The 53,272-nt window shown below is 58.9% G+C and carries 68 protein-coding genes and 2 pseudogenes (2 of these 70 only partly in view); 59 read left to right on the forward strand and 11 right to left on the reverse strand.

The window, feature by feature from the left end:
• The 6 genes from J3T93_RS01325 to dnaG form a co-directional block, all read left to right on the forward strand.
• Positions 1–209, forward strand: partial view of a LacI family DNA-binding transcriptional regulator gene (locus J3T93_RS01325; RefSeq protein ID WP_267399582.1) — the final stretch only. It extends 850 nt beyond the left edge of the window; 209 of the gene's 1,059 nt are visible here — the last part of the coding sequence; its start codon lies beyond the left edge, outside the window; its stop codon occupies positions 207–209.
• Positions 210–340: 131 nt separating this feature from the next.
• Positions 341–991 (forward strand): N-acetyltransferase, encoded by a 651-nt coding sequence (locus tag J3T93_RS01330; protein WP_416378808.1) that lies wholly within the window; start codon positions 341–343, stop codon positions 989–991.
• A 42-nt stretch (positions 992–1,033) separates the two neighbouring features.
• Positions 1,034–2,392 (forward strand): alanine racemase, encoded by a 1,359-nt coding sequence (gene alr, locus J3T93_RS01335; protein ID WP_267430234.1) that lies wholly within the window; start codon positions 1,034–1,036, stop codon positions 2,390–2,392.
• Positions 2,393–2,462: 70 nt separating this feature from the next.
• Entirely contained in the window at positions 2,463–2,921 is a 459-nt protein-coding gene (locus J3T93_RS01340; protein WP_267399584.1) for an Ohr family peroxiredoxin, read from the forward strand.
• A gap of 18 nt (positions 2,922–2,939) precedes the next feature.
• Entirely contained in the window at positions 2,940–4,223 is a 1,284-nt protein-coding gene (locus J3T93_RS01345) for a deoxyguanosinetriphosphate triphosphohydrolase (protein ID WP_267430235.1), read from the forward strand.
• A 57-nt stretch (positions 4,224–4,280) separates the two neighbouring features.
• On the forward strand, positions 4,281–6,371 hold the full coding sequence (gene dnaG / locus J3T93_RS01350; protein WP_267430236.1) for a DNA primase: 2,091 nt from the start codon (positions 4,281–4,283) through the stop codon (positions 6,369–6,371).
• Between the two features lie 94 nt (positions 6,372–6,465).
• Here the strand turns inward: dnaG and J3T93_RS01355 are convergent, their stop codons facing one another.
• Positions 6,466–8,385 (reverse strand): alpha/beta hydrolase, encoded by a 1,920-nt coding sequence (locus tag J3T93_RS01355; RefSeq protein WP_267399587.1) that lies wholly within the window; start codon positions 8,383–8,385, stop codon positions 6,466–6,468.
• Between the two features lie 289 nt (positions 8,386–8,674).
• Here J3T93_RS01355 and J3T93_RS01360 point away from each other — a divergent pair, with 289 nt between their 5' ends.
• Both J3T93_RS01360 and J3T93_RS01365 read left to right on the forward strand, forming a co-directional pair.
• Positions 8,675–8,899 carry a helix-turn-helix domain-containing protein gene (locus tag J3T93_RS01360; protein WP_110417844.1) on the forward strand — a complete coding sequence of 75 codons (225 nt, stop codon included), beginning with the start codon at positions 8,675–8,677 and terminating at the stop codon, positions 8,897–8,899.
• Between the two features lie 49 nt (positions 8,900–8,948).
• Positions 8,949–9,701 carry an HAD family hydrolase gene (locus J3T93_RS01365; protein WP_267430237.1) on the forward strand — a complete coding sequence of 251 codons (753 nt, stop codon included), beginning with the start codon at positions 8,949–8,951 and terminating at the stop codon, positions 9,699–9,701.
• 10 nt (positions 9,702–9,711) lie between these two features.
• Here the strand turns inward: J3T93_RS01365 and J3T93_RS09990 are convergent.
• Positions 9,712–10,054 (reverse strand): annotated as a pseudogene (locus tag J3T93_RS09990) (nucleotide pyrophosphohydrolase).
• A 447-nt stretch (positions 10,055–10,501) separates the two neighbouring features.
• On the opposite strand from J3T93_RS09990, the gene J3T93_RS01380 reads away from it, so the two are divergent.
• From J3T93_RS01380 to J3T93_RS01415, 8 genes are all read left to right on the forward strand, one after another.
• Positions 10,502–11,605, forward strand: coding sequence for a PfkB family carbohydrate kinase (locus J3T93_RS01380; protein ID WP_267430240.1), 1,104 nt, complete (start codon positions 10,502–10,504; stop codon positions 11,603–11,605).
• Positions 11,606–11,806: 201 nt separating this feature from the next.
• On the forward strand, positions 11,807–12,781 hold the full coding sequence (locus J3T93_RS01385) for a carbohydrate kinase family protein (RefSeq protein ID WP_267430241.1): 975 nt from the start codon (positions 11,807–11,809) through the stop codon (positions 12,779–12,781).
• A gap of 45 nt (positions 12,782–12,826) precedes the next feature.
• Positions 12,827–13,522 carry a phosphoribosylanthranilate isomerase gene (locus J3T93_RS01390; RefSeq protein WP_267399591.1) on the forward strand — a complete coding sequence of 232 codons (696 nt, stop codon included), beginning with the start codon at positions 12,827–12,829 and terminating at the stop codon, positions 13,520–13,522.
• A 2-nt stretch (positions 13,523–13,524) separates the two neighbouring features.
• On the forward strand, positions 13,525–14,682 hold the full coding sequence (locus J3T93_RS01395) for an iron-containing alcohol dehydrogenase (RefSeq protein WP_267430242.1): 1,158 nt from the start codon (positions 13,525–13,527) through the stop codon (positions 14,680–14,682).
• 37 nt (positions 14,683–14,719) lie between these two features.
• Positions 14,720–15,661, forward strand: coding sequence for a nucleoside hydrolase (locus tag J3T93_RS01400; RefSeq protein WP_267430591.1), 942 nt, complete (start codon positions 14,720–14,722; stop codon positions 15,659–15,661).
• 3 nt (positions 15,662–15,664) lie between these two features.
• On the forward strand, positions 15,665–17,077 hold the full coding sequence (locus J3T93_RS01405) for an MFS transporter (protein ID WP_267430243.1): 1,413 nt from the start codon (positions 15,665–15,667) through the stop codon (positions 17,075–17,077).
• Between the two features lie 405 nt (positions 17,078–17,482).
• Complete coding sequence (locus J3T93_RS01410) at positions 17,483–18,664, forward strand: SLC13 family permease (protein ID WP_220237441.1); 1,182 nt, start codon at positions 17,483–17,485, stop codon at positions 18,662–18,664.
• Between the two features lie 151 nt (positions 18,665–18,815).
• Positions 18,816–19,967 carry an MFS transporter gene (locus J3T93_RS01415; RefSeq protein WP_267430244.1) on the forward strand — a complete coding sequence of 384 codons (1,152 nt, stop codon included), beginning with the start codon at positions 18,816–18,818 and terminating at the stop codon, positions 19,965–19,967.
• Between the two features lie 48 nt (positions 19,968–20,015).
• Here the strand turns inward: J3T93_RS01415 and J3T93_RS01420 are convergent, their stop codons facing one another.
• Genes J3T93_RS01420 through J3T93_RS01430 form a run of 3 tightly spaced genes read right to left on the reverse strand, consistent with a single transcriptional unit; the run spans position 20,016 to position 21,753 of the window.
• Positions 20,016–20,621 carry a DNA-3-methyladenine glycosylase gene (locus J3T93_RS01420; RefSeq protein ID WP_267399597.1) on the reverse strand — a complete coding sequence of 202 codons (606 nt, stop codon included), beginning with the start codon at positions 20,619–20,621 and terminating at the stop codon, positions 20,016–20,018.
• Positions 20,618–21,004: a ferredoxin gene (gene fdxA, locus J3T93_RS01425; protein WP_267399599.1), complete on the reverse strand. Its 387-nt coding sequence runs from the start codon at positions 21,002–21,004 to the stop codon at positions 20,618–20,620. Before fdxA ends, J3T93_RS01420 begins: the two co-directional genes overlap by 4 nt.
• Positions 21,001–21,753 (reverse strand): helix-turn-helix transcriptional regulator, encoded by a 753-nt coding sequence (locus tag J3T93_RS01430; RefSeq protein ID WP_267430245.1) that lies wholly within the window; start codon positions 21,751–21,753, stop codon positions 21,001–21,003. The genes fdxA and J3T93_RS01430 overlap by 4 nt, the downstream gene beginning before the upstream one ends.
• 58 nt (positions 21,754–21,811) lie before the next feature.
• Between J3T93_RS01430 and J3T93_RS01435 the strand changes: the two genes are divergently transcribed.
• From J3T93_RS01435 to J3T93_RS01455, 5 genes are all read left to right on the forward strand, one after another.
• Entirely contained in the window at positions 21,812–24,475 is a 2,664-nt protein-coding gene (locus J3T93_RS01435; RefSeq protein WP_267430246.1) for a multicopper oxidase domain-containing protein, read from the forward strand.
• A gap of 421 nt (positions 24,476–24,896) precedes the next feature.
• Complete coding sequence (locus tag J3T93_RS01440; RefSeq protein WP_267430247.1) at positions 24,897–25,859, forward strand: hypothetical protein; 963 nt, start codon at positions 24,897–24,899, stop codon at positions 25,857–25,859.
• 23 nt (positions 25,860–25,882) lie between these two features.
• Positions 25,883–26,446: a hypothetical protein gene (locus J3T93_RS01445; RefSeq protein ID WP_267430248.1), complete on the forward strand. Its 564-nt coding sequence runs from the start codon at positions 25,883–25,885 to the stop codon at positions 26,444–26,446.
• 21 nt (positions 26,447–26,467) lie between these two features.
• Positions 26,468–27,088 (forward strand): NUDIX hydrolase, encoded by a 621-nt coding sequence (locus J3T93_RS01450; protein ID WP_267430249.1) that lies wholly within the window; start codon positions 26,468–26,470, stop codon positions 27,086–27,088.
• Positions 27,089–27,494: 406 nt separating this feature from the next.
• Entirely contained in the window at positions 27,495–28,928 is a 1,434-nt protein-coding gene (locus J3T93_RS01455; protein WP_267430250.1) for a tyrosine-type recombinase/integrase, read from the forward strand.
• A gap of 74 nt (positions 28,929–29,002) precedes the next feature.
• Here the strand turns inward: J3T93_RS01455 and J3T93_RS01460 are convergent, their stop codons facing one another.
• The 4 genes from J3T93_RS01460 to J3T93_RS01475 all read right to left on the reverse strand — a co-directional run bounded on the left by J3T93_RS01460 (position 29,003) and on the right by J3T93_RS01475 (position 30,395).
• Positions 29,003–29,203, reverse strand: coding sequence for a hypothetical protein (locus tag J3T93_RS01460; protein WP_267430251.1), 201 nt, complete (start codon positions 29,201–29,203; stop codon positions 29,003–29,005).
• Positions 29,204–29,205: 2 nt separating this feature from the next.
• Positions 29,206–29,556 (reverse strand): hypothetical protein, encoded by a 351-nt coding sequence (locus J3T93_RS01465; RefSeq protein WP_267430252.1) that lies wholly within the window; start codon positions 29,554–29,556, stop codon positions 29,206–29,208.
• Between the two features lie 79 nt (positions 29,557–29,635).
• Complete coding sequence (locus J3T93_RS01470) at positions 29,636–30,088, reverse strand: hypothetical protein (RefSeq protein ID WP_267430253.1); 453 nt, start codon at positions 30,086–30,088, stop codon at positions 29,636–29,638.
• Positions 30,078–30,395 (reverse strand): helix-turn-helix domain-containing protein, encoded by a 318-nt coding sequence (locus tag J3T93_RS01475; RefSeq protein WP_267430254.1) that lies wholly within the window; start codon positions 30,393–30,395, stop codon positions 30,078–30,080. Before J3T93_RS01475 ends, J3T93_RS01470 begins: the two co-directional genes overlap by 11 nt.
• Before the next feature lie 165 nt (positions 30,396–30,560).
• Here J3T93_RS01475 and J3T93_RS01480 point away from each other — a divergent pair, with 165 nt between their 5' ends.
• Positions 30,561–30,833 (forward strand): helix-turn-helix domain-containing protein, encoded by a 273-nt coding sequence (locus J3T93_RS01480; RefSeq protein WP_267430255.1) that lies wholly within the window; start codon positions 30,561–30,563, stop codon positions 30,831–30,833.
• A 95-nt stretch (positions 30,834–30,928) separates the two neighbouring features.
• On the opposite strand, the gene J3T93_RS01485 is transcribed toward J3T93_RS01480, so the two are convergent.
• Positions 30,929–31,411 carry a hypothetical protein gene (locus J3T93_RS01485; RefSeq protein WP_267430256.1) on the reverse strand — a complete coding sequence of 161 codons (483 nt, stop codon included), beginning with the start codon at positions 31,409–31,411 and terminating at the stop codon, positions 30,929–30,931.
• A 77-nt stretch (positions 31,412–31,488) separates the two neighbouring features.
• Between J3T93_RS01485 and J3T93_RS01490 the strand changes: the two genes are divergently transcribed.
• The 25 genes and pseudogenes from J3T93_RS01490 (at position 31,489) to J3T93_RS01610 (ending at position 43,738) form a co-directional block, all read left to right on the forward strand.
• Positions 31,489–32,310, forward strand: a complete 822-nt coding sequence (locus tag J3T93_RS01490; RefSeq protein WP_267430257.1) for a phage antirepressor — start codon at positions 31,489–31,491, stop codon at positions 32,308–32,310.
• Positions 32,307–32,495, forward strand: a complete 189-nt coding sequence (locus J3T93_RS01495) for a hypothetical protein (protein WP_267430258.1) — start codon at positions 32,307–32,309, stop codon at positions 32,493–32,495. The genes J3T93_RS01490 and J3T93_RS01495 overlap by 4 nt, the downstream gene beginning before the upstream one ends.
• A 21-nt stretch (positions 32,496–32,516) precedes the next feature.
• Complete coding sequence (locus tag J3T93_RS01500) at positions 32,517–32,834, forward strand: DivIVA domain-containing protein (RefSeq protein ID WP_267430259.1); 318 nt, start codon at positions 32,517–32,519, stop codon at positions 32,832–32,834.
• Positions 32,827–33,513: a hypothetical protein gene (locus J3T93_RS01505; protein WP_267430260.1), complete on the forward strand. Its 687-nt coding sequence runs from the start codon at positions 32,827–32,829 to the stop codon at positions 33,511–33,513. Before J3T93_RS01500 ends, J3T93_RS01505 begins: the two co-directional genes overlap by 8 nt.
• Positions 33,513–33,740, forward strand: coding sequence for a hypothetical protein (locus tag J3T93_RS01510; protein WP_267430261.1), 228 nt, complete (start codon positions 33,513–33,515; stop codon positions 33,738–33,740). Before J3T93_RS01505 ends, J3T93_RS01510 begins: the two co-directional genes overlap by 1 nt.
• The gene (locus J3T93_RS01515) at positions 33,737–33,883 is read left to right on the forward strand and encodes a hypothetical protein (RefSeq protein WP_267430262.1); all 147 of its coding nucleotides are present in this window, start codon (positions 33,737–33,739) and stop codon (positions 33,881–33,883) included. The genes J3T93_RS01510 and J3T93_RS01515 overlap by 4 nt, the downstream gene beginning before the upstream one ends.
• Positions 33,884–34,093: 210 nt before the next feature.
• Positions 34,094–34,546: pseudogene (locus J3T93_RS01520) on the forward strand (single-stranded DNA-binding protein); the annotation flags it as partial.
• Between the two features lies 1 nt (position 34,547).
• A complete protein-coding gene (locus tag J3T93_RS01525) occupies positions 34,548–35,063 on the forward strand; it encodes a hypothetical protein (RefSeq protein WP_267430263.1) in 516 nt (171 codons plus the stop codon).
• Positions 35,060–35,437, forward strand: a complete 378-nt coding sequence (locus J3T93_RS01530) for a hypothetical protein (RefSeq protein ID WP_267430264.1) — start codon at positions 35,060–35,062, stop codon at positions 35,435–35,437. The genes J3T93_RS01525 and J3T93_RS01530 overlap by 4 nt, the downstream gene beginning before the upstream one ends.
• Entirely contained in the window at positions 35,430–35,831 is a 402-nt protein-coding gene (locus J3T93_RS01535) for a hypothetical protein (RefSeq protein ID WP_267430265.1), read from the forward strand. The genes J3T93_RS01530 and J3T93_RS01535 overlap by 8 nt, the downstream gene beginning before the upstream one ends.
• Before the next feature lie 69 nt (positions 35,832–35,900).
• Positions 35,901–36,290 carry a hypothetical protein gene (locus tag J3T93_RS01540; RefSeq protein WP_267430266.1) on the forward strand — a complete coding sequence of 130 codons (390 nt, stop codon included), beginning with the start codon at positions 35,901–35,903 and terminating at the stop codon, positions 36,288–36,290.
• Entirely contained in the window at positions 36,280–37,164 is an 885-nt protein-coding gene (locus tag J3T93_RS01545; protein WP_267430267.1) for a hypothetical protein, read from the forward strand. The genes J3T93_RS01540 and J3T93_RS01545 overlap by 11 nt, the downstream gene beginning before the upstream one ends.
• Complete coding sequence (locus tag J3T93_RS01550) at positions 37,161–37,664, forward strand: hypothetical protein (RefSeq protein WP_267430268.1); 504 nt, start codon at positions 37,161–37,163, stop codon at positions 37,662–37,664. Before J3T93_RS01545 ends, J3T93_RS01550 begins: the two co-directional genes overlap by 4 nt.
• The gene (locus tag J3T93_RS01555) at positions 37,661–37,942 is read left to right on the forward strand and encodes a hypothetical protein (RefSeq protein WP_267430269.1); all 282 of its coding nucleotides are present in this window, start codon (positions 37,661–37,663) and stop codon (positions 37,940–37,942) included. Before J3T93_RS01550 ends, J3T93_RS01555 begins: the two co-directional genes overlap by 4 nt.
• On the forward strand, positions 37,939–38,265 hold the full coding sequence (locus tag J3T93_RS01560) for a hypothetical protein (protein WP_267430270.1): 327 nt from the start codon (positions 37,939–37,941) through the stop codon (positions 38,263–38,265). Before J3T93_RS01555 ends, J3T93_RS01560 begins: the two co-directional genes overlap by 4 nt.
• A 20-nt stretch (positions 38,266–38,285) precedes the next feature.
• Complete coding sequence (locus J3T93_RS01565) at positions 38,286–38,561, forward strand: hypothetical protein (protein ID WP_267430271.1); 276 nt, start codon at positions 38,286–38,288, stop codon at positions 38,559–38,561.
• Entirely contained in the window at positions 38,539–39,114 is a 576-nt protein-coding gene (locus J3T93_RS01570) for a type I-E CRISPR-associated protein Cas6/Cse3/CasE (RefSeq protein WP_267430272.1), read from the forward strand. Before J3T93_RS01565 ends, J3T93_RS01570 begins: the two co-directional genes overlap by 23 nt.
• The gene (locus tag J3T93_RS01575) at positions 39,111–39,851 is read left to right on the forward strand and encodes a hypothetical protein (RefSeq protein ID WP_267430273.1); all 741 of its coding nucleotides are present in this window, start codon (positions 39,111–39,113) and stop codon (positions 39,849–39,851) included. Before J3T93_RS01570 ends, J3T93_RS01575 begins: the two co-directional genes overlap by 4 nt.
• Positions 39,848–40,234, forward strand: a complete 387-nt coding sequence (locus J3T93_RS01580) for a hypothetical protein (RefSeq protein ID WP_267430274.1) — start codon at positions 39,848–39,850, stop codon at positions 40,232–40,234. The genes J3T93_RS01575 and J3T93_RS01580 overlap by 4 nt, the downstream gene beginning before the upstream one ends.
• A gap of 4 nt (positions 40,235–40,238) precedes the next feature.
• Positions 40,239–41,069, forward strand: coding sequence for a hypothetical protein (locus tag J3T93_RS01585; RefSeq protein ID WP_267430275.1), 831 nt, complete (start codon positions 40,239–40,241; stop codon positions 41,067–41,069).
• Positions 41,066–41,656, forward strand: coding sequence for a hypothetical protein (locus tag J3T93_RS01590; RefSeq protein WP_267430276.1), 591 nt, complete (start codon positions 41,066–41,068; stop codon positions 41,654–41,656). Before J3T93_RS01585 ends, J3T93_RS01590 begins: the two co-directional genes overlap by 4 nt.
• 5 nt (positions 41,657–41,661) lie before the next feature.
• Positions 41,662–42,447 carry a phosphoadenosine phosphosulfate reductase family protein gene (locus J3T93_RS01595; RefSeq protein WP_267430277.1) on the forward strand — a complete coding sequence of 262 codons (786 nt, stop codon included), beginning with the start codon at positions 41,662–41,664 and terminating at the stop codon, positions 42,445–42,447.
• Positions 42,444–42,644: a hypothetical protein gene (locus J3T93_RS01600; RefSeq protein ID WP_267430278.1), complete on the forward strand. Its 201-nt coding sequence runs from the start codon at positions 42,444–42,446 to the stop codon at positions 42,642–42,644. Before J3T93_RS01595 ends, J3T93_RS01600 begins: the two co-directional genes overlap by 4 nt.
• Positions 42,629–42,826: a hypothetical protein gene (locus J3T93_RS01605; protein WP_267430279.1), complete on the forward strand. Its 198-nt coding sequence runs from the start codon at positions 42,629–42,631 to the stop codon at positions 42,824–42,826. Before J3T93_RS01600 ends, J3T93_RS01605 begins: the two co-directional genes overlap by 16 nt.
• Before the next feature lie 159 nt (positions 42,827–42,985).
• A complete protein-coding gene (locus J3T93_RS01610; protein WP_267430280.1) occupies positions 42,986–43,738 on the forward strand; it encodes a MerR family transcriptional regulator in 753 nt (250 codons plus the stop codon).
• A gap of 74 nt (positions 43,739–43,812) precedes the next feature.
• Here J3T93_RS01610 and J3T93_RS01615 read toward each other — a convergent pair whose 3' ends face one another.
• On the reverse strand, positions 43,813–44,163 hold the full coding sequence (locus J3T93_RS01615) for a hypothetical protein (protein WP_267430281.1): 351 nt from the start codon (positions 44,161–44,163) through the stop codon (positions 43,813–43,815).
• Between the two features lie 76 nt (positions 44,164–44,239).
• Here J3T93_RS01615 and J3T93_RS01620 point away from each other — a divergent pair, with 76 nt between their 5' ends.
• The 12 genes from J3T93_RS01620 to J3T93_RS01675 all read left to right on the forward strand — a co-directional run.
• Positions 44,240–44,509: a Thoeris anti-defense Tad2 family protein gene (locus tag J3T93_RS01620; RefSeq protein WP_267430282.1), complete on the forward strand. Its 270-nt coding sequence runs from the start codon at positions 44,240–44,242 to the stop codon at positions 44,507–44,509.
• Positions 44,510–45,259: 750 nt separating this feature from the next.
• Positions 45,260–45,769: a hypothetical protein gene (locus J3T93_RS01625; protein ID WP_267430283.1), complete on the forward strand. Its 510-nt coding sequence runs from the start codon at positions 45,260–45,262 to the stop codon at positions 45,767–45,769.
• Complete coding sequence (locus J3T93_RS01630; RefSeq protein ID WP_267430284.1) at positions 45,766–47,442, forward strand: hypothetical protein; 1,677 nt, start codon at positions 45,766–45,768, stop codon at positions 47,440–47,442. Before J3T93_RS01625 ends, J3T93_RS01630 begins: the two co-directional genes overlap by 4 nt.
• Positions 47,417–48,889, forward strand: a complete 1,473-nt coding sequence (locus tag J3T93_RS01635; RefSeq protein WP_267430285.1) for a phage portal protein — start codon at positions 47,417–47,419, stop codon at positions 48,887–48,889. Before J3T93_RS01630 ends, J3T93_RS01635 begins: the two co-directional genes overlap by 26 nt.
• The gene (locus J3T93_RS01640; protein ID WP_267430592.1) at positions 48,774–49,781 is read left to right on the forward strand and encodes a hypothetical protein; all 1,008 of its coding nucleotides are present in this window, start codon (positions 48,774–48,776) and stop codon (positions 49,779–49,781) included. Before J3T93_RS01635 ends, J3T93_RS01640 begins: the two co-directional genes overlap by 116 nt.
• Before the next feature lie 76 nt (positions 49,782–49,857).
• A complete protein-coding gene (locus J3T93_RS01645; RefSeq protein WP_267430286.1) occupies positions 49,858–50,433 on the forward strand; it encodes a capsid assembly scaffolding protein Gp46 family protein in 576 nt (191 codons plus the stop codon).
• Positions 50,434–50,454: 21 nt separating this feature from the next.
• Positions 50,455–51,447, forward strand: a complete 993-nt coding sequence (locus J3T93_RS01650; RefSeq protein WP_267430287.1) for a major capsid protein — start codon at positions 50,455–50,457, stop codon at positions 51,445–51,447.
• A 2-nt stretch (positions 51,448–51,449) separates the two neighbouring features.
• The gene (locus tag J3T93_RS01655) at positions 51,450–51,899 is read left to right on the forward strand and encodes a Gp19/Gp15/Gp42 family protein (protein ID WP_267430288.1); all 450 of its coding nucleotides are present in this window, start codon (positions 51,450–51,452) and stop codon (positions 51,897–51,899) included.
• A 12-nt stretch (positions 51,900–51,911) separates the two neighbouring features.
• On the forward strand, positions 51,912–52,355 hold the full coding sequence (locus J3T93_RS01660; protein WP_267430289.1) for a DUF6093 family protein: 444 nt from the start codon (positions 51,912–51,914) through the stop codon (positions 52,353–52,355).
• Position 52,356: 1 nt separating this feature from the next.
• The gene (locus J3T93_RS01665) at positions 52,357–52,728 is read left to right on the forward strand and encodes a hypothetical protein (RefSeq protein WP_267430290.1); all 372 of its coding nucleotides are present in this window, start codon (positions 52,357–52,359) and stop codon (positions 52,726–52,728) included.
• On the forward strand, positions 52,725–53,120 hold the full coding sequence (gene gp17, locus J3T93_RS01670) for a tail completion protein gp17 (protein ID WP_267430291.1): 396 nt from the start codon (positions 52,725–52,727) through the stop codon (positions 53,118–53,120). Before J3T93_RS01665 ends, gp17 begins: the two co-directional genes overlap by 4 nt.
• A gap of 71 nt (positions 53,121–53,191) precedes the next feature.
• Positions 53,192–53,272 carry the 5' end (the start) of a hypothetical protein gene (locus tag J3T93_RS01675; RefSeq protein ID WP_267430292.1) on the forward strand. 498 nt of this gene lie beyond the right edge of the window, so 81 of the gene's 579 nt are visible here — the first part of the coding sequence; the start codon lies at positions 53,192–53,194; its stop codon lies off the right edge, out of view.

Genomic DNA, 53,272 nt, shown 5'->3' on the forward strand with positions numbered 1-53,272 from the left:
TGATGCCTGCCCTTACCACGGTGGACCAGCCATTTGATCTGATGGCCAGGATGGCGGTGGGAATGATCCTCGATGCGCGCCAGGGTAAGGAGTTCCAGCGGCATGTGGTCATGCCAACCCGTCTGGTCAGTCGGCATAGCGTGGTCAACCTGACCCGTGCCCGTCGTCGTCTGCGCGCGGAAGGCCGGGTTCAGGAGGATGCAGAATAGCCCAAACTATTCCCTGATTCGCTCAATGCGTACTCACTTCGTGACTGCCTGCTGATGAATACACTCGTACTTCGGCAATCGCGGGGACGGGTTTCGTCCCTGCCGCACCGGTCGAGAAAGAGGTAGCCACAGTGAGCAGCTACACGATGGAAACTGCACGTTGGATCCGTCATGCCACCATGGACGACTTTGAGGCGATCATGCCTGTCTACGCCTACGCCAGAAAGCGGATGGCCGAGACCGGCAACCCCCGCCAGTGGGGGGACAAGTACCCTCTGCCCGAACGTATCCGCGAAGACATCGCCGGGGGCCATACCATGCTCTTGGTTGACGATGCAGCTGGTATGGATCAGATTCCTGAGGATCCCGCCTACCCTGAACCTGAATTGGACGAGCACAAGGGCAGCCACGAGCGCATCATCGGCGTTTTCGCCCTCTTCCATGACCCGGAACCTGATTATCGGGTCATCGATGGCAGCTGGCTGGACGACCGGCCCTATACCACCATCCATCGGGTGGCCGCCTCCGGCCTGGGACGTCACGCGGCCGGGGACCTGCTTGACTGGAGCATGCGCCGGTACGAGAACATCCGCGCCGATACGGGACTGAAGAACTACGCCATGCAGCACATCCTGGAGACCCATGGCTTCACACGCTGCGGCAACATCATCATGCCTGAGAACAAGGAGATCGAGAACGTGCGGGTGGCCTACCAGCGGCACGACCGTCCCCTTGACCTAGCAGAACGTGAAAGGGTCGGCAAGCGCTTGGTCGCCGTCTGAGGGCGGGGGCCGACCGTCGCAGCGCCGTCGCACAATGGAGCCATGACATTGAGTGCAGCACCGGCATGGCGGTTCTCCGGGCCCGAGGGCCAGAGACATTACGAGCAGGCTCTTCGGGCCTATACTGGGCAGATCATCGTGGACTTGCGGACCTTGAAGGCCAATATGGTCACCCTGGTGAAACTGGTTCATTCCACGAACCCCGATGCTGCAGTCATGGGTGTGGTCAAGGCCGATGCTTACGGACACGGGCTCATTCCTGTGGCCCTGGCGGCCTTGTCCGGCGGGGCCACCTGGCTCGGCACGGCCCAGGCCAGCGAGGCCCTTCGTCTGCGCCGGGCGGGCATCGGATCCGACCGTTGTCGGGTTTTGTCCTGGATGTTCAATGGGGACCGCGCCCCCTTTGATCAGTTGATCCAGGCTGACATCGATCTGGGCATCGGTTCCCTAAAGACCATGGACATGGCGGCGCATGCAGCAGATCAGGTCGGCAGGCCTGCCCGTGTACACATCAAGGTGGACACCGGCTTCGGGCGCAACGGCTTTACCCCTGAAACCTTCGGGGATGCCCTGCGCGAGCTCTCCCGCCTGGCTGCCAAGGGGCTGTTGGAGCCCGTTGGGCTTTTCAGCCATCTAGCAGTGGCCGACATGCCTGGCGTGGACGAGTTCGTGTCGTCCACTGATGATCAAATCGCCCTCTTCGAAGAGTTCTCTGACAGGATGACGGCCGCTGGCATGAAACCTGAAATTCGGCATCTGGCCAACACTGCCGCCACGCTCACCCGTCCCGGGATACGTTATGACCTGACCCGTCCGGGCATCGGCCTGTACGGATACGAGCCTGATCCCTCCATGGGGGTTTCGGCCGATTACGGTCTGCGTCCGGCAATGACCCTTCAGGCCCAGCTGGGCACTGTCAAGGATATGCCAGCCGGTCACGGCATCTCCTACGGACGCACTTATCTAACGGAGAAGTCGACAAGCACGGCCATCATGCCCCTGGGATACGGCGACGGGATTCACCGGTCTGCCTCGGGCTTCGACCGCCAGGGCTATATGGGCCGAGAGCGCCTGGGTGGACCCGTCCGTCTGATGACTCGTCAAGGATCCAAGTTGGTTCGCGTCGCTGGCAGGGTCTGTATGGACCAGTGCGTTCTTGATCTCAAAGGTACGGCTTCCGACTTGGGAGTTAGCGAAGGCGATACCGTTGTGCTCTTCGGGCCAGGTCGGGGGGAGGATCAGGCCGAGCCAACCGCTGATGACTGGGCCCGGGCCGCTGACACCATTAGCTATGAGATTTTCACTTGTCTGAGTAATCGGATTCCACGGCTCTATCTGGGCGTATATGAGGTAGTCGACCCCGACGATCTGCACCTGATTGCCCCTGAATCCATTCTTTGAGACCACTATCACAGGTAGAACCTAGGCTTGGGGCCTTGTCAAGGGGCAATATAAGTGGTGAGATGAGGTTATGACTACATATACAGGAAATGAACCAAGCAACATCTCATACACAGCCGTAGCTGACATTACCGGTGGCCGCGAGGGCCATGGGGACAGCCACGACCCCGATCTCTCCCTGGATCTGGATACACCAAAGGCCATGGGGGGCAAGGGTCAGGGTACCAACCCCGAGCAGCTTTTCGCCATCGGCTGGGGCGCCTGCTTCCAGGGAGCCATGGGACTGGCCGGCAAGGAGTTGCGTGTGCCGGCCACCAAGCTGGCCCAGAGCAAGGTGCGCACTCATATCTCCCTTGGTGACCAGGGCGAGTCCTTCGGCATCAAGGCGCTGATTGAGGTCTGCCTGCCTGGGGTTGATCGTGATCTGGCCAGCCGTCTGGTGGAACGCACTCAGGAGCTCTGCCCCTATTCCAAGGCAACGGCGGGCAATGTGCCCACTGAAGTGGTGGTCGTGGATAACCTGGACTGAACGGAGCGGGCGCGCCTGATGGGCACTGATGAGGAGGGCGGATCCCGCCTGCTGGCCGAGGGCTACTCTGCCCAGGATCAGGAACGGTGGGCGCCAGAACCCCCAAAGACCAGCAGCAGGACCGCCTTTGAACGCGATAGGGCGCGCTTGGTCCATTCTTCAGCCTTGCGTCGGTTGGGGGCCAAGACGCAGATCCTGGTCGCCGGCACTGACGATTTTGCCCGTACACGGCTGACCCACACCTTGGAGGTGGCCCAGATCGGCCGGCAGATTGGGACCATGCTGGGCTGTGACCCTGACGTGGTGGACTGTGCCTGCTTGGCCCATGACCTGGGTCATCCGCCCTTCGGCCACAACGGCGAACGTGCCCTGTCTTCGCTGGCCTCGGATATTGGGGGATTCGAGGGCAATGCACAGACCCTTCGACTACTGACCAGGCTGGAGCCCAAGGTCTTCCATCCTGACGGACGTTCAGCAGGAGTCAACCTGACCAGAGCCGCGCTGGATGCTGCGGTCAAATATCCCTGGACCCTGGCCGAGGCCTCGGCTCATCCCAAGGGGGAGAGAACCGCCAAGTTCTGCGTCTACCCTGACGACCAAGAGGTCTTCCATTGGCTTAAGCAAGGGGCGCCGCCGGCCAGCACGCCTATGGAGTGCCAGGTCATGGATCTGGCTGACGACATCGCCTACAGCGTCCACGATGTGGAGGATGCCATCGTGGTCGGATCCTTCGTGCCTGAGCGGCTGGCTGAGCCCAGGATCATTGATGGTGTGGTCCGGGCCGCCCGATCCTGGTATGGCGATCGATGGGATGCCGACCAGCTGGTCCGAGCCTTGGAGGCCGTCCGCAGCATGCTGCCGACGGGCTTTGACGGTTCACGCCGGGCCTTGGCTACGTTGAAGAACACCACCAGCTATCTGATCGGTCGCTTTGCTGACTCCGTGGAGGCGGCCACGCGAAGCCGTCACGGCCAAGGCCCCTTGACCAGGTACTCGGCTGGGCTGGTCATTCCTCCCCGGACCTCTTATGAGATTGTGGCCTTGAAGGGGATTGCTGTCTACTTCGTCATGGCTCCCCGTGAGAAGGAACCCTTCCACGAGGAGCAATTGAAGATTGTGACCGACTTGGTTGAGGTGATGATGGCCGACTCGCCTGCATCCTCTGATGCCTTGGAGGATGTCTTCCTGGAGGATTGGCGTCAGGCAGGTTCGGATGGGGAGCGATTGCGGGTGGCCATCGACCAGGTGGCCTCTCTTACCGACGGCTCCGCGCTGGCCCTGCATTCCCTGGTCTGCCCCTAGGCCTGCGGCATTTACGCCGGGCGCAACACATCGGCCTGGGCCGGTAGGCTGGGTGTCATGTCCGGAATGATCAAGAAGGAAGACATCGAGAAGGTCAGAGCCAAGGCCGATCTGTATGAGATCGTCTCTGAAAGCGTGACTCTGAAGCCTTCCGGTTCCGGCACCTACATGGGCTTGTGCCCCTTCCACGACGAGAAGTCTCCTTCCTTTTCGGTGCGTCCCTCTATGGGGGTCTGGCACTGCTTCGGCTGCGGTCTGGGCGGCGATGTCTTTACCTACGTGGAGCAGGAGGAGAACGTCGAGTTCGGCGATGCCGTCGAGATTCTGGCAGACAAGTACCAGATTGAGCTGCATTACGAAAACTCCCGTCAGGACAAGCGTCGCGGGTCCAAACGTTCCCGGCTGCTGGAGGCCAACGAGGAGGCCCAGCGTTTCTTCGTTTCGCAGATCATGAGCAAGGATGCGCTGGCGGCGCGCAAGCTCTTGGCGGGCAGAACCTTCTCCCAAGCAGACAGCGCGCATTTCGGCTGCGGATATGCCCCACGCGGATGGGACAACCTGGTTCGCCATCTGTCCACCAAGGGTTTCACCCAGCAGGAGATGCTGGATGCAGGGCTGGCCAGAAAAGGGCAGCGGGGGGTCTATGACTACTTCCGGGGCAGGGTCACCTGGCCTATCAGGGATTCCACGGGCCGCACCCTGGGTTTCGGCGCTCGCAAACTCTACGAGGACGACGGCATCAACGCCAAGTACATCAACACGCCAGACACCCAGCTCTACCGCAAGAACCAGGTGCTCTACGGCATAGACCTGGCCAAGGCCGCCATCGTCAAAAAGCGACAGGTAGTTATAGTAGAGGGCTATACCGACGTCATGGCCTGCCACCTTGCCGGTGTCGACACAGCTGTAGCCACCTGCGGCACTGCCTTCGGTGAAGACCATGCCAAGATCGTCCGCCGGCTCATCTCCGACGACGCCCTCGGCGCCATTCAGCTGGTGGGGCCTGTCCGGGGCTCTCGGGTGGTCTTCACCTTCGACGGTGATGCTGCCGGGCAGAAGGCCGCCCTGCATGCCTTCGGCCTTGACGGGAGCTTTCTGACGCAGACCTTCGTGGCGGTGGCCCGGGAGAATCTGGACCCCTGCGATCTGCGCATCCGCTACGGCGATGAGGCTGTGCGATCCCTGGTCGAGCACGCCCGACCGCTGTATGACTTCGTCATCGACACCGCCGTGGCCATGTTTGATACCCAGTACACCACCGGGCAGATGGGAGCAGTCAAGGCCGTGGCGCCTATTCTGGCCCAGATCAGGGACCGCTCCCTGGTGGGGGCCTATACCCGTAAAACCGCCAGAAAAATCGGCGTGGATCTGGATCTGCTGCGCCAGGAGGTCAACAGGGCCCGCCGCAAGCTGCATGTGAAGGACCAGGATGCCTATGCGGTCCGCACTCCTCACCGCGGCGCGGGTGAATCTGAGGGTCGTGCGGGCCAAGGCAGTGACGATGCCATGCGCCGCCGCGGGATACAGCGTGAGGATGCCCTCCGACAGGGCTACCACCACATCGATGATGCTGTCTTCATCTGCGAGCAGCAGTTCATGGGTGTGCTCATCCAGATCCCCAGAGCGGTCGGATCGGATGCCTTCGCCCAACTCAGCCCAGATAGTTTCGAGGTTCCGATTTTCCGCTCGCTCTATCAGGCTGTGCAGGCAGCCGGAGGGCTGCCCGACAGGAAGACGCCCCAGGGGCTGTGGATGCATAATTTGACCAAGGCTGGCGGGCCCATGCTGGAGTCGGCCATCAATGAGCTGGCCGTCATGCCCCTGCCGCTGAATTTGGATAAGCAGGAGGATAGACAGAGGAGCTCAGGATCGGACTCCAAGAGAGGCAATAAGAAAGAAGACCGGGACGAGGGCTCCAAAGAAGCGGATGTTCAGTTGAGGCAGCCTAGCCCGGAGGAGCGTCAGTATGCCTCCGAGCTGTTGGCAAGGCTGTTGGATGCCACCTATATGCGGCTGATTGCCTCGGTCAAGCATCAGATGAATCAGTTGCCCGACGGTCAGGAGAAGTTCGATCTTCTTGGCCAGCTCACTCAATACGAGACCCAGCGTAACAACTTGCGCAACCAGGTCTTCGGCAACACCGAGTGAACTGGTGGTCAGGTAAGTTGGTCCTCCCTGTCCTTGTCGAAGTTTTCCTTGTAGACAGGGACGGAGAGGACCTGGGGTTGGTGTGGTCTCCCCGTTAGGCTGGGAAGGATATCTGTGAGTTGATGCAGGTCATCACAGTAACAACGATCGCGGTAATGATGCCACCCAGATAGGGATTTCTGGTGTGACGGTAGATCGCCCGGGTCACCAGAGGCATGACAGCCAGCGGGACCAAGGGTGTCAGCATCCAGTCTGGTATCTGTGTGTTGTTACCGAACAGGCCGTTGACTCCAGTGACGAAGAAATACCCGTATCCAACCACTGCTATAAGCAGAGCCGGCAGCATGTTGAAGAATGCCAGCAGACCTATGTTGGCTGTTGAGTTCCTCCCGAATGAGGTGGAGTAATTCAGGCTATTGATGAAGACCGATGTGGTTCCGTAGGCTACAAGGAAGAAGGGCAGTAGCTTGAGCATCTCAGGAATCTTGTCGGCGGTAAATGGTCTGGCGGCCCAGTACCAGAACCGGAAATCGGAGTTGAAGAGGAACTTGCATGTGAAGATCAGCAATATAGCCAGAAGACTGACTGTCAGTGCAAGCGTTATTGTCTGCCAAAGTCTTCCTCCACCGATGGGCAGATCAAGATCCGAGACTTTAGTCCCCCTCTTTCGCGCATACAAACGGTACCACAGAATTGTCAACGCGATCATGAATATGGCATTCAGACAGCCCCACACACCGTAGAACAAGGGCATACCTTGCCGAAAGTAGTTGCCGATATGCTTGTCGACTTTCAGCCCGAACAACGTCAAGGCGCTGGCAACTGAGAAGGCGGTGGCCGACAGTAGGCAGACCCAAAGCCATACTGAACCTCCCTTATAGGTATCAGCTTGACGCATGCGTGCCGGTTCCTCTGAGCCGGCCTTTTTGAAGAGGCTGGTTCTGACCAGACAGAGTGTTCCATAGACCATGAAGAGCATGAGGCCGATCAGTCCAAGAAGCCCTCCGATCATTTTGACAGGATAGATATGATTGCTGTCGGCAAGGTCGGTTTTCATGTTGAAAGCCCTAACCATGAATTGAACAGCATCGGTGCATGGTTGGGATAGGAAGAGCACTGTTCCGTGCGTCCCGTTCTCCATATAAATGACGTGTGAGGCTTGATGGCCATTGATCTGCTTGCGGTACCACCGGCCGCTGATCCCTGCAGGTGTATGGTCAGTGGGCGTGATGCCGAAGTTGAGGAAGGACCGTGCGTTATTTGATTTGAGGTACTGCGGGTTGGGCTTAATTTTGCCAGTTGACGTATCTTTTTCCTTGAAAGAGTAGTCGTCGTATTTGCCGGCGAGTACTCCTACGGTGCGCTCGCGATAGTAGTTGAAGTACTTGCCGTTGGTGTTCTTCTTGGCTGCTTCGACGACGTTCGTCTTGCCGGGAACATACCCGAAGGCGGCCGTCTCGTTGTCCTTATAGACCGGGTCTCGGCTGACATAGAGCACGGTCTTGATCAGTGGATGCTGGCGCTTATTGTCGATCAGGATGGATTCATGGATGGTGTTCCCGCCTCTTGAATGCCCTGAAACCCCTATCCGATCAGCATCGACAAAGGGGAGAGAGGTGAGGTATTCCACCGTGTCATACAATCCGCGTCCATTTACAAGCCATTCCTGGTCATTGAGGATTTCAGATTCGCCATGGCCGTAAAGGTCGAAAGATATCACGACGAAACCTCTGCGAGCCCACTCGATCTGGAAGTCATCGCTTTTTTCTTTGTTGGTGTTACCTCCGTGAGCAAAGACAATGGCAGGTGCCGGGTGCTTAGAAGAAGCTGTTTTCGGCTGGAGCATGTCCATGCTCAATCGGTGGCCTGACGGCGATTCAATTTGCAGCGTCTCCTTTGTAACGCGTCCTCCATCGGTTTGAGCCAGATTGGACATAAGTCCGCACGCCAGACAGAGAATGAGTGAAATGGCCAAGCCAATGACCGGATTGTTGATGATTGAGGATTTTTTCATTGATTCGTCCTTTTTGTGATGTTTTCATAGTCGCCCAGGATTGTTGCTTTCATTGATGATCCTCGTTGTTCATCGCGTATGTAGGTGCTGAAACCAGCAACGACTACGACTTATCTAGTTTTGGTGCAAGACAGAGCACGGTAATTGTTCCCCGTTTGGATAACCGGTGATGCCTTACTGATATAGTATTACTGGTAAGGCATGACAACCTGGTTTTTGTACCTATTTTGGCTCTGTGGCACATTCTCAAGTACCGGATGGATGGGCGGAATACGCCGTAGTATTAGGTATGAACATACAACGCAGAAGGACGGCTTTGCACTACAGTCAAGAGTTCGTCGCCTATAATGCCAACCTTTCCCGGTTCGCATATCAACAGTTGGAGCATGGCCAGTCGCGACCCGGGAGCCCAGCCAATCCCAGTTTGATCAACATTATGGCAGTTGCTCAAGTGCTCAATGTGAGTCTGGATGAGCTGCTGCCTGATCCATGGCCGGATCTTCATGCTAAGTAATGTGCAGCAGCGCCATTCTTAAGACAGGCCCTGCCGATAGGGTGAATGCATGAACATGGAGCATCAAAAGGATAATAAAGCCCGGTCTGCTGTGGGACGCCGGCCGCTTGCGGTCTTCTGGGACATGGACGGAACTCTGATCGATTCAGAGCCTTACTGGCATCAGGCGGAGGTCGATCTAGTGCGTGAGCATGGAGGAGACTGGAATGCCGACATGGGGTGGCAGGTTTCCGGCAAGCCTCTGACCAAAGTGGCAAGGGTAATGCGGGAGCGTGGTCTTGACCTTCCTGAGGATCAGATTCCAGATCTGCTGATTGATGGAGTAATCGCCATGGAGGAGCGTCACATGCCTTGGATTGAAGGGGTTCGTGCCATCCTGACAGACTTGGTTGAGGCCGGCGTCCCCTCGATTCTGGTCACTACTTCGCCACGCCGCATGGCTCAGGCTGTGGTCGCTAAGGCACCCGAGGGAGCTTTTACCGACTATGTCTGCGGGGATGATGGGCTGGCGCAGAAGCCCGATCCTGCTCCCTATCTGCATGCGGCCAGTCTGGTGGGCATCAACAGCCCTGATTTGATGGCCTTCTGCCTGGCTTTCGAGGATACCCTGACCGGCATCACCTCGGCTGTGGCCTCAGGAGCTACTACTGTGGCCTATACCGGCACCAACCCGGTCGACACATCATCAGGCCCCCAGTTCGCTTCCTTGAATAGCTATGTTGGAGTAACCTTGAATGATTTGTCTGCTCTGATTGTCGAGCGACTCGGACGATCGGGGTCGCCGGCTGCGCAGACTTGCTGAATCGATCCGCCTACTGCAGGGCCCGGTATTGTCGGCTGGAACCGTGCGAAGTGGCCACCAGATATCTGTCGGCCGTCCTTTGCAGTTTGTACATGATGATTCGGTCCATGTCCAGATCCAGTCGATCCGCCAGCTGGATGCAATTGGTGAGCACGTCAGCCAGTTCGTCGGTCACGTGGCCTTCATTTCCGTCCCTGGGATCATCCCCCCCCCCCCCCATTGATGGCATTCCAGGAGCTCGGCAGCTTCTCGATGCAGATGGATTTGGCTAGGTTTGCTGGCGTGTGAAATTGATTCCAGTCGCGCTCGTGCACAAAATCCATCACTGCTGTTTCTGTTTCCTTGCTGATCATGATTTCGAGCCTATCAGCCGGCTCTCCTGCCATCAGCTTGGTGCGGGCTGGTGGCATGCATTGAGCCGCGTCAGTACCTATATTTTATGTATGGCAATAATGCGTTATTGCCTTGAATGGTGATAGGTGTTCTTCGATTAAGTGACCATAAATAGGTGCTGTTGTGGTAAAACCCTGTACCCTAGAATGTTAGCTAGGTTGACCTCAGACTGCCATAGCCCTCGTACTGATGGCCATCAGTTGGTACTTTTGGCGATCATTCGAGCAGATGTGCTCAAGCAATTGGTAATGGCTTATATAAGGGCTATCTATTCTCATCTTGTATTGCTAATAACTACGGTTTGGCATGCAGTTGGGCCTTATCAAGCCGAGAATGGAACCCGTAAAGGTTCAAAATGATGCTAGATTGTGAAACAGATTCGTCTGGACAAGTGGAGTGAGGCATCTATGGCGGTGACCAATCGCGAAGAACAGATATTGGGGTTGATCAGACAGAATCCGATGATTAGTCAGAACGAACTGGCTCACATTTGCGGCATCACTCGTTCCGGTGTTGCTGCGCATATATCCAATCTTGTGAAGAAAGGCTATTTGTTGGGAAAGGGGTATATAGTTTCACCGCCTACCTATGTCGCAGTGATAGGCGGGATCAACTTGGATATTTATGGTATGTCAGTAAATCCTGTCGTAAGTCATTCTTCTAATGTTGGGAAAATCACGTTCAGCCCTGGTGGCATAGGTCGTAACATCTCGTATGATTTGGGATGTTTGGGCGTAAAGAATTATCTCTTATCAGTCTATGGAGACGATCACAACGGCGTGTTCTTCAAGAAAGATGCCATGGCTAATGGCCTTGACATAACATACTGCCAACAGCTGAGCAACACTCCAACTTCCACTTATTTGTCAATCAGCGGTCCTGACGGAGATCCTATGGTGGGGTTGGATGACATGGCCAGCAGTGAGCTTATCAGCCCGACTTTTTTGCGTGAGCGTGCACACGTTATTGTTAATGCAAATGCTGTTGTTCTCGATTCCAGTTTAACAGCTGCCTCGATTGCCTGGATATGTGACCATTATTCTGGTCCGATCTATGCTCGAGTTGTTTCTGTCAATAAAGCTTCGCGTTTGATACCTGTGTTGAACAGAATCGATACTTTGGTACTTAGTCGTGCTGAGTCGCAATTATTGACAAACACGGATGCTTTCGATGAACAAAGTAGTCAGCTTTGTGCTCGTTTCCTGCATGAAGCAGGAGTTCGCTGTGTATATCTGCTTATAGATGGCGCGGGTAATCTATACAGCGATGGAAGCAAATACGTATTCTGTCCTGACGATCAAAGGACCAAGAGCAGACACAATAACGGCGCAGCCTCAGCTGCCTTGTCTGCTCTTCTTTGGTCCCATAGCAAGAAAATGGGCTACCGGGACTGTGCGGAGACTGCATATGCTGCGGCTGCTATGGCCATGGACTGCGTCCAGTCAGTCAATCCGAGTCTGAGCCCGAAAGCCTTGGAGGCTCGTCGCCATTCGTTTTTTGCACGAGAATGATCAGCTGTCATTAAGTTCCAGCCATAGATCTTTTTCACACAGCAAACCCAGGCTCCTCTCGTAGAGCGGCATCAATGCCGATTTTCAATCCATTTGACAGCGAAGCGAGTCTTCCTTATCATACAAGTAACATTTGTTTATAGAATAAAACAATTGTTGGTTGTGTCTATGAACGCAACTATGGCAAGGAGGCTGGTTTCAATGGTGGATTTCGCAAAGTGCTTATGCGACACCAATCGATATGTTGTCGTTATAGGTGGCATGAATATGGACATTTGTGGACGTCCGAATACTGCCATCGTAGATCGTGATTCAAATCCAGGGAAAGTAAGCTTGTCGGTTGGCGGGGTTGGACAAAATATGGCGCAATCCCTTGCCTGCCTTGATGTACCCACATACTTGGTGACTGTTTATGGCAATGATGCCAACGGGCGAGTCATGGAGCGGACCTGTCGGGAAAAAGGCATCCATCTGGAATATTCGCAACGTCTAGATGATTACAGATCGTCGACTTACATGTTTATTACAGATGAAACGGGCGATATGCTCGTTGCGGTCAATGACATGGATATCTGCAAACAAATCACACCTTCATTCCTGAAGACCCGTCTTGATTTTGTCAACGGGGCTGCAATTTGTCTTTTGGATGCGAATCTAGCGCCTGAAACCATGGAGTGGATAGGTAGAAACGTAACGGCGCCGCTTTTCGGCGATACCGTCTCGACTATTAAGGCGGATCATTTCCTGCCCATTCTTAATAAAATGAGTGTGCTTAAGCCCAATGCGATCGAAGCGGGAAAGCTAAGCGGCATAGATATACACGACAAAGCCTCTGCTGAAGAGGGAGCTGCCTGGCTTTTGGACAAAGGCGTCAAAACCGTATATATATCCTTGGGAGCAGAAGGCATTTTGTGTGCTTCCCGGACTTCCGGGACGGAGGAAATGGTTCACGTTCCGCCTTACCCGACGGCCATAGTTACGGCGAATGGGGCCGGAGACACAGGAATGGCTGCTATTGCATGGAGTTACTTCGATGAACCGAATCGTCCTATACGAGATGTAGGCCGCATAGCTCAGGCAGCCTCCAGCATTGCGCTGGAATGCACCAAGGCGGTTCCTGATATCGATGTGCAAAAGATACGTGACAAGATGTCCGCACCCTTAGTTGTTGCATGAACAAATGGTTTTACCACACGGCGAATTTGTCAGTAAAGGAGAACAATGGTAGTCAAGCAACTCTATTCCATCATTCATTATGATGAAAGCATTAAAACCATGGAGGCAGGTGCCGATCATATTGGATTGGTGCCCATGCAGAATGGTGGCGTACCTGCTCAAAGGGTCCCATTGGATCGAGTTCACAAGATTTTCGACGAATGCAGGAACCGCGGAGTGAAAGCAGTGGCCATCATGCTGACCAATGACCCTGACGAGATGATCGAACTAGCCAAACTCATACAGCCTGACATCCTTCATATCGCCGGTGATGGGTATGAGGCCGATAAAACCTTTGCCGAACGGTTGAAAAATGTCGCGCCCACCACAAAGCTTATGCAGGCTGTGCTGGTTAACGATGAATCAGCTGTTGAGCGTGCCAAGCGTCTAGCGGATTTCTGCGATTTCATACTCACGGATTCTGGTCTGGCCCCAGATACGGGCATAGGTGCCAGCGGGCAGACCCATGACTGGAATATCGATGCACGCATTGTCGAGGAATGCGGAAAACCGGTCATCATGGCTGGAGGGCTCGGTCCAGATAACGTAGCGGATGCAATAAGAAAATGCAGGCCATATGGCGTGGATTCGCTCACTAAAACAAGTATCAAGTTCCAGGACGGGTACATGCAGAAGGATATCGACAAAGTTCGTGAATTTTGCAAAAATGCAGACCGCGCGGCCGCAGAAGTAGGTTGCTGATTATGCAATATAAGTTGCTGCAGCGTGTAAAGGTCGTCTCCACTGATGATTTGGGCGAAACCCTAAAAGAGATACTTCAGACCGAATCATACAAGCGGCCCTTGGTAATAACTGATCATTTTGTATCAACAATGCCCCTAGTCGTCAAGGCTCTAGATTGGCTTCGCTCATGTGGAATCGCGGTTTCAGTCTACAACAATGTCGGTTCCGATCCTGCCGAGGGAACAGTAAACGATGCTTTTCTGGCTTTCAAGCAGCATAATGCAGATAGCTTGATTGCCATTGGTGGAGGAAGTTCCATGGATGTGGCTCGCGGAGTCAACATCGTCAGAACCAATGGTGGAGACATTCTGAATTACACTGATCCGACCAGGCCAATTTCACCCTGCCGTGGCCAGATCAGCGTTCCTACCACTGCCGGAACCGGAAGTGAAATGTCCAATGCTCTTGTCGTTACTGATGAATCGTCAAAGACAAAGGTGACCATTTTAGCGGATCCTGCCGTCAGCGAATATGCCGTGCTCAATCCTGAATTGACCCTGTCTTTGCCTCCTGCAATGACCATCGCCTGCGGCCTTGATGCCTTCGGTCATGCGGCGGAAGGATATCTGTCTCGTCAATCAAGCCCCGTAACTGATGCGATTTGCGAAAAAGTCATGTACCTGCTGTACCAATACCTGCCACGTGCTGTGGATGAGGGGAACGATATAGAGGCTAGAGAACGGATCATGGTGGCCGCGAACCTGGCCGGTTGGATGCTGAACAATACAGGTACGATCGTCGGTCATTCCATCGCTCATGTGCTCGGTTCCCGATACCACATCATCCACGGTGAAGCTGTGGCTTACGCCCTCCCTGCAGTCATGGAGTTTGTAAGCCCAGTTCGTCCTAAGAAAATACGCGAGATTGGTCAGATTTTAGGAGCTTCTTATCCTGAATCCGCGCCCCCGGAGCAGACAACGGTTCTGGCAGTACGAGCCTTCAAGGTTTTCCGGGATAACATACTTGGAATGCGTCCATTCGATACCTACCAGATAGATCGTAAGGAACTGCTGAGCAATGCTTCAGCTGTTGCCAATGAGCGTTTCGCCGGCAATACGCCCCGTACGGTTGATGAGGCAGCAGCCGGTGATCTTCTCGAAGGTTTCGGAACTCGATGATTATCATCATGCAATAAGTAAAGAACGGAGAACGTTGATGAAACGGAAAGTTATTTTGGATTCTGACCCCGGCCATGACGATGCTGTGGCGATTCTCTTGGCTGTCGGCAGTCAGGCGATTGATCTTTTAGGCGTCACTACGGTAGGCGGCAATCAGAGCCTTGACAAGGTGACATACAATGCCAGGGCTGTGCTTGAAATGGCACATGCGACGGATGTGCCAGTGCATGCTGGGTGCGACAGACCATTGGTTCGCCCTCAGGAAGTCGCTGCCTCCATTCATGGTGAGACAGGCCTGGATGGCGTCACGTTGCCAGAACCGACCCGTCCGTTGGATGCTGGTCACGCCGTCGACTGGATCATTGACACGGTAATGAAAAATGAACCAGATACTATAACTTTGGTCCCTACCGGTCCGCTGACCAACATCGCAATGGCCGCCCGCAAGGAACCGCGGATAGTCGAACGGGTCAAGGAAGTCGTCCTTATGGGCGGTGGCTATCATGTCGGTAACTGGAGTGCTGTTGCTGAGTTCAATATCAAAGTGGATCCGGAGGCTGCACATGTGGTTTTCAATGAGCCATGGCCGGTCACTATGGTCGGTTTGGATTTGACCCATCAGGCCCTCTGTACTCCAGAGGTTCAGAAGCGCATAGAAGGCGTTGGAACTGATTTGGCCCATTTCGTTAGTGGACTCATGGACTTCTTCAGGAAATCCTACAAAGACAACCAGGCGTTCGTCGACCCTCCCGTTCATGACCCCTGCACAATTGCGTATCTGATTGATCCAAACATCGTCAAGACTCATCGCTGCCCAGTTGATATCGAGCTGAGAGGAGAGCTGACGACCGGGATGACCGTGGCGGATCTGCGTGGTCCGGAACCCAGTCCTGAAGATTGCCATACTCAGGTTGCCGTGAAGCTGGACTTCGACGGTTTCTGGAACCTGATTATTGATGCCATCGAAAAGATAGGATGAGCGATGACTAAGGAATCCTCTAAAATCCTTGATCAGGGCGGCAAGTCAATTGTTGCCCTGATGACGGCCCTGATGGCTGCCGTCTTCGCTTTCCAGCTCAATGCTTCCATGCTCTCTCCCGCGCTGACGACTATGGAGCATGAGTTGCATACTACGAGTTCTCAAATCGGACTTTCTCAGACGGTATTCTTCACCTCTTGCGCTGTCTTCTCGCTCTTCCTTCCTAGATTGGGTGACCTGGTCGGCCGCAAGAAGGTGCTTTCGGGCATCCTGGTTCTAACCGCCATTGGCTGTGTGATTTCGGCCTTTGCGCCCAACGTGCTCGTGCTTATGATTGGACGAGTCGTTCAAGGGGTTGCAGGCCCTGTTGTCCCTATGACGTTGATTATGTTGCACGCGCAGGTTACAGAAGATTCTAGGTACGCCAGGCTCATGTCCATTCTCACCGCCGTAAATGGCGGCATCGGCGGGGTTGATGCCTTGCTAGGCGGATGGTTGGCCGGGACCTTCGGTTTTCGCTCAGTATTTTGGTTTATGGTTGCTGTTGCCGTATTGGCCATCATACTGGTCGCCGCTTTTGCCCAAGAAAGTCACGCAGCACAGACACCGCGCATGGACTGGGCTGGCGTGATATTTCTTTGTATTGCATTCGTTTGCGCGTATTTCGCCATCAATGAGGCCGAGAAACTGGCTGCGGCCAACTGGTTTATGGTATGCATTGAATTGGTGGTAGCTGCACTGTTCTTCGTGATCTTCTGGAATACGGAGAAGAGAAGCAAAGCTCCTATGGTGACAACAGCTTATCTGAAGCAACGGCGTACTTGGGGGCTTTTGCTGACCACGTTGACCACAATGGTAGGCGTCTTCGCAATCATGAATGGAGTGGTACCCGCGTTGGCTCAGGATTCCAAGGTCGGTGCCGGAATGAGTGCCAGTGTGGTTTCGTTTGCGACTTTGACTCCATATGCGCTCGTCGGTTTGGCTTTTGGACCTGTTGCCGGGATACTGGCATCAAAATATGGGTATCACAAGGTACTTCGTGCAGGTCAGCTGGTGAGCATAGTAGGTGTTGTTTTCGGCATTTATGTTTGTCTGTCGCCAAGCGTCTGGTCTCTGGTGGTGATGTCACTGCTTCTGGGTGTTTCATACGCGGGAACGGTCAATATCATGCTGAATGGCCTCGGTGTGGTGCTTTCGCCAGCTGACAATACCGGGTATCTTCCGGGGTTGAACTCAGGCGGATTTAATCTAGGAGCCGGGCTGAGTTACGCCGTACTATACGCCATAATGAACCTTGTAGCCGGTACGTCCGGCGCTCAGGCAGGTTACGTCTCCTCCATGATCGGCTCTGCTGTCCTTCTGGTCCTTGCGTTCCTTTGCTCTTTCCTCATTCCAAAGCAGGATGAGGTCCAATAGACATTGGACGCACTGGCAGCAGTTTTGTTGGCCTTGTTCAGCTTGAGATTAAGAAAGATAGTTCAGGACGGCAAGATTGCGTCCTTGTAATTCGTTCTTAAACATTTGGAAGCTATCGGCGATGAAAAGGTGTTTGGCATCATTGCGATTCCCGATCCGGAGCGAATGAGCGACAGGTAGTATTGCGCCGATAGGGGTCCTGCGAATGCATGGATTCGCAGGACCCCTTTCTGTGCCTTGCGGGTATCCGACAAGAGTCGGAAGTCGGGGCCAGACAGGCTAGCGGCCAGTAGGCCCCGATAAGCCGACCGTAGGCACAGCAGCGGAAAATAGCGCCATGAGGGGTCCTGTAAGCCTCTGTCAGGCGCGTAAACTAAGTGAGGAATTCGTTCGCCGGAGGTGACCATGCAACATCGGGTGATCGGGCTGCTGAAAAACGAGACCGTTCTGGTTGTCGCGGCAGTCATCGCTCTCATATCCTGCATCCTCATTCCTCCCGACAGGCAGTATCTGGGCTATATCCATGTCAATACCCTCACCCAGCTGGGTTCTCTGATGATGGTGGTCTGCGGCTTTCAGCGCATCGGGGTCTTCCACGCCATTGGCGCCGGCCTGCTGAGTCGTGTCCGCTCGGTGCGGGGCCTGGCTTTGGTTCTGGTTTCCCTGCCTTTCTTCTCCAGCATGTTCATCACGAACGATGTAGCCCTGGTTACCTTTGTGCCCTTCGCCATTGCTGTTCTCATCATGGCTGGTTTGGAAAGCCATGCTCTGCTGATCGTCACCCTGATGACGTTGGGCGCCAATGTGGGCAGCATGCTAACGCCCATCGGCAACGCCCACAACTTATATCTCAAGGCCCGCTCCGAGATGCCTACTGGTGAGTTCCTCTTCCTTATGGTGCCTTATGCCCTGGTCGCTGCCCTGATGCTCTTCCTGTGCTGCTGGTTTGCCTTCAGGAATCGGCATCTTAACAAGTTCGAGGGCATGGATCCGCAGGAGATTCGCCGCAGCGTATTGGCGCCCAGGGAGGATGAGATACAGCCTCAGGTGAAAGAGATGCAGCAGTCCAGCGGCTGGCGCATCGCCATCTACCTCCTTCTCTTTCTTGTCTGCCTGCTGGGCGTGGCCAAACTGATATCCCAATGGGTTATGGTTCTGGTGGTAGCGGTGACCTTCTTGATCTGCGATAGGGGGGTCTTTCTGCATGTAGATTGGGGACTCCTGCTGACCTTCGTGGCTTTCTTCGTTTTCATCGGCAATGCGAGGAGGATTCCCCAGTTTTATAACCTGGTCAGCGGCCTGGTCAATATCCATCCTCTGATTACCTCGGTCCTGTGCAGCCAGGTCATCAGCAATGTGCCCACAGCCCTTCTGGTCTCAGGTTTTTCGACAGCCTGGCACCCGATCATTCTTGGCACCAACCTGGGCGGGCTCGGAACCTTGGTCGCTTCGATGGCCTCGCTGATTTCCTACAAGGCCGTAGTCAAGCAGTATCCGGGCAAGAAAGGCGAGTACCTGAAAATCTACACCGTTTTTAATCTGCTCTTCCTCGTCGTGTTGCTTGGCATGGCCCTGCTGCTGGAGTAGACTACCCCCATCAACCAGGAATGGTGCCGCTGACATTGAGAGGGAGGCAGCGACGGTGGAACCGGACCCGTGCGCGTCTAAGTCCAATGACACAGGGATATTGTCCAGGCAGAATCTTGGAATTCTGGTTGGAATCATGGCCTTGGCCATCATGTCGCGGTTTGACTCCATCATTTCTCCCTCCGTGGCGGCCATCCAGGCATCCTTTCCTCGCACTGATCCTTCCACCGTTGAGTCTGTGGTTTCCATCGGCTCTTCGGCTGCTATAGTTTCCGCCCTTTTATTCGGTCACCTCTTGACCAGAATGAGTTTCAGAACCGCTGGCTGCATCAGCTGTCTGTGTGTCGCGCTGGGCGGCTTGATGCCCCTTTTTGTGCACAGCAGTGTAGGCCAGCTGCTCTTGTTTGCCTTGGTTGTCGGGTTTGGCGTGGGCATCGCCACTACGGTTCTACCCAGCCTGTCGGCCAGGTTCTTCCGTGGAGAACAGTTGGCGGTGCTGATGGGATTGGTCCTAGCTGTTCAGGATGGCTCTTCCATGTTGGTTCTTGCTCTGGGCGGTGTCCTGGCCAAGGGAGGGTGGCTACACAACTATTGGCTCTATTTTCTGGCCTTGCCCGCCCTGGTCTTGGTCATCTTCATGGTTCCTGGGGTCGGCGCCGTCGAAGAGGAGTCGGAAAAGGCCGTAAGATCTGAGGCGTCGTCGTCTAAAAAAAGTGGACAATGTTGGTGGGCTACCATTTCCTGCATTCTCATTGGGTTTCTGAGCATTTTCCTGGTCGCGGTCCTGTACAACAAGCTCGCGGTATACATAGCCAAGTATGGTTTGGGCGGCACCAGTGCTGCCGGGGTGGCCCTGATGTTCAACACGGGTTCCTCAGTCGTGATCGGGCTTAGCATCAACGGCATCAAGCGGGTATGCCAGCAATGGACCATTCCGGTTGCCTTCCTTTTGATGGCCCTGGGCGCCCTGCTCTTCCTGACCACTCGCTCGTTCCCGCTGGTTTGTTTATCGGCATTTCTGATTGGTTCGGGCAGTGCCATCAATATGGCCACCTGCCCCTACTATCTGTCCAATCTGACTGAGCACAAGCGCTATCCGCTGGTCATGGGGGTCTTTTCAGCCACCACCAGCCTTGGTTTTACGGCATCCACCTGGGTCTTCAAGGCTTTCTCAACAGTGTTTGGCCTGGATCCGGTGACCGGCAGTTTCATGGGCATGCTGATCATTGCTCTGCTGGCTGCCGTCATTCTCTCGCTTGTCCGCTTCCAGAGCTGTGTCGAGTCACGCTTCATTGAGCGATAAGCCACTCTTTTAGACAGTGTGAGCCAAAAGTGAAGCATTGTCGCTCACTTATCGAGACAGGTAGGGATTGCCGGTGATGACGAACCTTCGCAGAGTCTCCTTGGCATGGGATATGCCTATTCGGGGCGTTGCCGTGATGGTCTCGTCCTGGGCCAGTCCGTAAGCTGCCAGACGGATGGGTGGTTTTCTGAGGTCATGGCCGTAGTAGCGCTTGTCGATGTCCAATGCCTGGCAGAGCTTGGCGGGACCGTTGGTCAGATCCCGGTCCGGATGACGTCCGTGCCTGTAGATGCGCAGAAGGTCCAGACCCTGCACTGGTTGACAGGCCCGAATCAGCACACCGGCGCCGAACCCGTCCTCCTGGCAGGAGATGTTCAGGCAGTAGTGCATTCCATAGGTGAAGTAGACATACATGTGTCCGCTGAGGCCGAAGAGGGCGGCGTTGCGAGCCGATTGCCCATGGTAGGCATGGCTGGCCGGATCATTCTGATCGTAGGCTTCGGTTTCCACGATCCGTACCCTGGCCTGTTTCCCTTCCGACTCGTAGTCCCGGATGATCAGGCAGCCCAAAAGCAGACGGGCGGCTTCCTGCACAGGGCAGTCCAGAAAGTCTGGGAAGACCAGGTGATCGTCCTGGCTTGAACCGGCCTTCATTCCATTTGGTCCTTGCGGACCCAGACCGCGCGCTGGCCGCGCGATTCCGGCTGGATGCAGACGAAATTATCCTGGTGGGGCAGGGCGGCGACCTGTGGATGGTCGTGATCGTAGGATCCCTGGGCCTGGGCGCCGCCGGCATCACCGACTTGGGCGAAGAAGTCTTCGGAGGCATCCTTGAACCAGGTCCATTCCTCTGGCAGATCCTCTTCATAGAAGATGGCCTCTACCGGGCAGACGGGCTCGCAGGCACCGCAGTCGATGCATTCGTTGGGGTTGATGTATAGGTTCCTGGGGCCCTCGTAGATGCAGTCCACCGGGCATTCGTCCACGCAGGCCTTGTCCTTGACGTCCACGCAGGGCTGGGCAATCACGTAGGTCACTGCTTTACTCTCCTTTTTGATCGACTGTCTGCTTTGGCTACTTTCAAGAAGCATCCTTTTGGCGATGACAGGGGTTTCAACACTACATGGGCTTTTTTGTCGCCGGTCCCCTTATTGTTGCCGTCCGCTAGTCCTTGGATCATTCCTAGATGAATCTTGCAGATAATGGGGTGGTTGCTGACGCTTTCCAGAAAGGGGCATGCGGTCAGATACAGACTTGCTGAATCCGGCCGCGCTCTCACCGGTGCAAAACCTAAGGTGGTCAGAGCATCCAGCAGTGTCTGCGTCATGCTCGATGGCACGCTTTTTCCTGCATTGATCTTGTCCTGCCGAGCTAGAGTACGACCCCATGCCTGCCCCGCTTTCAAGGCGGCCTCATTCCTGCTCCTTGTGTCGGGACAGGCGGTTTCCAGTGCCAGGCAGAGCGAGGAGATCATATCCTCTCTGGCTCGGTTCATGGACGTGGGGGAGTAGATGACAGCCGGTCTGCCTCGCCCGGTTGAATGATCGTCGCTGTCTGTTCTCTGACGGACTGCCTCGCCCTGTTCGACCAGACGTTCAAGATGGAAACGAGCGGTCGTCGGATGGATGCCGAAGGCTGCTCCGACCTGCTGTGCGGTTACACCTATACCGGTCTCTTCGGCCGCCGTATGAAGGTAATCCAAGATTGCAGAGCGAATCTCCTCCCCGCGTCTGCGCTTGCGGGAGGTTCGAATCTGTTGCTCATGGGCTTGAATTTTCTGACTCATCGATTAAATTGTATACCTATCAAATCAATTATCAACCCAGGACAAGGCGGACAGACTCATGCAGGATGACCGGAAGATGCGTAAGTCCGGCGGCAGAATGGCCGTGCCCAGGTCCAGGGTGGCCCTTCTCGTCGGGGCGGGTCTGGCTGCACTGCTTGGTCTTGTAGCGGCGCTGATTCGCGCGGATCTGATTCACCCCTCAGGCAGGGTGCCCCTGGCTGATCTGCACGGCGGGCTCATGGTCTATGGGTTTTTGGGCGCTGCCATTGGCCTGGAGAGGGCAGTGGCCTACCGCAGCGGCGGATCCAGCAAACCCTCCTGGGGATTCTTGGCTCCTGCCTTGGGCCTGCTGGGGTCTCTGCTCTGCCTGTTGTCATTGCTGGCTTCAAGCCGCAGTGCTGTCCCGGCATGGGTCAGGGTGGAGCTTTTCGGCGGCATTCCATGGACTTTGTCCATGTTGGTCCTGACAGCCATGTACTTGGCCATCTGGCGTCGGCAGCCTTCTGCAGAGGTGCTCATACAGGTTCTCGGCTCTCTGGTGGGTCTGGTCGGGGCCGCTGGCTGGGTTGCGGGATTGGACGCCTCGGTTCTGGCTCCAACCTGGCTCTTCTTTCTGATTCTGACCATCGTGGGGGAGCGGGTGGAGCTGGCCAGGGCGGTCTTTTCGGATATCCGTCTTGAATCGGGAATTCTTGGTCTGAGCTTCCTGACCGTCCTGATGCTGCCGGTCCAAGCCATGGCGCCTGCGGTCGGTTATCCGCTTCTAGGGCTGTCCCTGGGTCTGCTCCTCCTGGTCATGGCCAGTCACGACGTGGCCAAGGGGACCTTCCGCCATGGCGGCCTGCCAGGATTCATGGGCACCTGCATGTTGTCGGCCTATGCCTGGGGACTGCTGGCTGCCCTCATCTGGATGGTGGCGCCCCTGGACTCCAGCACCTACTGGGGCGATATGGCACTGCACACGTTGGCTGTGGGATTCATCATGACCATGGTTATCGCCCATGTCTGCATGATCGTTCCTTCGGTCATTCGCAGGCCTCTACCCTTTCACCCCCTTCTCTGGGGCGCCTGGGGACTTATGCAGGTTGGTTTGCTGATCAGGCTCATTGGGGCCATCCGGCTCTACACGCCCTTGTGGAAGGCGGGGAACCTCCTGAATGTTCTGGGAATTCTCTCCATGATGCTGACCGTGGTGTATCTGGCTGCTCGTGGGAAGCAGATTCTGGCATCCAAGCGTTACTGTCGGCGCCAGCCCGAGGGCTCGCAAAACGAACGCGTGGGGACCCTGGCATTGAGGACGGACCTGATTGCCACCTCGGCTACTGTGCTGGTCCTGGTGGCCGCCGTGGTTGTGATGGTCCTGCGGCCGACGCTGGCTGTTTCGGTCGGGGCAGTGCCCAGTGCCGGGGGCGTTCAGGAGGCATCGTCGAAGGGTGTTCAGCCGACTGGTCACACCAGCAGAGCCTCAATCAGGGTAAAGGGGATGGCTTTTGTGCCGGATGCCATCACCATCAGGGCAGGCGACCGGCTGGTTGTGGATTTTCAAAACACCGGGGATCAGCGGCACGACCTGGTTTTCGCCAACGGCAAGAGCACGGGATCCGTCCCTGTAGGCCAGAGTGTTTCGGTTGACGTGGGGGTCCTGGGGGGCGACACACTGGGCTGGTGCTCGTTGGCAGGGCATCGCCAGATGGGCATGGAGCTCAAGGTCAAAACCAAGGGTGGAATTGTTGCCGAACAAGGTCAGTCCTCCGCTGGGAAGACAGCCCTGGGCCATGTCCCGTCAGCAGCCAAGCTCAAGTCGCAGGCCGAGAAGAACGACCCTGCCAAGGCGGCTCTTCCACCCCTGGATGATCAGGGGAAGGCGGGAACAAGAAAGTACACGTTGGAGGTCAAAGAGCGCAAGGAGCAGGTGGCGGCAGGGCTCGAGCGTACGGTCTGGAGCTTCGACGACGCGAGCGATCCACGGGATAAGGAATCGCGGCCCCTGGCTCAGGGCCCGGTGCTCAGAGGCCGGGTGGGAGACACCTTTGAAGTGACCATCAGAAACAAGGGAAACATGAGCCATTCCATCGACTTTCATGCCGGCCCGGCCGTCCCCCAGACCATGATGCGCAACATAGAGCCGGGCAAGGAACTCTTGTACACCTTCACTGCTGATCGGGCCGGCATTTGGATGTACCACTGCAGCAGCGATCCCATGTCAAACCACATAGCCAACGGCATGTATGGGGCGGTGGTCGTGGATGACGGCACCCTACTGCCAGTGGCTGCGGAGTATGTTCTGGTCCAGTCTGAAATTTATCTGGGATCCAATGGAGGGACTGCCGATCCTGAAAAGGTGGCGGCCATGAGCCCGGACATTATGACCTTCAATGGACGGGCCTTTCAATATGACGCCCATCCGCTCAAACTGGGGAAGGGGCAAAGGGTTCGCATCTGGGTTCTGGATGCCGGACCCAACCAGCCGTTGTCCTTCCATATTGTGGGAACCCAGTTCGATACGGTCTGGACTGAGGGCCGCTATCTGATCGGTGGAGGTTCTCGAGGGAATTCCGCCGCTGCCTCATCCTCATCAGCCGGAGCCCAGGTCCTGCCCCTGCTGCCGGCCCAAGGCGGCTTTGTAGAGCTCAAGGTCGATCAGCCTGGCGACTATTCCATAGTCAACCACGTGATGAGCCTGGCTGAAAAGGGCGCTCACGGCATCCTGCGGGTGTCGTGACGCGATCAGACGACTTCTGTGCCAAGCTCTGCTGATTGTCTTGTCTTCTCCAATCCTGCAGCTGGAGTACCTTGCCGTCCATGTGATAAGGCAAACCTGGATGTGAGCCAAAAACTTGCGCACCTTCAACGATGTCCTAGATCGAAGAGATGAGAGAGCTGATGAAGAGAACGAAGATGATGATCAGCAGCTGTGTAACCCCATGCCTGGTCTTACCAAAAGATAAAAGTTCTGTATGCCGAAGCAGTCCAAGAAAAAGCCAGGATGGCCGCTGTGACCTTCAATTTGTTCGATCTGCCCGGTCCGCTGACATATCGGACCTGAAGCTGCCAAGGCTAAACTTGGGCCGGACCACTGGCGCCGTCGGTTTTAGGGGAAATGTGCTAGACAAGCAGGCAAACACGAGGTCTAGCATATAGATATGAGTCAGAGCGGATGTTCATATGCCATCATGCTGACCAACTTCGATTCAGAGGAACAGTTGAGCGATTGGAATCGGGTCAGGCATCTATGCAACCACAATCTAAAGTGCGATCAAAAGCGCGTTCCAGAGGTGAACTCGAAGTTCTGGTCAGAGGGTCATGACGGCGTAAGCATCTGCGAGAGAACCATTCAGCAGCATCCAGAGTTTCTTGAACGATTTGCCGGCATTCTCAGAACGGCATTCCTTTATAGTCCTCAGGTTCTTGTCACTAACGCAGAGCTCTTTGATGGTATCTATTTTCTGGCATTTGGTCCTGATGTAGTTCTTGACCTTCTGGGACAAAATGGTTATGAAAAGCCTTTCCTCACCGTATCCGGCAGACAACCGACCTTGGAGCAATGTCTGTTGCGGTTCACTACAGTGCCGCCCGATAATCAGCAGCAACTTTCGTCTGAAGGAGAGGCGGTTGACTTGACGGATATAGGTACGCTGCGTCCGCTGGAGTATCAAGTTTTACAAAAGACCGTCACTTCTGAAGAAAGTCAAAGATTTGCACCACAGGCTAGAGCTGTCTTGAATGGGCATGCAGGCGATCATCGGTCGATAGCTCAGAGGATCGCTTGCTTGTATGCTGCATACTGCCAGCAAGACCTGTCTGATGATACCTGCCGATTGCTGGCTCAGCGCTGGCAGGAATGGATAGATGCGGAACAGAAGGGTCTCATTAGGTATGAGCAACAACGTTCTCAAACCGGGTCGAATTGCGGCATCGTCCGCAGCTTCAATGATGCCTTTCTTCCTGTTGTCAGTGAAAACGCCGATTGCCTGCGTTCCTGGTGTTCTGCTTCCAATGCGAACGAGACAGAAAAGACCGCATTCCGGAATGTTTTGGACAAGATAAGTCAGAACCGAGACGATCCAAGGCCTTTGCGCTTATCAGGCAGTCGGCCTTGCCGGTAGGTAGGGCTGATTGCAGTAGGACCATGGAATGCGACCAGCAAACGCTGGTAGACTGGTACCAGTTCGTCTACCGCTTAGCAATGGCGGATTATCTGGGCTGCTGCCTTATGGCTGTACAAAGCAAACCGAATTCGTATGAGCGCTTTGCAGGCCGGACCGGTGGGCGCTCATTGATGCTGTCGGGCAAAGTCACAGAATTGTTGGGGCATATGCCTTCCGCGTGTTTTGTGCAGTTCTGTTATCAGTCAAGAGACGCGATCCAACAGTGGCGTAATTGTCGACCGAACGCTCCGGACTCTGACCAGCAGCGGCATATTCGCAACATTGCATATTGTGTGCAGAAGTTTGCATCACAGCTTGATCGAAAGCAGGACAACTCAAGAATCATCAAACAGTTCATTGTGACCCTGATTCTCGCATCCATATCTGTTATCTGCGACAAGGTTATTTTTTCAGGATCAATGTCCATTATCCTGATATTGATTGCGGCCTGGTTTATTGAAGCATTTCCCGAGTTGCTGACAATGGTGGAGTGGATGCACGACCAGCATACGGCAACACAAACTATGGTATTCGCTCAACGGTAATTATTGACCAGGAAGGTGACTGTGAAAAACGCTGATGAGCTGAGGCCCGGTAGTCCTTTACAGGAAATAAGACGTAGAAAAGTCTTCGAGGAAGCGGGGGGAGCTGACTTTACCGTGACTGCTGTGGATGTCAAGGTGAGGGATACGGGTGCAGGTATGACCTTGCACGTGGCATCTGTCAAACAGGGTCAACCAGGCGTGATTTGCGTGACAGTCGTAGAACGAGGGGGAGAGGATTTCTGCCTGATAGCGCGCCACTGGCGGGTCGCTGTAGAAGACTGGCTGTGGGAATTTCCGCGAGGCATGGGGGAGCAAGGCGAGAATCCCCAGACCACAGCCATTCGCGAATTGCATGAAGAGACTGGATTGCGTGCTCAGCCTGACGCCGTCCGTCAGTTGCACAGGCTTCATGTCGATGCCAGGGTGCTTCAAGACGACGTGCGAGTGATGGAAATACGGCTTGATGACGTTCCATCTATTCCTATGCTCGATAGCTTCAAACAAGGCGGTGATTGGGAACTAGAGGATTTTCAATGGCTGCGGTCAGCTGATATTGCCAATATGATCTGTGATGGACGACTGATTGATGGGCCTACCATATCTGCATTCTCAATACGAGAGATTGATAAGCAAAGGCAATGAGTCTGTAGTGTGATTTGTATATTTGCGGTCTGCTGCGCAGAGCTCGGATTAATTGCGTGCTTTATATGACAATTGCCACCAATGAGTGAACCGTTGTCGGCAGTCGTCAACTACTGCGAATCGTCTTACTCATTATTTTCTTCCTCATTCTTAGAAGATATGAGTTTGTTTGTCTCCCTGCTTTTGTCAGAGGAGCAGGGAGGGCTATTGGTGACCCCGGAGAGATTCGAACTCTCGACCTACAGATTAGAAGTCTGTTGCTACACGTATACTGGCCATGGCGCTCGCAGAGAGGAATGGCGTTTTTAAGCCGTTTGCACGGCTGTAGTAGGGCTGTGACATGTCTATGGACTTGCTGTAGGATGGCACACAAATGGCACACAAGGTCAGCAGATGAGGAGTCGGCATGCCTAAGAAGAGGGCCACGGGGGCAGCGAAACCATACACGTACTGGAGCACCTACACGGTGAAGCACCATGACGGCACCATTGAGAAGAAGCGGGTGCAGCGGTGGAAGATACAGATCGACCTGGGGCGTGACGCGGACGGTGTGCGCCGCAGGAAGACCTACACGGGCAAGACCAGCAACGCGGTCAAGGAGAAGCTCAAGGACGCCAGGGAGCAGATCGCCAGCACCGGCACCATCTCCGACGATTCCGCCCGTCTGTACAAGTACGTGCAGTTTTTCCTCGCCTCGGCCGAGCAGCGGGTGTCGCCCAAGACCTATACCGCGTACCGGGGGTGCGTCACCAAATACTGCAAGGACTGGATGGGCCTGAAGATGGTCCAGTTCGTGCCCACCACCATCCAGAGCATCCTGGACCAGGCCAGGGAGGACGGGCGGTCGGTCAGCTACCGGCACCAGCTGTGGACCTGCTTGGATCAGATCTTCGACCTGGCCATGGGGGACCGGGTCATCAAGATCAACCCCGTCAAGGGGGTCAAGGTGCGGGGTCAGTCCGAGGTGGATACAGGCCGGCGGGCGTTCAGTGTGCCGGAATTGAAGGCGATGCTGATGGCCACGCTGGACATGCCGCCAAGCGAGGGGGCCATCTGGTGGTGGAGGATACTCACCGGCATGCGCCAGGCCGAGATACTCGGCGCGCAGATCCGATGCCTGCACCTGGACGCTGAGCAGCCCTGGTACGAGGTCAAGACCACCCTGGCGGAGATACCCCGCGTGCATGGGTGCGGCAAGAAGAAGGACGGCAAGTGGCCGTGCGGACACCACTTCGGGGCCCGATGCCCCAAGGCCCGGTGGCGGGTGCCCGACGGGTACGTCATGGAGCAGCTGGAGGGGCGGCTGTGCCTGATAACCCCCAAGTCGGGCAAGTCCCGGCCCGTGCCCCTGGTGCCCGAGCTGGCCGAGGTCATGCGCCGCTATCTGCAGGCCACCAAGGACTGGCCCAACCCATACGGCCTCATCTTCAGGAACCGCGACGGGAGCCCGCGCATATGGAAGACCGACGGCGCTGAATTCCGCGCCCTGCTCACCAAGGCCGGGATGGACCCTGCGGAGCGCACCGGGCATGAGACCAGGTACAGCGCCGTCACCCTCATGCGCAAGGCGGGCAAGGACACCAAGGCCATCGAGGAGATGATCGGCCACACCAGCGTCAAGGTCGACGACATCTACACCACCATCGACAGCGAGCAGAGGGCCGACGCGGTGGAAGCCATCCCCCAGGCGCTCCAACTGCCGCCCTCGCTGCAACCCTCCGGCAGAGAGCCCACAGCGGAGGAGATCAAAGCCGAGCAGGAACGTCGGCGCAAGCATTGGACACAATCACGCAAAGGCATCGGCGGCCGTAAGCCACGCAAGAAACAGGACACGAAATAGCCCAGACGCAGCGACGGCAGTCAAAAGCAGGCAGACAAACAAAAGCCCCGCCGAAGCGGGGCTCATATTTTGCCTTACTTGAACAGGTTCCAGATGCTGAACGTCGTCTTTCGGTAGATCTTGTTGTAGGCGGCTTTCCTTGGGTTCCGTATCCACCCCATGCCTTTCTTCCCGTATCCGGGGATGAGGGCCTTCTTTGCCTGCCGCTTCCACTTGCCCGTGGTCCGTGCCTTGATGGAGCGCTTGGGGCTAGGCTTGCGCATGCCGAACTTCATGTCTATTTTTCCATGTGCGACTGCAGGTACTCGGAAAGACCATCGAAGAATTTGGTGAGGTTCTTCGCGTTCTTGGATCCTTGCCATATGGCGTTGCCACCTATCTTTGCAGCCACGGTGACGTTGACCTTCGCTCCGTCCCCGCTTGGGGAGACGACCGCTGTCATCTTCTCGCCCCATGTCGTCATGCTGATGCCGGTGTTGAAAGTGCAGGAGCAGGAAAGATCATCGGCGTGCTTAAGAGCGAAGCGGCTCGACTCTTCTAGCATCCCTTTCATCCCGTTGTACACAATGCTGACCGGGAGATTGTAATAACGCTCCTGCGCATCCTGATTTCCACCGAATAGTCCCATTTCATTCGTCCTTTCCTTGCGTCTTCGGTGACTATCAGCAGATTATCAGCTGGCTCCTACGGTGATTGTGCTTATTGGACTAACTCTGTGCTTTGCAGTGCATGTGGCTTGAATCGAGTATGCGCTGGTAGTCCTGGATGATTTGTATGGTGACGTCGAGTTCGCAGGCGATCTGGTAGGGGTCGCCTTCGTACATGGCTTCCGCCATCTGGTATTGGAGTGGGTTGACGAGCTTCAACGCTGCTTCGCGTCGCGTCCGGTTTTCCAAGCGTGAGCCGTAAACGCCGTCCCTGGTGGCATCGGCGTGCTGCCAGTGGATGAGTTCGTGGACGAGGGTGCAGCGTTTCTGGCAATAGATGAGCTGCCTGTCGATGAGGATGGTCCTGGTGGCTTCATCGTAGAAGCCGGTCATGCCTGCCGGCAGGAGAGCGCTGCCAATGGTGACGTTCAGGGTTTCGGCGTAGCGGCGCATCTGCCCGTACGTCATCGTCGATGTCAGGCCGTCAAGGAGCCTCGGGCTCTTATCTGCCATCGCCGCCTCGAGCCTCCTTCTCCTTGTTCGGATCGTTCATGGCCGCCAGGGTCTGGTCGCCGACCTTGACCTTGTCCAGTACGTAGGCCACCTTCTCATCGTCGGGAAGCTGGGAGAGGTCCAAGTGGGTCTTCTTAATTGTATCGGCCCTTTCCGCTGCGTTGCTGAGGATAAGGAATGGGTCGACACCCATGGCCTTGGCTAGCGCATCGATGTCCTCGGTGGTGAAGCTGGTATCCCCGCGCATCTTTCTGAAGAATGTGGATCGTCTGATGCCGGAGCGTCGGATAAGCTCCTGGGTCGTCATGCCCACTTCCTGCCGAGTGGACTCGATAGTTTTGATTGCTTGGTCAGTGAACGTGTCTAACTGTTTCATAGTCCTCATAGTAACCAATTTTGGCACTTTTTACAATAAGTCCCGTTTTGAGTTGACAGATAGTCCCAAATATGGCACTATCAAGGTGTGCCAGAAATGAGACTTAAGCAATCCTCCACCCGGGTCATCCGGGCAGTGAGGGCGGAAGCGGCCCGTTGCGGGTACAGCGGCAAGGACGTAGCAAAAGCATTGGGCAGGGACCCGAAATATGTATACGAGCGATTCAGGTTTCAGAGGCCATTCTCAACCGAGGATCTGAATCAGGTGGCTGAATGGCTTGGCATCACCTTTGACGATTTGATTAAATCAGCGGAATTCGATGCCTCCATGCATAGGCAAGAGCTGTCTGACAGCGGGCTGGCGGCGTGACATGAGTGCCATTGTTTGGTATGCGCTTGCTACCACGTGCTGCCTAGGCGTGGTAGTGGCCAATCTGGGTTTGATCTTCCGCCAGCTCCGGCTTGTCAATAAAAGACTTGCTTTATTGGAAGCTTCGAGAGCCTGTACTTCCGGCAGTGGGCTATGCGACGGTATGGGGCCTGATGCCAAAGAACCTTCACGCAAATGTCGTTGTCGGGGATTGGACCGTCATAAGGCCACCCAGATCCCCACTCGCTCTCTTTAATCTTGCCTTCCTTGTCGTGGACCGTCACTGACAGCGAGAGGTATTCGCCTGGCTGAAGGTAGGCGTTTTGAGATGAGTTTTGGTGGTTTCTGTTTGTTGCGGAACTGTGAGGAGCTTCGATGCTGCAATCCAGCGCTTGCCCATTGCCGTCGTTGACTGCGGCGACAAAGCAGGAGATTTCGCCATCTTTGACGATATCCATTGAATTGACGAACACGGAGAAGCTGGGCCTTGGTCTTTCAATCACTCTTTGGACTATAGCGATTCCGGTGAAAAGGGCGGTCAGTACCCCGGTAAGGACCAGCCAAGCATTCGTATCCATAAACAATATTTTCCCACAGAAGAAGAATGCCGCAGCTAGCACCTGCGGCGATGACAAAGAAAGTAGGTAAACGTCCAATGTCTACTGACATTATACAGCCCTTCGATTTTAAGGGCCATCAGGTCAGGACCCTGACCTTTGAGACGGGGCAGACCTGGTGGGTGCTCAAGGATGTGTGCGACGCGCTTGAGCTCACCAACCCAAGCCGGGTGGCGCAGCGTCTGGACTCTGATGAGGTGACCAAGTTTGACCCTAAGGCTGGGTTAGGGTCACGCAGCAACGAGCCTGTGAACATCGTCAACGAATCCGGTTTGTACAAGATCGTGCTCCGCTCGGACAAGCCACAGGCCAGGGAGTTTCAACGCTGGGTCACTCATGATGTGCTGCCTTCTGTCCGCAGGCATGGTGCTTACATGTCTGAGGATGTGGTCGAGCGCACCCTCACGGACCCTGATTATCTGATCCGTCTGGCTACCGCCCTCAAGGACGAGCGTGCGGCCAGGACAGTGGCCGAGCGGCAGGTGGTTGAATTGCAGCCCAAGGCCAAGGCTTTGGACCTGCTGGCCGACGCTGCCGGATCCTATTCGGTGGCCGAGACGGCGAAGATGCTCAGCGGTGCCGGATGCGCGATGCGCGTCAAGGACCTGGCCGACTGGCTGTCCTCTCACGGTTGGGTGTATCGGCGTGACAGTCATTGGGTCGCCTCGCAGGAGCGGGTGAAGAACGGTCATCTGATGATGCGCGCCTATCAGAGCACCGGCCGGCTCAAGGACGGCTCCCCGTTCGCGTTCGCCCCGCAGGTGAGAGTGACCGCCAAGGGATTGAGCCTGATCGCAAGGCATGTCAGCCAGGACCGGCTCGATGCAGTCCAAAGCAAGGATCTGAGGAGGGCCGCATGACAAAGGCACTCTTGCGTGAGGACGAGGCCAAAGACTATGTGGGAGGGCTCCCCGAGCGTACCTTCGACTTGTATTTCGGCGATCGTGTCATCCGACTCGGCAATCGCAAATACTACCGTCCCGAGGATCTTGACGATGTCGTAGCCAACTTTGCATATGGCTCTCAGCCGGAGGCAGGCAAATGAGCAGGGAGGAGCTGGCTTTGCTTGATTTGGAGCGTCTTGACCCGGCGACTCGCGCCCTCTACGGGCTGGGGGGTGGGTCTGATGGCTCTGATCACCCCTTATGAGATCCGGTGCAGGCTGTTTACGACCAGGGGCTTTTTCCATCAGGGGTATGACGCTGACGAGGTGGATGATCTGCTGGATGATGCGGCGGACAGTCTTGAGCAGGTGAGCCTGTGGGCGCTGATCGTCGCCAGCCGACAGCACGCATTCAATAGCAATCACAGACGCCGTCGGCGCTCGCTGAAGAGACGACGGAAAACAATCAAAAACAATCGTAAAGGGAAGAACTATGAGTGAGAAGCCATGGTATGAGGGCATTGCCCGCGATGAGATAGAGGGCAAGCATGTGCGGGCTGTCATGGACAGCGGCACGGTGATTGAGGGTCGTCTGGCATTTTGGGGTAAATGGATGGTCACGGCGGGGAGTCCCATCGAAGGAAACTACGTGCTGGGGGGCTCCGAGGAAAGCCGCTGGGAGCTGACTGAAAGAGTGGAGTGCCTGGACCTGGTGTGGGATGAGCGCGACTGGACGCGGATTGATGTCAGGGATCTGCGTGACGGGGATGCCGTGGTGGCCAATGGCAGGCTGTACAGGGTGGCTGTGTCGTGGGTGCATGAGGATCCTCCGCAGGTGGTCACGGATACTCCGAGTCGGATGCGCATCGACTTGAGCCTGGTGTCCTGTGCTCTCCGGCGCAAGACGAAGGTGCATATCCCTGCGACAGCTGGTTTTTACAAGGATAGGACGGGGTCGTACTGGGTCAGGGCCTGGATGCCGGGCCACGACAAGCCGTGGCGTGCCGTGGATCCGTACGCTTTTGATTTCCCTGTCCGGAGCGAGGATGAGATGTTTTCTCGCATGCCTTTGACCCCGGTGCATTTTGTGGACGGGAGAGCGCCCAAGCCCGGCGACGAGCTGGCATCGGTCATGAGGATTACCTCCAAGGGAGTCACGTTTACGACGGAGGCCGCCTGATGATGCAGGTACCTGATGCTGTGGGCGTGTATGAGGACGGGGACGGCGACCTGTGGGTCCGGTTCCAGGACGGCTATGACAAGTGGCTGCACTTGGTCCAATACATGGTCCAATGGAAACCGAACCTGATTAACCGCTCCTGGATGAGCGAGTTCGTCACCGACAATGATGTGGCGGAGCACCTGCCGCTGAAGCGCGTTTCGGACGGGAAGGGGAAGAATGCATGAGATGGCTGTTTGCGGCCGCCGTCTGCGGCACGATGGGCTTCTTCAGCACTGTCTGGACCCTTGTATATCCGCAGCTGGGTCTGGTGGACCTGGCAGCCCTGGCCGGCTTCGGCTGGTGCCTGGAGAGAGGCGAGCGCTCATGAGCCTGCCAGTAAAGAGCGGCTGCCCGTGTGCCGCCTGCGCGCAACTCACGTCGGGCGTATGCGATAGGTGCCATTCATCCTCCTGCGCTCGCGCACAGTGGCACGGGTACATGTGCAATGCCGAGGCGGAGGATCTGCACCGCACGACCAGGCGGTATCAGCATGCGGATGATCCAATAGATTTCAGACCTTATAGGTGGAGGAAGTGACATGGCTGGAGACACGTATCTGACGGTGGTGGGCAATCTGACGGCCGACCCGGTGCTGCGCACCACGTCCAACGGAGGCACGGTGGCGAACCTGACCATCGCCTCCACGCCCAGGCAGTACGACAGGAACACAAGCCAGTGGGAGGACGGTGAGGCGCTGTTCATGCGCTGCTCGGCCTGGGACTCCACCTACAGTCACATGGCTTCGAACATCCAGGCCAGCCTGTCCAAGGGGATGCGGGTGATCGCCCACGGCCGGCTGGTGCAACGCTCCTACCAGGACAGGGACGGCAACAACCGGAGCGTGATGGAGCTGCACCTGGACGAGATCGGGCCCGCCTTGTCCCGGAACACCGCCCAGGTGACCAAGAACCCCACCAGCACCAGCAACAACGGCGGACGGCAGGCGCATGGTTCGACCCTGCCGCCGCAGGACCCATGGGGAGGAGCAGGCAATGACGAGCCAGAATTCTGACCAGTCAGGGTCGCGCAGGGAGACGACGGCGATGCTCGGCAGGCTGGTCGAACGCCGGCTCAACTCCAGGCATTACTACTGGGCTTCCGAGGTCAGCTTCGACAAGGGCACACCCCAGGAGCGGCGCATCGACTACGTGGGCTTCAAACCCTTCACCCCCAACTATGCGGTGGAGCCGACCAGCGTCGAAAAAGGCATCTTCGTCTGCTACGAGGTCAAAAGCTGCATGGCCGACTTCACATCGGGCAACGGCTTGACCTTCTACGGGGATGTCAACTATTTGGTGTGTCCGCTCAGCCTGTACGAGCAGCTGGAGGAACAGGAGATCATGCTCGAAGCAGTCAACGCCGTCCTATGCCCGTCACGCTCCGGACTCAGCCTCATCCCGCACCCCGCCTTCGGCTACGACCCCCAGAAACAGTCATACCGGAAACGCGTGGCCAGCGAAATGCTCTGGCAGATCGTACAGGCCAATCATGAGAGGGAGCAGTCATGAGCCGGCAGAAGGACAAAGGCACCAGATACGAGACCGCCGTCCTGGACTACCTGCGCTCCCGTATCGGCGACCCGGAGGGCATGATCCACCGGGAGGCCCTGCATGGGAACGCGGACGAAGGCGACATCAAAGGCCTGTACATCCACACCAGAAGCCTGATCCTCGAATGCAAGAACAAGAAACGCTTCGCGCTCGCAGACTGGATGGACCAGGCCAGGCTGGAGGCCGCGAACGCCGGAGCCGACTACGGGATGGTGGTCTTCCACCGTCCCGGCATGGGCGCCACGCATATGGGCGACCAGTACGTGCTCATGGACCTGGACACCCTCGCCCGGCTCGCAGGAGCAGAAGACGAGGAGGACAGCCATGCGTGACATGCGCATCATCATCGCCGCCGGACACACCCGACAGACTTACGCCGACGAGCTCCTGCTGGCCGACCAGCTGGACGACATCCACGACAAATGCTTCGGAGGCCAAGGCACCACCCTCATCCCAGTCATCCTCCCACCCGGCGTCATCGACATGACTAGCCGCCTGGCAGACACCCGCGGCTGGACAACGCAGATCTACACCTACGACTACATGAAACACCCCGAAAACGGCGCACAGCTGAGCAACCAGAACATCATCAGCCACGGAGCAGACCTGCTCCTGGCACTGCCAGACGCGCTCGCGGACGGCCCGAGCCCGGGCACTTGGGACATGATCCGGCGTGCTGTGGCTGCCGGCATCGAGACCAGGATCTACCCGGAGGCCGCGTCATGACCATCGATGATATGCGCGCACTGGCCCTGCTGGCGGTGTCTGTCCTGCTCGCATGGATGGGAGGGCATCATGACGTGGCTTGATGAGCGGACCTTGATGATCGCCAGGACGCTGCGTGAGCCGACCTTCAGCAGGGGCGAGTATGAGCGTCGCCTGCGCTGGGTCAAATCCAGGCGCAAAGTGTGGCCGTCCAGGGATTACCTGCTCGGCCGGCGTGAGGAGAGCAAGCCCACGATCCGTGTCCCCGACTGCCGGCGTCCCATCACGGATCTGACAGGCAGGAGGTTCGGCAGGCTGACCGTGCTCGGGTATGCGGGCAAGCGCGGCGGGGTGATCGTGTGGTCCTGCCGGTGCGACTGCGGGCGGACGGGAGTCTACGCCGGAGGCAGCCTGGTCCGTGGCGCCACACGGTCCTGTGGCTGCCTTCGAAGGAAGGGAGGCTCCCACCATGGCCGGTAGACGCGGATACGCGAAGCTGAAGAACGACTTCTATCTGAACGGGAAGATCCGTGAACTGCGGGCTTGCTGCCCGTCGGCTGTGGGGGCGTTCGTGTTCGCCATCGCCTACTGCTCGGACAATCTGACCGACGGGAGGATCCCCGGCCGGGACCTGCGCTACGTGCTGGGGGTCACGGACGAGGAGATCGACGCGATGTGCGCGGTCGACCTGCTGGAGCCCGACGGGGACAGCGGGTATGTGATCCACGACTACACGGAGCACAACTGCCGGCGCGACCAGGTGGAGAAGAAACGCGAGAGGAACGCCGAAGACTACCGGAAACGCAAGCACGGTCACCATTCAGACAGCAAGGATGAAGATTCAGAAGACTTTCAGACGGATGAATCCGACCTGAGTCGGACAAAACACAAGAACACAAGAACACAAGAAGATTTATCTAACGATAAATCCCCCTACAGCCCCCAAGCGGGGGGTGGGAGCGACGACGAGCCCGAATATCGCCAGCCCTCATCGCAGCCCACCCGTGAGTACGAGCAGCTGATGAGCATCTACCCGAACCACGACAACCCCGACGACGGGTTGAGGGAGCTCAAACGGGTCCTGCACCGGAAAAGCCCGCACACTAGCTTCGCCGCCCTCCTCAACGGCGCGCAGATTCTCGCCAACGAGCACAGGGACCCCCAGTACGTGCCCACCCTGGGCAACTGGCTGCGCAACGGAGGGTGGAAGAACAAACCCAAACCCAAGCCGCAAGCGCGCCAGCCTGACCTCAGTGTGAGCCGGGCGCAGCAGAACCTGGAATGGAACGCAGCGCTCGTCAAAAGCTACGCGCAGGAGGAAGACCAGCAGTCGAGAGAGGAGATAGCCGCATGATGACCCTCAAGGAAAGCACCCTGGTGCTGGCCAAGATACGCGCCCACCACGGCAACGCGATCATCACCGACCTGGAAGCCCGAACCTTCCACGAGGAGCTGCGCAAGGACGCGACCCTGCCGGATGCGTTGGAAGCCGTCAAACGCTTCTACGCGGCCAACGACACGGGCCGGTGGATGCTCAGCGGTGATGTGAACGCCGGCGTCCGCGCCATCCAGACAGCCCGCATTCCTGAAGAAGCGACGATCGGACAGCTCATGGAGCAGGCCGGCATCCGCTCGGAGCAGGCGCTCGCATACCGGCAAAAGCTCATCAGGGAAGCAAAGCAGGGCATGCCCATCCAGCAGGCGCATGCACTGGCCGTGGAAGCCGCACACCGGCAGGCCATCGAAGCACCCAAGCCCCATAAGATTCGGCGCAAGGAGTGGCATTTCGCGGGCCACGGTATGGCTCGAATCGGAGCCAGCAGCCTCAAAGACACGCTCGGGGGAGCGGCATGAGCGACCGTGTGCTGACCTACCATCGCCTGGCCTGCGACTGGCCCGACTGCAAGGAAACCACGCAGAACGACCTGTACGACGGCAACTCGACCTACGAGGAGGCTGTGCGCCAATGGGCCTACCTACCGGACGAGCAGTATGACGACTTTTCGGATAAGGAATTCATGCACGACCCGGCCACGGGCAAGGATTATTGCGCTGATCACTGGCGTTACGACTGGCACTCAAAAAAGTGGCCGCACCGCGTGCCTGGGCCTGATCCGGAGAGGCAGTCATGAGCCGGCATGTGCTGCCTGTCAAATGGGACGGGTGGCCGATCCTCTGGGATCACTGGGAGCCCATGGATGGGCTGCTCATCTGCGGCAAAGGATTGGGCAGACCCTACCGGTGCCCAGGATGTAGGAAGAAAGCCATGCCCCGGTCCATTACCGGCAAGGCCATACGAATCCTGCCCAATGGTCGGCCCTCGCCGATCAGCCTGGTCCTGCACCGGTGCATGACCTGCGGGTACGCCACCGTCTCCAGCCTCGATGCGCACAGCCCGGCCCGATGGCAGGACTGGGTGCTCGACGAGGACGACTACTCGGACGCCGGCAGCTAACCCAGGAAGGAGCAGAGACAATGAGCGACATGACCTTCACGGCTCACATGCTGGTCTGCGACTGGCCGGAATGCGACCAGACCGCCGACCCAGACAGCTGTAACGAGGACTGGCTGCATACCGAGGACGGACACGACTACTGCCCCGAGCACTGGCACGTCGGCGACGATATGGACGAGCCGGTTCCAGGCCCCGATCCCACGCCGTCGATGACAGCACAGGAGCGGGAGGAATTCATCAGAGCCTTAAGCAAATACCAAGGAAGGAGAACCTATGAGCAGGGAACGACTGCCTGACTCGGTGTGGCACACGGAGGTGATGCTGACCCGCAAGGCGCGCGGCATCCCCTTCGATTCGGCGCTCGCGCACCGGATCATCACAGCGTCCACAGGCGACCCCAAATCGCTGTGGTGCCAGCCCAGGACCGGAGTGATGCTGATCCAGACGCTTAGCCCGCTGTCGCCGGACACCTTCGCCGGCGAAGCCACGTCAGTCAGGCAGGCCAGGGCGGGCGTGCGCTTCGAGCAGGGCGCCAGGGTGGAGCTTTCCGGCATGGTGTCTGCCACCGTCTGCAAGAAAGGCCATCGGCGGGTGCCTGTGGAGGAAAAGCAGCTACCAGACTGGGTGGAGTCACATCTGCCAGGATGCCATGCCTGCGTGGACTCGGCCGCCATGCTTACCCCGGCGAAAGGCGACCATGCGGGGCAGCGGCTGACCGTCAGCCGTGCAGTCTTCCACGCCTGGGCCACCGTCATCGACACGGAGGCCTTCGCCGGCATGCTCGTCCACGGGGTCGGCCGGGGCAAACGCTTCGGAGCGGGCCTGGTCCTGGCGAGGAGGTCGGCATGAAAGCGGTGCGTATGATCTGGGGCCTGCTGGGAGAGCCACAGCCTGAAGGTGCCGCCGCCAGGCTTCTGCAGAAGTGCGAGGCACCCTGCAAGGTGTGCGGCACCGTCCAGCCGGTCACTGCTCCGGCCGGCAAAGCCCTGGGGGCCAACTTCACGGATCGCAGCCTGTACGCGGACCCATCATCGGACCGGGTGTGCGACTGCTGCCTGTGGGCATGCTCAGGCAGGGGACTGCACACCATCCGCATGTGGAGCGTAGCCGCAGCCCCCGAGGTGAGCCTGCCGCACAGCCAGGAGAAAGCCGCCGCATGGATCGGCCAGCATGAGGGCATCACCCTCACCTCCCGGCACGACACCACGCCCATCCTCCGCCTGCTGCTCGACCCGCCCGACAGCCCGTGGGCGGTCAGCATCGCCGTCAGCGGGCAGAAGCACGTCATGCCCTACACCGGGCTGAACGCCGGCCCCACAGGCATGATCCGCATGGAAACATCCGACATCCCCTACCGGAAGGAAACCTTCACCAGCGTCTACAACACAGCCCTGCAGCTGCGCCGGACCGGAGCCGGACCCGACATGATCCAGGACGGGCAGCCGCCACGCTTCGACGACATGCGCCAGGCCAGCCGCTGGCAGCGCCTCGACCAGGACATCACCCCATACAAGGGCAGCCCCATCCTCGACCTGGCCCTCTGGACCATCACCAAGCCGATCATCGACAAAGGAGAAACCTCATGACACCAACACAGCAGACACCCACCATCGAGCAGATGGACGAAGCCACCATCAGGCTCATCTTCGCCCTGCGCGACAGCCTGACCGAAGACGGGCCCAGCAGGCTCGACTTCTGGAGCGGAGGACGCGCCGCCACAGCCATCCAGACCGCAGCAGCCGGATCATCCGACGCGGCCCAGATGCTCACCACCGCCTGCAGGAAGCTCCAGATCCCCCAGATCGCCGTCGACAGGAGCGCTGACGCCGTCAGCGCATGCGAGGTGATCGACGCCGACTACACCGCCTGGCAGGACCACGTCAGCCGCACCATCGTCTACATCATCGCCCTGGCCGACATGCGCCGCCGCCAGGCCAAAGCCGCCAAAACCAGCAAGAAGGAGAACTGAAAACATGACCGCCATCGACTACACGCTCACCCTCACATCGCCCTTCCACCACGGAGCCGGCACACAAGGCAACACATCCATCCTCCGCACCCAGACCGTGCACACCGGCGACGGGCGCATGGCCCAGGTGCCCTTCCTGTCCGCCAACTCCATCCGGCACGGGCTGCGCAACGCCCTCGCCTGGGAGACCGTGAAAACACTCCGCCTGGAGCCGGGAAGCCTGACCAAAGGCCAGGTCGACCTGCTCTTCACTGGCGGAGCCGTCACCGAGAAAGGCGCACAGACCGACCTGCAGGCATACCGGGACGCGCACACGCTCCTGCCTTGGCTGACCATGCTCGGCTACGCCAGCAAAAGCGACATCATCGAAGGCACCCTGCGAGCCAGCGACGCCATCCTCGCCTGCCAGGAAAACCGGGAACGGCTGCGCGACACGGACGACCTCAAGCCCGCAGGCTACTGGCGCAGCGAGGAATTCGGCACCCGCATGGACCAGTCCGACAGCCCCCTCGCCACCCTCATGAAGATGGGAGCCGAAGCCGCCGGCAGCACGCAGATGATCTACAGCGTGCAGACTCTCAGCCCCGGAGCCAGGCTGGAAGGCAGCCTCCAGCTGTCCGCCGCCGCCACCAGCACCGACGAGACCATGCTCAAAGCCGCCCTGGACCTGTGGGCACCGGACGGGCACACCCTGCTCGCCGCAAAGACCGGCAGCGGATACGGAAGAGCCGACATCCGAACGAACATCCCCTACCAGGGGGCAGCCAGCCTGCTGCGCGACCAGGTGGAAGCACACAGGGACGAGATCATCAGCCTGCTCGGGAGGCTCGCATGAGCGTCCCCCTGCACGTCACGGCCACCCTCGACACCGCAGCCTGCGGGGTCGAAGGGAACCCACTGCCTCTGGACGGGATCCTCGCCTGGGCCATGCACGCACGCGAGCACAACCCCGACCCGCCACGAGGACGCATCAAGGACTACGATCTGCCGCTCGAAAAATGGCACGCCTGCCGCACCTGGGGATGGCAGGCCTCATCAGCCCACCCCAGCATCATCGGCCACACCAGCCTGCAGATCCGCCGCAAACCCCCGGATTGGCAGCTCGCCCGATACACCAGGGAAAAGAAAAACCACCACGGGCTCGACGCCTGGAAAGCCCGAGACCTGACCATCCCCGCCACCCTCATCGACACCATCAGCTGGGATGTCGTCGCCACTGACCCCAGTCAGGTGGAAAACCTCCTGCAGGACATCACCCACATCGGCTCCCATAGGGCCCTCGGATGCGGGCACGTCACCAGCTGGACCATCAGCCAAAGCGAGGACCAGGACGCATGGAAGGACCGGCCCATGCCCAGCCCCGGCCATCCAGGACGCTACCGGCCCCCATACTGGTCCCAGGACAGGCAGACCACATGCTGATCACCATGAGCACCCTCACCCCAGCCGACCTACAAGCCTGGCGGGGGTACCAGCGGTACGACCAGGCCATCGGCAGCCTCATGAGCCGCGAAGAACAGCAAGCCATCCAGGAGATCAGAAGCTTCCACGCCACGCACCCCGACTGCATCATCAGCGTCAGCTGGGGCAAAGACTCCGTCGTGGTCGCCCACCTCGCCTGGCTGGCCGACCCCGGCATCCCCATCGTCTGGGTGCCGGCCATCCGCAAGGACGGCAGATGCTACGAGGCGGAAGCCACCTTCCAAGTGCGCGACGCCTTCCTCGACTCGCACCCCGGAGCCGTCTACCAGGAGCGGCCAGGCCACCCCAGAACGCCCAGACGCGGCGAGCCAGGCTTCGACCAGTACATGCACGACGAAAGCAAGCCGCAGGACCAGCTCAAAGAGCAGATCCAAGAGCCGCACATCACCGGCGTGCGCGCCGACGAGTCCGCCATGCGACGCATGAGCATCCGCAGCCGCGGACTCTCATCAACGTACACCAGCCGGCCCATAGGCCGATGGAGCGCCGAGCAGGTGTTCGCCTACCTCGAAACCCGGCACCTGCCCGTCCATCCCGCCTACGCAGCCTCATACGGCGGCACACTCGACAGACGCTGGCTGCGCGTCCACTCCCTGCGAAGCCCCACCATCACCAGGCTCGCAGGATCCGCACCCACCCACTTCAAGGACACCACCAGATGGGAAGACGACTACTTTCCGCACTTGGCCGCAGACCAGCCAAGAAACCGCATAGCAAAGGAGGACTCATGAGCAACGAAATTCAGGCGATCATCATATTCGGCGTGGCCGTAGTGCTCACTGTGGCAAACCTGATCCTCTCACAGGTCTACCAGGATCGCGGCAAGGAAGTTATCTCATGCGGCTTTGCGGGTCTGGCCCTCGTGTTCGGGTTCATAGCATTGATCTCGGCTGTATGTGTCATCGGCACGATATGGCCGCAGTCATGACCCGCGCCAGCCAGCAAGCCAAAGCCCTGCAGGACATCCGCCTGGGCGCATCCGACGAGGAGCTGAAACGCAAATACGGGTACTCGCCGGCAGTCATCGCTGCCATGCGAGCAACAGTTTCGCGTGAGTCAGACAAGCAAGCCGATAATCTGGGCATAGAAACGGGGATACCCAAGTTTTGAGACCCCGAAGAGCAAGCAAACAGCCGAAGGAGACCAGCCAAGCGGAGGAGACCATGCCAACAGTGCGTTTGACCTCACGACCAAGAACCATCGTCAGCATCAACGACGGAAGCCTGCAAGTGGACAAGTCGGCCGACCCAGGACCGGAAAGGATGCAGCTTGGCTGAGACATGCCCAAATGATGGAGCAGCGCTCGCTGACGGGGAGCGGATCTGCAAGGACTGCCAGCGGGTGCTGAGGGCTGATCTGGGCTATCTGTGCGACAGGGCGGACGACCTGTACCAGGTGGCCACCAGGCAGGCCAGGCCGGGACCCAGGCAGCTTGCCAAGGGCAGCATGGGCCCTCGCGCCTCCAGCCCGGACCCGTTGAGGGAGGACGCCTGGTCGACATGGCAGTTCTTCCGCCTGTTTTACACCGCCCTGGTGCCGCAGGGGACAGGCAGGCAGGATGGCCGTCGCATGCTCATGGATGGCGTGCCTTCCCTGGCCCGCAATCCTCGAGCGGCGCGAATCCAGCGGCAGATGCGGCAGGCGGCCGAGAAGGTCAAAAGGATCTTCGACTGGGAGCAGGACAAGAGGAGAGGTGGCTGGTGCCAGGCATGCGGCGCCATCCTCTGGGTGCTGGACAAGTCCCAGTACGCCTTCTGCCAGAATTGCGGCCAGCTCAACGATCTGGCAGAGACCAGACAGGCGCAGCGCGACTGGCTCATGGACTCCTACCAGGAGGGCACGTCAGGCGAGATCGCCCACCTGCTCACCCAATGCGGATGGAAGGTCACGCCTCGCACGATACGCAAGTGGGCGCAGAAGGGCATCATCCCCTGCGAGAAGGGGACGAACGGCAGGAACGTGTACCAGGTCGGCGACATCATCGCCAGAATCGAAATGGGCAGGCCCGCGAGCGCGGCTTGACATTCCGGACTGTTCCGCTAAACTGTGTTACAGTTGAATTTCAGTGTAAGGGTCGGGCAGAGATGTCCGGCCCTTTATTGATCACGCTTGATTTGTTCAAAGAGACGATCCAATTCGTCAAAAGACGTGTCTATCGAATTATTGAAAACTTTGTGTTCGTCACATGAATACCCATACATGTCAAGCAACCTGATCAGGTAGCGACCTTTGACGGCAGCCATTGACGGGGCGAAGCGGTCATAGGACAGTCTATAGAATTCACCAACCACGTCCACAAGCTCCAAGGCGATCCCAAAAGCCTTGTCGACAATAGCCTTCCGCTCGTTTTTCCTGTTTTGATGAATGTTGTAAACAGCCAAGCACAAGGCAACAAGCGTACCAGCAGCTGTGGCTATGGAGCTGAATGCTTCCCAATCCCATCTCATGGCACAAGATATAGCACTTGCCTGCAGGTCCTACTGCTTATCTAACGCTAATCAAACACGACATTAAGGAGCCATCATGGCTGGGTTCGACCAAGCACTCAAATACCTCAAAGACCATAGAGGTGAGCAGGTGAGCGTTCGCCTGCCCCCTTGGTCGCAGGATGTGGACATCCGCCTGCGCACGGCCCAGGACGACCGACAGACCAGGGATGCAGGACAGCCCACCCACGACTACCTGACAGCCGCATCCCGATACGGGTACATCCCCTGGATCCCCACCCAGATCGAGCTCCTGTCCGACGACTGGCAGCTATGCGACATCACAGGCAAAGTCATCGCCCAATAACACACTTGTCCGCAGGTTCTTTTCCCCTCACTTTGCGCCTGCGGGCATCATCCTTGCCTGGCCACGCCACAAAACCAACCTCTGGACGCGAGCCAGGCATCCTACTCATCCATCCCCTCGGCCAGGCAGGAGGGCTTCCATGCCGTTGAGCAGGTGCGCGTGGCACAACTGTCCGCAGCTTGTCCCTCGAGGTCAGCGTTACTGCAAGGACCACAGTCAGGAGCATGAGCGGGAGCGAGGCTCGGCCTCTCGTCGTGGCTATGGTGCAAGGCATCAGGCCGAGAGGGCCAGGTGGTCCCGGTACCTGGCCCAGGGGCATGCCGTGCTGTGCAGCAGATGCGGAAAGCCGATACGACGCGGCGAGGCGTGGGACCTGGGGCACACCGACGACAGGCTTGCCTGGACTGGTCCTGAGCATGCGCACTGCAATCGCAGCGCAGGGCAAGCCAACAGCGTGCGCATGCGCGAGCATTGGACGTAGGCCAAGGACTGCGACCGGCCAGGCCAAGCCTGACAGTCGGCAGACAGCAGCACAGCGACAGGCAAACAGCGAACAGCGAACGACGGCGATGCGAGACGAGAAGCCGGAATCGATCTTCGAGGATGAGAGCGTCGACGAATCATCAGACCTGCCCACCCCCAGGGGGGTGACCCCCCGGGCGGGCCTTCTAGACCGCCGGTGAGGTGGCTCGCAGGTGCGGAGGGTTCAAACATTTGCAGAAGCATGCGCGGGAGGCGAGGTGAGCGGCCATGGTGTCCGGAGGAGCCCGCGCCCGTTCGGGCCCGGCCTATGACCCGAATTCCGCCCGTTCGGACCGTCTGGGACGGTCTTCCGGCGGCGCTTTCGCCTTGGACGCGAACGGCTACCGTTACAGGCCGCCTAGATTCCCTCTAGGCACCTATTTGTTGGAGGACGATGCCGCGACCGAACGCTGGCATGAGCGCGAGCTCGAGGTGTGGAAGGGCCTGTGGAGGCTTCCGCAGGCCATCGCCTGGCATGACCCCTGCTACGCCTATCTGCAGGGGACGGTGGCCTTGTATGCGCGCCAGTATGTGATCTGTGAATCCTCCTCGTCGACGGCCTCGGACCGGGCGACGCTGGCCCGGTATGCTGACACCATCGGCCTTACCCCGCAGGGCCTGAAGCTGAACGGGTGGAAAATCGTCCCCCACGAGGTCAAGACCAGGAAGAAGACCAAGCCGGCCAGGAACGTGATCGCGTTCCCGAGCGCGAGGGAACGGTATGAGGAGATGGGGTGAGCTCTTTGGCGAAGAAATCCCGTCACACCCCGCCGAAGTCGCTCGGCTTCCTGTTCGCCGACTGGACGGCCTGGCACTGCGTGGTGCCCAGCGGGTTCGACCTGGGCAAGCCCTTCATCCTGACCGGCTGGCAGCTGCTCAACGCGGTGGACTTCTACACGGTGCGGCCCGATGCCAACTACGACGTGCGCCGTCCCTTGCAGGGGTCCGCATACAAGTGGCGCCGGGGCCAGATCGTGGGCGGCCAGAAGCTGGGCAAGAGCCCCTTCGGCGCTGCGGTGGCCTGCTTTGAGGGTGGCGGACCGTGCGTGTTCTGCGGCTGGGCCAAGGGCGGCGAAGTGTACCGGTGCTCCGACTGGGGGTGCGGGTGCGGCTTCGAATACGAGTACCGTCCGGGCGAGCCCATGGGCATGCCCAGGCGCACCGCCCTGGTGCAGCTGCTGGCCAACTCCGAGGAGCAGACCGCCAACGTGTACCGCCCCCTGCAGACCATGATCCGCAACGGGCGGCTTTCGGACCTGATGACCGTGCGCGAGGGGTTCATCCGCCTGCCCAACGGCGGGCGCATCGACCCGGTGACCGCCTCGGCCAGGTCCAAGCTGGGCAACCCCGTCAATTTCGCCCTGCTGGACGAGTCGGGCATCTACACCCGTAGGAGCGGCATGTTCGAGGTGGCCGACACGGTGCTTCGAGGCGTTTCCGGCATGGACGGGCGCATGCTGGAGCTGACCAACCCCTGGGACCCCATGGACGCGAGCTTCGGCCAGGCCACCTACGAGAGCCGTCGCGACGACATCATGAAATACTTCCCCAGGCACGACCCGAGCCTGGACTTCACCGACCCCAAGGACCGAAGGAAGATCCTTGAATTCGTCTACAAAGGCTCACCATGGGTGAACCTGGACGCGGTGGAGGCCACGGCCTCGGAACTGCTGGAACGCGACCCTGCGCAGGCCAGGCGGTTCTTCGGCTGCGAGCTGGTGCAGGGCTTGGGATCCTACATGCCCGAGCAGCTGTACGACAGCACGGCCGTGGACCGCGAGCCCCCACCCGAAGGGTCGGAGATCTGCATGGGCTTCGACGGCTCCCAGTCCGGCGACTGGACCGCCCTGCGGGCCGAGACTATGGACGGATGGCGGTGGACCCCCACCTACGGACCGGCCGAAAGACCAGCCTGGTGGAACCCCAGGGAGTGGGAGGGACGCATCCCGCGCAGCGAGGTCGACGCCTGCGTGTCCGAACTGTTCGAAAAATACCGGGTGATGCGCTTCTACTGCGACCCGCACCCCTGGGAGACGCAGGTGGACGAGTGGAGCGAACGCTACGGTGAGGACACGGTGGTCGCCTGGCCCACCAACCAGGTGGGCCGCATGTACGACGCTCTGGTCAGATTCAGGGAGGACACGGCGGACGGCACCACCACGCACTCGCCCGACCCGACCGCCAAGCTGCACATGATGGCGGCCCGCATGGTCGCCAAGCCCGGCGACAGGTTCGTCCTGGGCAAGCCCAGCGAAAACCAGAAGATCGACATCAGCATGGCCGACATCCTGGCCCACGAGGCCGCCAGCGACATGAGGGCGCTCGGCTGGAACGGCGACCAGGGCAAGGCATTCGTATTCAGCGACTACGACGAAGGGGACTGGCATGGCGCAAACGGGTCTATCTTCTGACGAGCAGGCTTTGGTTCGCTCACTGTATTACCGGCTGACGCGCCTGCGCCGCACCCACCAGCAGCTGGACGACTACTACCGTGGCGCGCAGATGCTCCAGATTCTCGGCATCGCCGTCCCCCCGGAGCTTCGCGCCTTCGAATTCCCGCTGAACTGGCCCAGGGTGACCGTGGACACCGTGGTGCAACGCCAGCATGTGCGCAGCTTCAGCATGCCCGACCAGCCGGACGCCAACGACCAGCTGTGGGAGATCTGGGAGGCCAACAACATGGAGTCCCAGAGCGTGCTGGCGCACCTGGAGACACGCATCCAGGGGCACGGGTTCGTCACCGTCGGAGCGAACCCGGACGACAAGGAGCATCCGCTGATCACCGTGGAATCCTCCAAGTCCATGATCGCCCGCATCGACCCCAGGACCCGCAGGATCACCGCCGCCCTGCGCGTCTACTACGACCCGTACCGGGCCAACGCGCCCACGCAGGCCACCCTCTACCAGCCCGACTCCACCGTCTACCTGGACAAGGGGGCCGGCTGGAACTGGGCCGTGACCGAACGGGACGAGCACCATCTGGGCCAGGTGCCCGTCGTCCAGTTCATCAACCGGCCCAGAGTAGGCGACTTCACCGGCGAAAGCGAAATGCAGGACGTGCTGCGCCCCACCGACATGGCCGCCAGGGCGCTCATGGACCTGCAGGTGGCCATGGAGACGCACGCCGTGCCCGGCAAATGGGCCGTCGGCCTGTCCGACAAGGACTTCATCGACGCCAGGACCGGCAGGATCGCCACACCCTGGCAGGCCTACTACACGGCGATGACCACCAGCAAGTCCAAGGATGCCAAGTTCGGGCAGTTCACGGCCAGCGATCTGAGCAACTTCAAGACCGTGATCGACCTGCTGGCCGAGCAGGTCAGCGCCGTCACCGGCCTGCCCGTCCGCTACTTCGGGCAGAACAGTGCCAACCCGGCCAGCGAAGGCGCCATCCGCGCCGACGAGGTGCGCCTGGTCAAGAACGTGGAGCTGAAGAACAGCCTGGACGGCGACTCCTGGGGGGATGTGATGGCCCTGGCCTGGCGGATGGCCACCGGCGACCAGGTGGACGGGCATCGCATACGCACCGACTGGGACGACCCCAACACGCCCACGTTTGCGCAGAAGGCCGACGCGATCCAGAAGCTCGTCGCCACGGGGATCCTCAGCAGGGAGGGGGCCTGGGACGAGCTCGGCTGGTCCGAAGCCCGCAAGGACAAGGAACGCGAACGCTTCACCGACGACGACATGCAGGATTGGGGCTACGTGAAGCCCATGGACGGGGAGGACGACCATGAGGACCATGGCGGGGCAGGACCTGCCCCAGACGGCGGTCAGGCAGGCCAGAAGACTCCGAAAACGCAGCAACAGTCTGGCCAGAAGGATCACGCTCCTGTGGCGGGCCAACGCCGGCAGTGACTTCTCCGGCTCCTACGCGGCCATCATGCCGGCCCTGTTCGCCTCGCTGGACCAGGCGCAGCAGGCCACGGCAGCCGACTCCGCAGCCGCCACGCCTGAGGCCATGCGCGAGCTGGACGGGCACCCCCTGTACGCGCAGTACCCGGTCGACCCCCGCCAATGGGTGGGCGTGGACGGGGCCGGCTACGACACCCTGGACGACATGTGGGGGGCGGTCGTCGCCGGCAAGCAGGCCGTCAGAAAAGGCCTGGACGAGCAGATCGCCCTGAAAGTCATCGAGGACCAGCTGCAGCAGCGTGCCAGGACCATCCTGGCCGACACCTCCCGGTCCGCATCGGCCATGGCCGCACGAAGCCGGCGCCACACGGCGGTCTGGGTGCGGGCGCTCACCCCGCCCTCATGCGGCCGGTGCGTCATCCTCGCCGGCCAGCCCAGCGGCGCCAAGGCCTTCGAACGCCACCCCAGATGCGACTGCATCGCCGTGTACGCCACCCGCATGCCCGACAGCGCCTGCGCCGACCCCAGAGGATGGCTGGACCGGCTGGACGACAGGCAGCTGGCCAGGACGCTGGGCAGCCGGGCCAACGCGCGCGCCTACCGTGACGGGGCCGATCTGAACGCCCTGGTCAACGCCTACCGGCGCAAGGGCAGCGTCAGCGCCGCCCAGGCCTGGGACCGGCGCATCAAATACACCACCGAATCCACCACCAGGCGCGGCTACGCCTCACACCGGATGATCGACGCCGGCTACGCGAAGGACTTCGTCAAAGCCGGAGGCCGTTCTACGCGGGTGGACAGGCCCAGGCTCATGCCCGAGACCATCTATCAGATAGCCGGCAGCGACCACGACAAGGCGCTCCGGCTCCTGCACAACTACGGCTGGCTCAACTAGCCGACAAACAGGATTTTCACCGGTCGCGCGAGGCGTCCGGCGCAGCCATGCGACATGGCAACAGCAAGGAGAAACGATGCACAACCTCAAATGGATGCGAATGCGCGACCTGTACTGGATGCGGATACGCACCATCGACCAGCCGGACGCCGAAGGGCAGGGGACGGGCGACCCGGACCCGCAGACCCAAGGCCAGGCCGGCAATCAAGGTCTGGAGCAGGGCCAGGGCGACGAGCCGCTGGGCGAAGGCGGCAAGAAGGCCCTGGAGGCCGAACGCCAAGCAGCCAAGACCGCGAAGGCCAGGGCGGCCGAACTGGAAGCCAAGCTCAAGGAATACCAGGACCGCGACAAGAGCGAGGAGCAGAAGCAGGCCGAAAAGCTCGAACAGCTCCAGCACGACGCCGAGGCCAGCCGGCGCAAGGCCACCCAGTACGAGGTGGCCGCCTCCAAGGGCATCCCCCTCAAGCTCGCCACCAGGCTGCGCGGGGAGACCGCCGAGGAGATGGCCAAGGACGCCGAGGAGCTCTCCGCCCTGATCAGCACAGCCGACCACAAGCCTCCGGCACCCAAGCCCGACAAGAGCCAGGGCATGGGCGGAGGCCCCAAACCCGCGAACCTGGCCGAGGCCATCGCCGGACACTACAAGCAGTAAAACCCACTAAGGAGAATCCGTATGGCAGTCACACTGGCGGAAGCCAAGAACAACACGCTCGAGGACTACGACCCCATGGTCATCGACGAGTTCCGAAAGAACTCCGAGATCCTCGACTCCCTCATCTTCGACGACGTGGTCAACCCGGCAGGCGGCGGGGCGACGCTCACCTACTCCTACCGCCGGCAGACCACGCAGCCCACGGCCGCATTCCGCGCCCTGAACAGCGAGTATGAGCCGCAGGAGGTCAAGACCGAGAAGAAGAGCGTCGACCTGGCCGTCCTGGGCGGCGCCTTCGAGGTGGACCGGGTCATCGCCGGTCTCGGGCCCGCAGCATCCGGAGCGGTCACCCAGAACCTGATCCAGAAGATCAAGGCCACCACTACCCTCTTCCAGGACACCGTCATCAACGGCGACCAGGACAAGAACGAAAACAGCTTCGACGGCCTGGACAAGGCACTGACCGGCTCCTCCACCGAGGACACGGACAGCAAGCCCGACTGGACCGACATGAGCGATAGCGGCTTCAACATCCTGGACAGCCTGGACGAGTTCCTCTCCCTGCTGGACGGCACCCCCACCGTGCTGGTCGGCAACGAGAAGGCCCTGGCCAAGATCCGCGCCGCCGCCCGACGCTCTAGCGCCTGGACCCGCAGCCCGGTCGATGACCTGGTGGGCGCCAACGGGCGGCCCATCACCAGGGAGACCTACGGAGGCATCACCCTCGTGGACGCCGGCGCCAAAGCCGGCACCAACGACCCGATCATCCCCGTGGCCGCCGACGGCACCACCAGCGTGTACGCCTACCGGGTCGGCCTGGACGGCTTCCACGCGGTCAGCACCGCCGGAGGCCAGCTGGTCAAGACCTGGCTGCCCGACTTCAGCACCGCCAAGGCCGTCAAGTCCGGCGAGGTCGAACTGGGGCCCGTGGCCGTCTGCCTGAAAGCCACCAAGGCCGCCGCCGTCCTGCGCGGCGTCAAGGTCATGGCCGGCGCCAAGCCCGCAAACAAGTGACCATGGCAGGCGACGACAAGCAGCGGCACGCGAAATATGCGGAAGTCCAGGACGTAGCAACCGCCCTGGGCAGAAGCATCGACCAGGACGGGACCGAAGGCCGGCAGATGCAATACTGGCTCGACAAGGCCGAAAGGAAGGTCCGCTCCCGCGTGCCCCTCCTGGACGAGTGGGCCAGCCAGGACCCCGTCTATCAGGACACCGTCAAGGACGTGCTCGTCAGCGCCGTGGAACGCAAGGCCCTCAACCCCGAGGGCCTGCGCTCCGTCATGACCCAGGTCGACGACGCGAACGTGCAGCAGACTATCGACTCGACCCGGTCCGTCGGTGAGATCACCATCCTCGACGAGGAATGGGAGCAGCTCCTCCGTCTTGATAATGCCGGAAGGAACAGCATCCAGGCCCAGATGGACCCCGTATACGTGCCCCTGCCCTCATACCCATACGCCTGACAGGAGGCCGGCATGGACCCAGCAAGCATGATCGCTGCCAGCCTGCCCAGGCTCAGACGCGCAGCCGAAAGCCTCATGACCGACACCATCCGCATCACCCGGCCCGAGAAGACAGCCGTCGACCCAGTCACGGGGGCGGAAACCCCAACCGGGGAGGTGCTGTACGAGGGGCCGGGCAAGGTGCAGACCTCCGGAGGCATGGCCTCCCAGACGAGCACCGCGTCCGGCGACTCCTCCAACGTAGGCGGGCTCGTGCCCCAATGGTCCTTGTACCTGCACCTCCCTATTTCCGCCACGGGACTGCGGGAGAAGGATGTGGCCCTGGTGGTCGACTCCCAGGACCCAGACCTGAAGGGCAGGTGCATGAGCCTGGTCAACATGCAGAGCGAGAAGACCCTGGCGACAGCCAGACGTTGGAACGTGCAGGAAATCCCTGAGCAAAACGAGGAGGACTGACATGCCGGCCATCGACGTAAGCCAGGTCAAGGACCTGGCCAAGGCGCTCGCCGCCGTGCCCCTGCGCAACCAGGCGCTGGTCGCAGCCGCGGTCAAGCACGGGGCGCAGAACATCAAAGAAAGCGTGAGCGAGGACCTGCAATCCTCCAGCAACCATGCCTTCCGCCGCATCCGCATCCACTACGACATGCAGGAGCGGGGGCCGGTCGTGGAGGCGGACATTGGCCCCGAGCAGGGCGGCGCATCCAGCCTGGCCAACATCGCCTTCTTCGGCACCAGCCGGGGTGGCGGCCACCATCGTTTTTACGAGCATGGCGCTGACGAGCTGGAGCCGACCGCCCGGTATGTCAGAGAGGCGGCGTCCAAGCTATGAGCCGGACCGTGGAGGTGAGACGAGCCGTCACTGCCCTGGTGCCGGACATGCCCGGGTGGAAGGTGTATGAGGACGTGGCCACCGGGCAGAGCCCGCCCTGGATAGTGGTGCGCGTCTCCGAGACCGGGCGCAGCGGGGCCGAGGACCTGCACGCCGTCTCCCACGACGGGGTGCTCGACATCCGCGTCGTCGGCCGCCAGGGCGACGGCATCAGCATCGCCATGGACCGGCTCAAAGCCGCCCTGGACGGTGCCAAGCCCGCCGACCGGAGGACCAGCAGGCTGATCCCCGACCAGGATTCCGGCCTGTACGCGGCAGAGCTCACCGACCCGAAAACATCAGCCCCGTTCTTGATGCGTGTGCTCACCTGGCGCTTCGCCTGGACCAGCTGACTTGCATTCACCCCGCCTATCCGCGGGGCTTTTCCATATTTAAACCCAACAACCATGATTCGGAGGCACCCATGCCTGACACCACTGATACCAATGAAAACACCGCGCCGACCACTCCTGCGGTCAACGAGGAGACCGGCCTGCCCGCAGCA

Origin of the sequence: Bifidobacterium sp. B4111 (assembly GCF_026537235.1) — a bacterium.
Taxonomy (GTDB): domain Bacteria; phylum Actinomycetota; class Actinomycetes; order Actinomycetales; family Bifidobacteriaceae; genus Bombiscardovia.

Excerpts from the sequence above, each read along its gene's own strand:
- J3T93_RS01540 (WP_267430266.1), top strand. The coding sequence starts at position 35,901 with ATGACGTGGCTTGATGAGCGGACCTTGATGATCGCCAGGACGCTGCGT.
- J3T93_RS01400 (WP_267430591.1), top strand. The coding sequence starts at position 14,720 with ATGAAACGGAAAGTTATTTTGGATTCTGACCCCGGCCATGACGATGCT.
- J3T93_RS01515 (WP_267430262.1), top strand. The coding sequence starts at position 33,737 with ATGAGATGGCTGTTTGCGGCCGCCGTCTGCGGCACGATGGGCTTCTTC.
- J3T93_RS01510 (WP_267430261.1), top strand. The coding sequence starts at position 33,513 with ATGATGCAGGTACCTGATGCTGTGGGCGTGTATGAGGACGGGGACGGC.
- J3T93_RS01645 (WP_267430286.1), top strand. The coding sequence starts at position 49,858 with ATGCACAACCTCAAATGGATGCGAATGCGCGACCTGTACTGGATGCGG.
- gp17 (WP_267430291.1), top strand. The coding sequence starts at position 52,725 with ATGAGCCGGACCGTGGAGGTGAGACGAGCCGTCACTGCCCTGGTGCCG.
- J3T93_RS01470 (WP_267430253.1), bottom strand. The coding sequence starts at position 30,088 with ATGGCAGATAAGAGCCCGAGGCTCCTTGACGGCCTGACATCGACGATG.
- J3T93_RS01380 (WP_267430240.1), top strand. The coding sequence starts at position 10,502 with ATGGCGGTGACCAATCGCGAAGAACAGATATTGGGGTTGATCAGACAG.
- J3T93_RS01525 (WP_267430263.1), top strand. The coding sequence starts at position 34,548 with ATGACGAGCCAGAATTCTGACCAGTCAGGGTCGCGCAGGGAGACGACG.
- J3T93_RS01530 (WP_267430264.1), top strand. The coding sequence starts at position 35,060 with ATGAGCCGGCAGAAGGACAAAGGCACCAGATACGAGACCGCCGTCCTG.
- J3T93_RS01575 (WP_267430273.1), top strand. The coding sequence starts at position 39,111 with ATGAAAGCGGTGCGTATGATCTGGGGCCTGCTGGGAGAGCCACAGCCT.
- J3T93_RS01635 (WP_267430285.1), top strand. The coding sequence starts at position 47,417 with ATGGCGCAAACGGGTCTATCTTCTGACGAGCAGGCTTTGGTTCGCTCA.
- J3T93_RS01465 (WP_267430252.1), bottom strand. The coding sequence starts at position 29,556 with ATGGGACTATTCGGTGGAAATCAGGATGCGCAGGAGCGTTATTACAAT.
- J3T93_RS01390 (WP_267399591.1), top strand. The coding sequence starts at position 12,827 with ATGGTAGTCAAGCAACTCTATTCCATCATTCATTATGATGAAAGCATT.
- J3T93_RS01475 (WP_267430254.1), bottom strand. The coding sequence starts at position 30,395 with ATGACGACCCAGGAGCTTATCCGACGCTCCGGCATCAGACGATCCACA.
- J3T93_RS01600 (WP_267430278.1), top strand. The coding sequence starts at position 42,444 with ATGAGCAACGAAATTCAGGCGATCATCATATTCGGCGTGGCCGTAGTG.
- J3T93_RS01640 (WP_267430592.1), top strand. The coding sequence starts at position 48,774 with ATGGCGGGGCAGGACCTGCCCCAGACGGCGGTCAGGCAGGCCAGAAGA.
- J3T93_RS01385 (WP_267430241.1), top strand. The coding sequence starts at position 11,807 with ATGGTGGATTTCGCAAAGTGCTTATGCGACACCAATCGATATGTTGTC.
- J3T93_RS01535 (WP_267430265.1), top strand. The coding sequence starts at position 35,430 with ATGCGTGACATGCGCATCATCATCGCCGCCGGACACACCCGACAGACT.
- J3T93_RS01365 (WP_267430237.1), top strand. The coding sequence starts at position 8,949 with ATGAACATGGAGCATCAAAAGGATAATAAAGCCCGGTCTGCTGTGGGA.
- J3T93_RS01565 (WP_267430271.1), top strand. The coding sequence starts at position 38,286 with ATGAGCGACATGACCTTCACGGCTCACATGCTGGTCTGCGACTGGCCG.
- J3T93_RS01580 (WP_267430274.1), top strand. The coding sequence starts at position 39,848 with ATGACACCAACACAGCAGACACCCACCATCGAGCAGATGGACGAAGCC.
- J3T93_RS01455 (WP_267430250.1), top strand. The coding sequence starts at position 27,495 with ATGCCTAAGAAGAGGGCCACGGGGGCAGCGAAACCATACACGTACTGG.
- J3T93_RS01555 (WP_267430269.1), top strand. The coding sequence starts at position 37,661 with ATGAGCGACCGTGTGCTGACCTACCATCGCCTGGCCTGCGACTGGCCC.
- J3T93_RS01655 (WP_267430288.1), top strand. The coding sequence starts at position 51,450 with ATGGCAGGCGACGACAAGCAGCGGCACGCGAAATATGCGGAAGTCCAG.
- J3T93_RS01480 (WP_267430255.1), top strand. The coding sequence starts at position 30,561 with ATGAGACTTAAGCAATCCTCCACCCGGGTCATCCGGGCAGTGAGGGCG.
- J3T93_RS01420 (WP_267399597.1), bottom strand. The coding sequence starts at position 20,621 with ATGAAGGCCGGTTCAAGCCAGGACGATCACCTGGTCTTCCCAGACTTT.
- J3T93_RS01545 (WP_267430267.1), top strand. The coding sequence starts at position 36,280 with ATGGCCGGTAGACGCGGATACGCGAAGCTGAAGAACGACTTCTATCTG.
- J3T93_RS01460 (WP_267430251.1), bottom strand. The coding sequence starts at position 29,203 with ATGAAGTTCGGCATGCGCAAGCCTAGCCCCAAGCGCTCCATCAAGGCA.
- J3T93_RS01490 (WP_267430257.1), top strand. The coding sequence starts at position 31,489 with ATGTCTACTGACATTATACAGCCCTTCGATTTTAAGGGCCATCAGGTC.
- J3T93_RS01435 (WP_267430246.1), top strand. The coding sequence starts at position 21,812 with ATGCAGGATGACCGGAAGATGCGTAAGTCCGGCGGCAGAATGGCCGTG.
- J3T93_RS01405 (WP_267430243.1), top strand. The coding sequence starts at position 15,665 with ATGACTAAGGAATCCTCTAAAATCCTTGATCAGGGCGGCAAGTCAATT.
- J3T93_RS01345 (WP_267430235.1), top strand. The coding sequence starts at position 2,940 with ATGGGCACTGATGAGGAGGGCGGATCCCGCCTGCTGGCCGAGGGCTAC.
- J3T93_RS01485 (WP_267430256.1), bottom strand. The coding sequence starts at position 31,411 with ATGGATACGAATGCTTGGCTGGTCCTTACCGGGGTACTGACCGCCCTT.
- J3T93_RS01495 (WP_267430258.1), top strand. The coding sequence starts at position 32,307 with ATGACAAAGGCACTCTTGCGTGAGGACGAGGCCAAAGACTATGTGGGA.
- J3T93_RS01340 (WP_267399584.1), top strand. The coding sequence starts at position 2,463 with ATGACTACATATACAGGAAATGAACCAAGCAACATCTCATACACAGCC.
- J3T93_RS01665 (WP_267430290.1), top strand. The coding sequence starts at position 52,357 with ATGCCGGCCATCGACGTAAGCCAGGTCAAGGACCTGGCCAAGGCGCTC.
- J3T93_RS01410 (WP_220237441.1), top strand. The coding sequence starts at position 17,483 with ATGCAACATCGGGTGATCGGGCTGCTGAAAAACGAGACCGTTCTGGTT.
- J3T93_RS01625 (WP_267430283.1), top strand. The coding sequence starts at position 45,260 with ATGGTGTCCGGAGGAGCCCGCGCCCGTTCGGGCCCGGCCTATGACCCG.
- J3T93_RS01440 (WP_267430247.1), top strand. The coding sequence starts at position 24,897 with ATGAGTCAGAGCGGATGTTCATATGCCATCATGCTGACCAACTTCGAT.
- J3T93_RS01570 (WP_267430272.1), top strand. The coding sequence starts at position 38,539 with ATGAGCAGGGAACGACTGCCTGACTCGGTGTGGCACACGGAGGTGATG.
- alr (WP_267430234.1), top strand. The coding sequence starts at position 1,034 with ATGACATTGAGTGCAGCACCGGCATGGCGGTTCTCCGGGCCCGAGGGC.
- J3T93_RS01445 (WP_267430248.1), top strand. The coding sequence starts at position 25,883 with ATGGAATGCGACCAGCAAACGCTGGTAGACTGGTACCAGTTCGTCTAC.
- J3T93_RS01360 (WP_110417844.1), top strand. The coding sequence starts at position 8,675 with ATGAACATACAACGCAGAAGGACGGCTTTGCACTACAGTCAAGAGTTC.
- J3T93_RS01415 (WP_267430244.1), top strand. The coding sequence starts at position 18,816 with ATGTCGCGGTTTGACTCCATCATTTCTCCCTCCGTGGCGGCCATCCAG.
- J3T93_RS01590 (WP_267430276.1), top strand. The coding sequence starts at position 41,066 with ATGAGCGTCCCCCTGCACGTCACGGCCACCCTCGACACCGCAGCCTGC.
- J3T93_RS01650 (WP_267430287.1), top strand. The coding sequence starts at position 50,455 with ATGGCAGTCACACTGGCGGAAGCCAAGAACAACACGCTCGAGGACTAC.
- J3T93_RS01660 (WP_267430289.1), top strand. The coding sequence starts at position 51,912 with ATGGACCCAGCAAGCATGATCGCTGCCAGCCTGCCCAGGCTCAGACGC.
- J3T93_RS01430 (WP_267430245.1), bottom strand. The coding sequence starts at position 21,753 with ATGAGTCAGAAAATTCAAGCCCATGAGCAACAGATTCGAACCTCCCGC.
- J3T93_RS01355 (WP_267399587.1), bottom strand. The coding sequence starts at position 8,385 with ATGAAAAAATCCTCAATCATCAACAATCCGGTCATTGGCTTGGCCATT.
- J3T93_RS01620 (WP_267430282.1), top strand. The coding sequence starts at position 44,240 with ATGGCTGGGTTCGACCAAGCACTCAAATACCTCAAAGACCATAGAGGT.
- J3T93_RS01395 (WP_267430242.1), top strand. The coding sequence starts at position 13,525 with ATGCAATATAAGTTGCTGCAGCGTGTAAAGGTCGTCTCCACTGATGAT.
- J3T93_RS01615 (WP_267430281.1), bottom strand. The coding sequence starts at position 44,163 with ATGAGATGGGATTGGGAAGCATTCAGCTCCATAGCCACAGCTGCTGGT.
- J3T93_RS01605 (WP_267430279.1), top strand. The coding sequence starts at position 42,629 with ATGGCCGCAGTCATGACCCGCGCCAGCCAGCAAGCCAAAGCCCTGCAG.
- dnaG (WP_267430236.1), top strand. The coding sequence starts at position 4,281 with ATGTCCGGAATGATCAAGAAGGAAGACATCGAGAAGGTCAGAGCCAAG.
- J3T93_RS01560 (WP_267430270.1), top strand. The coding sequence starts at position 37,939 with ATGAGCCGGCATGTGCTGCCTGTCAAATGGGACGGGTGGCCGATCCTC.
- J3T93_RS01550 (WP_267430268.1), top strand. The coding sequence starts at position 37,161 with ATGATGACCCTCAAGGAAAGCACCCTGGTGCTGGCCAAGATACGCGCC.
- J3T93_RS01595 (WP_267430277.1), top strand. The coding sequence starts at position 41,662 with ATGAGCACCCTCACCCCAGCCGACCTACAAGCCTGGCGGGGGTACCAG.
- J3T93_RS01585 (WP_267430275.1), top strand. The coding sequence starts at position 40,239 with ATGACCGCCATCGACTACACGCTCACCCTCACATCGCCCTTCCACCAC.
- J3T93_RS01505 (WP_267430260.1), top strand. The coding sequence starts at position 32,827 with ATGAGTGAGAAGCCATGGTATGAGGGCATTGCCCGCGATGAGATAGAG.